Source organism: Paraburkholderia sp. BCC1884 (assembly GCF_900996225.1).
Taxonomy (GTDB): Bacteria; Pseudomonadota; Gammaproteobacteria; order Burkholderiales; family Burkholderiaceae; genus Paraburkholderia.
The window spans coordinates 288358-346028 of sequence record NZ_CAAJGL010000123.1; the positions used below are offsets into that span (position 1 = coordinate 288358).

A 57671-nucleotide genomic window follows, 5' to 3' on the forward strand; every position below is an offset into this window, starting at 1 on the left:
AGCACCGGGGCGTTTGGCACACGCCGATAGATTGACGTCGAGTTCTCATCGACGGCTTGGCGCCGGCAACCCGGCCAAACTTCATCGATTGCCGCCGCAGTTCAATGTCCGCGCGGGTCGTTCGAGTCTCGAAAGCTCCGTCCGATTCCAATAGACGAAACGCAGCACCTAGGCGACCAATTCGCCGCGCGTCATGTAGCGACGTCACGATCGGTGTCGGGCCGGCGAGCCGGACATTAGTAAGTCTCGGGACGGCGAAAAGCGCGTCTGAGCGATTAAGAATGTTTCGCGTGCAAAGCGCGATTGATTCTTAGTGAGCAGAGAACGTTAAACAGTTGCGGCGGTGGGATTGTTGCTCGTTCATGTCAGTGTCAGTCAGATTCAGCGAGATATATGCCTGCACGATAGCTCTCGAGTTTTCCTTTTGTCCGTGCGGCAGACGAGCGTCTACATACCACGGATGACGAAATCGGCTCGGCCTTACACGAAAGATTCATCGCGATTCGGTTGTGCGCTCGATGTGTGGCTGATTGCACGACGCTAACATCAACACGCCGGGGTTAGACGGCGACGAGCGGGAGTCTCGCCTGAATCTTTGCTTAGAGAAATCACGGGCTAATCGTTACTAAGAGGCGAAGATTCGCTGCTGGAATGCACTTCAAAGTGTCCGGATCCGGACACTTTTTGGCTGCGAGCCTGAACGTTCTTGAATTGCCTCCTGCGTCAAACATCGCACCGTCAAGCTCGACGCTGCCCGGCTTCTCTATCGCGTTCCTTACCGCGCGACGCATCAGCCCTTTTACCCGACCGAAATCGCTTTCCACGCCAAAGAATATGCGCGTCAAAACTGTCCGGATCCGGACACCTTTAAGCTCACGTCGAGTGCACGCGGCCGCTTCAGCGAGAGAACCAAACAGTTCCTAAATCCCATGGACATTGAAACCAAACTCTGCAACCCGCGAAAAAGTGTCCGGATCCGGACACCACCTCCACAAGCAGACGTAAAAAAACCCGCCAGTGGCGGGTTCGTACATTCACTCCGGACGGAGCGAGAACATCTTTCCAATATGCTCTCGTATCTCTGCCTCCTGTTCGTCGGTCAACATCCCGGCTTTGAATTTAAGAGTCAACCCTTTGTCGTCCCGCGTAATGCTTCCAGCCTGGGTCTTCCCCGCGAATATCTTCAGAATGCTCCGCCCCCCGGAGTCACTGCCGTTGGTCGCCCGATTGACATGCGCACTGATAGTCGAAGCCACTTTGCTTTGTACCAGGTCCCCGGCCAAAAGGAGCGGCCAAATCTCCGATAACGCAGCCACGCCGGCGTCACCGGTCCTTTTGAGGGCGAGAACGATATCTTGCGCCGCCGTTCCGGCCAACAAAGAAGGGTTCAGATCGAGATCTCGTTTGACGAAGTCCGGCAGATCATCAAATGCGAGGAAACGGTAGAGATCGTTCCGTGTTACACCCATCACATCCGCGAGGCGCGTTCGCTTCGGAAACTCCGACTCCGCCCGACGAATGGCAATAGCGATCTCGTAATCGGAAAGGTCGTCGCGCGTGACGTTTTCCATCAGCGCAAGCGCCGCCATATCCTGATCCGTGCACTCAATCACTACCGCTTTGACGGTCGGGCGATTAACAAGCTTGTGAGCGCGCCATCTCCGCTCGCCCGCTACTAGCTGGTACGCGTCGCCCACGCGACGAACGGTGATAGCCTGCAGCAGCCCGACCTCCCCGATCGACCGGGCGAGCTCAGCCAGTTTGGCTTCATTGAATTGCCGGCGCGGCTGCCAGGGATTCGGCGAGAGCTCGTCGACAGCGATTTCTGTCGCGGTACCTTGCTTCTCCAGTTCCTGAATTCGCAATTGGGCAACAGCCAATGCGCTCGTAATTCCAGGCATTGTCTGCGGACCACGCGAGGGCTTTTTGGCCTCACCCTTGAAGTCCGCGGGCGTTGCCAAGTTCGCGGTTTTTGCAAGTAACTGCTCGCGGATATTGGTCATGCTGCTGACTCCTTCCAGTTCTTAACAAACATATCGTCAAGCCACTTTGAGTACTGCATCATGGGTTGCTTCACCCGCTGCAGCGACTTGGCGCTCGAGTGCGTACTGACAATGTCCAGCGCGGTAGAAAATGACAGAGCGCCGCCGCTCATCACGGAACTGGCCGGAATTTCGAACGGGTCCAACCATCGACCGTACGCGCTCTGCGCCCACTGCCGCACGACCGGTGCAGACGAAGTCTTGCCGTAGTCGACCTTGGAGAGCAGTACCGAAATGAAGTCGTAGACCTTGTCTTCCTCGTAAGGGAGAAAATCTTCTGCGACATCCGAAAACAAACGCCAGAACGCCAGCGAACTAATAAAGTCCAGGTTCTCCGGAATCATCGGCATGACTAACGCGTCCGCGGCGAGCAGCGCGTTCAGATTCATGTACGACAGCGACGGTGACGTGTCGATCAGAATGTAATCATATTGAGACCGCAGCGGCTCGAGGCCTTCGCGCAAAACGGACCAGAACCTGTAACCCTGCATGGTCTTTTGCCGCGCCGGTAGCAGAAACTCGGCGCCATACAGAAACGTATGTCCGGGGATGATGTCGAGACCGTCCCAGTAAGTTGACTGGACTTGCCCGGTAAGGCCGCCTTCCAGGTTCTGATCATAGATATACGGAAGGACCGTATCTTCGCCCGTGATCTCCTTCTCAGCGTAGAGTCCGCAGAGTTCAGACGCCGAGGCTTGCGGATCCAGATCGATCAGTAAGACTTTTCGACCGAAAAGCGTCAAAGCCTGCGCGAGGCAGACTGTTGTCGTCGTCTTCGCCGAGCCGCCCTTCAGCTGCGCGGTGGTCAGCACCTTGCCGCGGAAATTGCCGTCAGTTTCTCCGAGCCGTGTCTGGTAAATGTCCGACGCCAACTTGATCCAGACCCGCGCCTCAGCCAGCGTGAACGTCCGGCTGCGGCCGGTACCGTTCAATGTGCCGGACGGAAGCCCGGAGTCAGCCTTCGTCGCGAGATATTGAATTTGCTGCCGAGTGAGATTGCACATCTCGGCAAGCTCACTGATGGTATAGATTGGGGCTTCTTTGCGAGGGCGGGGTGCCAGAATTTGCTCGCGCAGATTGTCAGAGAAAGGCGCGAGGTTGTCCGCGAAATCCGCGACTTCGCGCAAAGTGACCTTTCGGTCCTCCATCGGTAAGGTGCCTACGTGGGCCATTCTGCACTTCTCCGTGTTTTGACGTTGAAGCGCAGAATACACGAAAGTGCGTAAACAATCCTGCAATCCGTCAAATTCCTTAGTCTTTTTTTAAAAAACCGGTCTAAGTTTTTGTTATTTAGCGCATTTCCCTAGCCGCAAGCACTCCGCGGCTGGTCACTGACATCGCAAACTTAATCACAAAAAGAGAACTAACCGTTTTCCTTGGCGAAGCGCGTCAGTGCGCGCGCACAAAAACCGCCCCGAGGTGGTTTTTGTGCGCAACCAGATTCCAGAACAATTACCTTTATAAATCAACGCATTACCAATGCCCAGGACTCAAGCGGCATGGACGGTTTTTCGTTGGCCGACTCAGGTCTGTTAGCTTTTTTTTAAAACATAAACCCACCCGCAAACAGACAGGGCCCGAAAAACCCTTATAAATCAACAACAACCCCTGTGGATAGGGATGGTTTTTGTGCTAACCGGGACGGTTTTTGTGCCGTTGAAGTCGAAAATTGGGTTCTCGGAGTCGAATTTTGTGAGAAGAGGGGTGCAAGTTGGGCCGCGACAGAGGCGGTTTTTGTGCTGACTATCCTGTGAGGGGTCGAAAAGACCAACATCCACGCGCGCGGAAGGGGGTGGTTTTTGTGTTGACACCTTTTACGTCCCTGCTAGAGTGCCCGGCATGGAACTGAGTTAAATGGAAAACCACAGCCTCCCCGTCACGCCGCATCAGCTTGCCCTGGACATCTACGAGGATATGTCCGGCCAAGGCTCGTCTATTAGCGACGCGTCGAGAGACATCGGTTTTCTGCGCAACAATATCTTCACGCGGGTCGGCGGCCTCGGCATTGCCGCGCGTCGGGTCCTGGATGCTGCCTACTTTCTCGTTGCCGCCAAGGCGCCGGACGAGCTGATCGACGACAAGGTTTATACCTTCACCGCAGAGATCAACTACTTCAAGTGGTTGATGCGTTACGACAGCCGCAACCACAGCCACCTCGTTGCCCAGATGAGGGCTGCGGCAAAGGCGCGCGTTGAAATCATGACCGCGCCGTCAATCGAAGAACTCACGGACAAAGACGCGTGGGGCACGATTAGCCTGCTCGGCGATTGCTATATCGATCGCGGGCTTGTCTGCGTTTTGTTGTCGGGCCGAGTGATCAAATACCTGATTAGCCCTTACAAAGCCCATTGGCTTAGCTTGAGGGCGTCGACGGCATTTTCGCTTTCGCTTTCCAGAGCGATTTACGACCGCCTGATTCCTTGCGAAGGGCATGGGGTGACGGAATGGTTCGCTTACGAAGAAATTTTGGAGTGGCCCGGCAAAGTGGGCGAGTCCAGAAGAGAAGTCAAAGAGTTTAAAAAACGCTTTCTCGAACCAGCGATCACCCAGCTCAACGAGGTTTCCGATTTCGACGTGAGTTGGGAAGCGAACGGCGATCGGCTGCCCCCGGAAAAGCTGAAGATGCGTTTCCGCTTCACAAAGAAGCAGGGGGCGGACGCTGCGCGCGCGGGTATCGACGATTCAATGTATCTCGTCCTTCACGACGAGTTCGCATTCGGGACCGAAGATTTCGAGCGTATCGCCCACAATCGCGGCGAGTGGACCGACGCGCGTCTCATGCAGGCTGTCGAATACACGCGGCATCGCCTGAATGAAGGGAAGATTACTTCCAGCCCTAAAGGGTATTTGTGGAAGGCCCTCATCGGCAACTATCGCATCGGCGAGGCTGACAGAAAGATGGTGTCCGTCCGCGCAAATCTTCGAGAAGTCGGTAAGGACGAAGCCCGGTCCCGCAGTACGGCCGAAGCAAAACTTAATGCCAGCCTCGAAGCTCAGAACGAAGCCGCCAAGGCGAAAGTCGCGATGGAAGTGAAGACCGGCCGGGAGTTCTTCGAAGCCGTCGACGCAGCCATTCAACGCGACCTCTTTAACTCGTATATCAGAGCGCTGATGGCACAGCGTCTGATTGAAAAGCAGGGCGTGAAGCGCGAAGAACTAAGCCCTCAGAACATCCTCGTCAAAGACAAAGTGATTGCGGACTCGTTCTGTACCCACGTCTTCGCCAAGCGAAAGAAGATGCCCGCCGGGCAATAGAAACTGTTCGTGTGGCGATCGCCGTTTTCAATCCAGCACCCAGCGTCAATCGACTTGCGATAAATGGGCGCGTACGTCATTGAGCCCATTCTGTTTAGCACTGGCGCGTTTGAACAGACATACGCTTTGACGAGACGAGACCTTCCACGAGTCAGCTCCTTTCTCCAATCGAACCTCTCGATCACACGCTGCGACGGTTTTTCCCGAGTCGCCTGCGCAATTCTCAGTGCATTGTCGAAAGAATTCCGCGACTGCCCCCTGTAGCATGAGCCTCACTGTAGCTCCGTCGCTGCGGCATGATCCACGCGATGATCGGCAGACGCGTCACGGTTGGTACACGCGCCGCACATTGTCCAATTGAAGTAATTTAGGTATCCAGATCACACGTCCGATTCGGTGTGAAGGTGCGACCTGGGTGCGCTCGTCTATTGCGATAGTTGATTGACTAACAAACTGGAGATGGTGATGAAAAGTGAATTGACCGGACTCGATGGCTCGGTATCACGTAATCCTTCAACCGGAGAGCTGATCAAATCCTATCCGTTCCAAACGCCTGACGAAGTCGAAAATACGCTTGCATCCAACGCGCAAGCCGCCAGGGTCTGGCGTGCGACGCCGATGGCCGAGCGGGTCAACTGCTATCGACGCCTCGCCGCGACGCTTCGCGATCGCTCGGAAGCGCTTGCGCTTCTCGCGACTAGCGAAATGGGCAAGACGATTGCCTCAGCCCGCGCCGAAGTCGAGAAATGCGCGTCTGCGGTGGAGTGGTTCGCCGAGCATGGGCCGGCGATTCTGGCGGACGAACCTGTCGAACCTATCGCGTCGGATGGCGAGGACAGGATCTACGTTTCGTACCTGCCCATCGGCACGGTGCTTGCCGTCATGCCATGGAATTTCCCGTTCTGGCAAGTGATGCGCGCCGCAGGCCCGATCATGCTGTCCGGCAATGGTTTCGTGCTGAAGCACGCGCCCAATGTCATGGGTTGCGCTTATGGTCTGGTGCAAGCCTACGAAGCGAGCGGTTTTCCGAAGCATCTAATAACTGTTCTGCACACGACCAATGACGTCGTCGGACGCGCGATCGAGGATCCACGGATTGCGGCCGTCACGGTCACGGGTAGCTTGCGCGCGGGTGCTGCGGTCGCTTCGACCGCGGGGAAAGTGGCCAAGCGCAGTCTGCTCGAACTCGGCGGTGCCGATCCGTTCATTGTCTTGTCGGACGCCAACATCGACAAGGCTGTGGAAATCGGCATCGTGGCCAGATTTCAGAATGCAGGGCAGGTGTGTCTCGCGGCCAAACGCTTCATTCTCGAGCGGCCTATCGCAGACGAGTTCACGGAAAAGTTCGTCGCCGCTGCCAAAAAGATCAAGGCCGGCGATCCCCTCGATGCGTCCACTACGATCGGGCCGATCGCGCGCGGTGACCTTCGCGATGGCGTTCATGACCAGGTAGTGCGCTCGATCGCGAGCGGAGCAAAGCTGCTTCTTGGTGGCAAGAACGTGGAAGGCCCTGGCTATTTTTACGAGCCGACCGTGTTGGGTGACGTCACACCAGGCATGGCGGCATTCGACGAAGAGGTGTTCGGGCCCGTGGCCGCCATTTCAGTTGCAGAAGATCTCGAGGACGCAATTCGTCTCGCTAACACGAGCGACTTCGGCTTGAGCGGCAATCTCTGGACGACCGACGTCGCCAAAGCCGCTGAAATCGCGAGGCGGCTTGAAACCGGTGGTGTCTTTGTCAACGGATACACGGCGTCAAATCCGCGCATTCCGGTCGGTGGTGTCAAGAATAGCGGCTACGGTCGGGAACTGTCGCATTTTGGCCTCCGTGAGTTCGTGAACGCTCAAGGCGTCTGGATCAAGAAAGTTAGCTGACTATCCAGCGGCGACATGGGATCGATGGCTCTGTGATGCAGTTCGATATCAAGGAGATAGACAAGTGGCTTCATCCGTTAAAACCGTTGCGATGCTTCAGGCCCATGAGGGGTGCGAGGATGAGCTGGCCAGGTTGCTACGTGGCATGGTCGCACCGTCACGCAGCGAGCCTGGCAATCTCCGCTATGACCTGTGGCAGGACATCGACAACCCGCGTCGTTTCGTTCTCGACGAGATGTACCAGGACGCGGCAGCGGTCACGGCACATCGTGCCACCCCTCACTTCCAGAACTACCTCTCGCACATCAACGAGTTAGGCGAGCGGACCGTTGCGCTCGTTCGCGCGATCGACGTGGCCAACGCAGGTGACGCTTGAGCCATCCGCAGTCCCCGCTGTTTTAACTCACTTCAAGGAGCTCTTATCATGACAATGACGAGCGAAGCCACTCTGTTCTCTCCCACGACGATTGGTAAGATCCAAGTGGCCAACCGCATCGCCATGGCTCCGCTCACGCGCTCGCGTGCGGACAGAAACGGCGTGCATACGCCGCTCGCGATCGAATATTACCGGCAGCGTGCCACCGCTGGCCTCATCATCACCGAGGCCACCAACATCTCCCGACAGGGGCGGGGCTATGCATTCACGCCGGGTATCTACACCGAAGCTCACGTCGACGCGTGGAGGCCGGTGACCGATGCGGTACACGAGGCCGGCGGCAAAATCGTCTGTCAGCTCTGGCACGTTGGCCGGATGTCCCATGTCGACTTGCAGGAAAACGGCGCGGCCCCGGTGGCGCCGTCTGCGATCCAGGCGGGCGAACTCATCTTCCTCGAGACAGGCAAGCAGGCGCCTCCGTCGATGCCACGCGCGCTCGAAACCGACGAGATCCCCGGCATCCTCGAAGATTATAAAAACGCAGCGCGCTGTGCGATGGAGGCAGGCTTCGACGGCGTCGAGGTGCATTCGGCGAACTGCTATCTGCTGGATCAGTTTGTTCGCGACAGCACGAACAAGCGCACGGATCGCTATGGTGGCTCGCTGGAGAATCGCACGCGCTTTCCAGTGGAAGTGATTTCGGCGGTCTCCGAGATCTGGGGCCCGGACCGGGTCGGTGTTCGCCTGTCACCGCTGACACGCTCAGCCGGCGATACGCCGTTGGATAGCGATCCGCAGAAAACCTATGGTTTTTACGTGGAACGGTTGGGCAAACTAGGGTTGGCGTATCTGCACTGTATCGAAGGGCAAACACGCGGTGATAACGCGGCGAGCGCCTTCGATTTCAAAGCCCTGCACGCCATCTTCGGTGGCAAGTACATTGCCAACAACAGCTACAGCCGCGAAATGGCGATCGAAGCCATCGCATCGGGCTACGCCGAGATGGTTGCCTTCGGGCGGCCGTTCATCGGCAATCCGGATCTGGTCGAGCGCCTGCGTCGCAACGCGCCTTTGACGGAACCCAATCACGCGACCTTTTACGGCGGTGCGGCCGCAGGCTACACCGACTACAAGACGCTCGGCGAGAGCGTCACGGGTTGAATGAAGGGAGCGAAGCGACCCATTCTGGATCGCTCGCTCCCTTCCATCTCGAGTCGGGATATAGCCCGGTGATAGTGCAAATGCACAAAGCGGGGTGCATGTTCGAAAGACGTCACTGCGGACCTGCGGATACGCTACTGAACGACCCCAAAGGCTCAGGAGAACGCAGATGTCCGATGAAGCGAAGTGCCCGTTCATGCATGCGGCCGGTAGTGGTACATCGATTCAGGAGTGGTGGCCCGATCGCCTCAACCTGAAAATCCTGCGTCAAAATAGTTCTTTGTCGGACCCCATGGGCGACAAGTTCAGTTACGCGGAAGAGTTCAGGAGCCTCGACCTCGAGGCGGTGAAGCAGGATCTTCGTGTGCTCATGACAGCATCGCAAGACTGGTGGCCAGCCGACTTCGGCAATTACGGCCCTTTCTTCGTGCGCATGGCATGGCACAGCGCCGGCACTTACCGCACAGGCGATGGCCGTGGTGGCGCCGGGACGGGACAGCAGCGTTTCGCGCCAATCAACAGCTGGCCCGACAACGTCAACCTCGACAAGGCCCGCAGACTGATCTGGCCGATCAAGCAAAAATATGGCCGCAAGCTGTCATGGGCCGATCTCATCGTGCTCACCGGTACAGTGGCTTTGGAGTCGATGGGATTCAAGATCATCGGCTACGCCGGAGGTCGCGTGGATGCCTGGGAATCGGATGAAGCGGTCTACTGGGGCAATGAAACCATCTGGTTGGGTGACAAACGCTACACGGGAAATCGGCAGCTCGAGAAACCGCTGGCCGCGGTCCAGATGGGTTTGATTTACGTGAACCCGGAGGGACCCGACGGGAATCCCGATCCGGTAGCAGCGGTCACGGACATTCGCGAAACCTTTTCGCGCATGGCAATGAACGACGAGGAAACCGTCGCGCTCATCGCGGGCGGACATACGATCGGTAAGACGCATGGCGCGGGTCCAGCCACCCACGTCGGACGTGAGCCCGAAGCTGCCGGCATCGCTGAACAGGGTCTCGGCTGGAAAAGCACGTTCGGCACGGGCAATGGCGATGACACGATTACCAGTGGCCTGGAAGTGACCTGGACCACCACGCCGACGAAGTGGAACAACAACTTCTTTGAAAGCCTGTTCGGCTACGATTGGGAACTCACGAAAAAGCCCTGCCGGCGCGCATCAATGGAAGCCGAAAGGTGACGCCGGTGCGGGCACGGTGCCGGACCCGCGAGACCCTACGAAGCGGCGTGGGCCGTCCCTGATGACGACCGATCTTGCACTGCGTCTCGATCCGGTCTACGAGAAGATCTCAAGGCACTATCACGCCAATCCGGATCAGTTCGCCGATGCCTTCGCGCGAGCATGGTTCAAGCTGACCCACCGCGACATGGGTCCGCGCACACGCTATCTCGGACCGGACATTCCGGCGGAAGCGTTCATCTGGCAAGACCCGATTCCTGCGCTCGACCACGAGTTGGTCGATGTGCACGATGTCGCTGCGCTCAAGGGAAAAATCGCTGCCGCCGGGCTACCCGTATCGCAACTGATTTCGACAGCATGGGCGTCGGCATCTACGTTTCGCGGGTCCGACAAGCGGGGCGGCGCCAACGGGGCTCGCATCCGTCTCGAGCCGCAGAAGAATTGGGCAATCAATCAACCGGCCCGACTGGCTGTGGTATTGGAAACGCTGGAGGGTATCCAGCGTGATTTCAACAGCGCTCAGTCCGGCAACAAGAAAATCTCGGTGGCCGATCTGATCGTGCTGGCGGGCTGCACGGGTGTCGAGCAAGCAGCGAAAGCCGCTGGCCACGACGTCACCGTACCTTTCACGCCGGGACGCATGGATGCGCTTCAGGAGCAAACCGATGTGGAGTCCTTCGCGGCACTCAAACCAATGGCAGACGGTTTCCGCAATTACCTTGACGTTGGCTGCCTCGCTTCGTCAGAAGCGATGCTCGTCGACAAGGCTCAACAGTTGACGCTGACCGCGCCGGAGATGACGGTATTGATCGGCGGTATGCGTGTCCTGAACACCAACTTCGAACTGAGTCAGCACGGCCGCTTCAGTACGCGGCCCGAGACGTTGACCAACGATTTCTTCGTCAACCTGCTCGATACGAATACGCAATGGAGCGCCGTGTCGGCCGCCGAGGACTTATTTGAGGGACGCGACCGTGTGAGCGGTGAGCTCAGGTGGACCGGCACTCGTGCAGATTTGATCTTCGGTTCGAACCCGGAGCTTCGGGCAGTCGCCGAAGTCTACGGGAGCACAGACGGGGAAGGGCAGTTCGTCCGCGATTTCGTGGCGGCATGGAACAAGGTCATGAATCTCGACCGCTTCGACCTTGCTTGAGCATGTCGAAGCAATGCGGTGGCGAGCCTTGCAAAGGGTGGTCATCGCAAGGGCGATCGCGGATGGCAATCTGCGCATCGCCCAGTCAACACGGCGATCTCCAATGGCCAGCCTGCCGGTACTGAAACCGCGTCATTCACGCCGCTTTCATTCTTATTGCGGCTGCGTTCCTGCCGCCAAACACCAGGTAATACCCTAAGCCGCCTTCCCCTTGCCGTCCAGCTCTGATATAAATCCGTCCCCAAGCTGATTACGTTTTAGCAGCGCTTTAGCAAGCTGCACGGCTGATCGGATGGCAAGGTATTCCAGAGGAGTGGTATGGCGCGTGTAGTCGTGGTGGGCAGCATCAACATGGACATGGTGGTCAGGACGGCGGCGTTTCCGCGTCCCGGCGAAACCCTGTTTGGCAAAGGGTTTTCTACGCATCCGGGCGGCAAGGGTGCGAACCAGGCGGTCGCGGCGGCACGACTCGGCGCCGAGGTCACGATGATCGGCTGCGTGGGCGACGACGCGTTCGGTGCGCAGATGAAGGCGACGCTTGCACGCGACGGCGTCGATACGCGTTGGGTGTCGACCGGGCGTGGTTCGACCGGCATCGCGTCGATCACGGTGTCCGACAGCGATAACGCCATCGTCATCGTGCCGGGGGCGAACCATGAACTGATGCCCGCCGACGTGGACCGCGCGCAGGAAGCTATCCGTCATGCGGACGTCGTGCTCGCACAACTCGAAGTGCCGCTCGGCACCGTGCTGCACGCGGCAAAGGTCGCACGGCATTTTGGCAAGCCGTTCTTCCTGAACCCGGCGCCGGCCGTCGCGCTGACGGACGAGTTGATCGACCTGACCACGCTTCACACCCCCAATGAACACGAACTCGCGACCGCGTTGCAAACCGGTAGCGCGGATTGGCGCAGCACGCTCGCCAGCATGCCTGGCCGTATCGCGATGACGCACGGCAAGGAAGGCGCCTATTACACGAACGGTGCGGGTGAATTGCAGCATCAGCCCGGCTTCAGCGTCGATGCAGTCGACACGACCGGTGCAGGCGACACGTTCAACGGCGCACTGGCCGCGTTCTGGCATCTGGGCGTCGCCGAAGCGGTGTGGCGCGCCAACGCGGCCGGCGCGTTGTCCGTCACGCGCGCGGGCGCACAGGGCGGCATGCCGACGCTTGCCGAACTCGAACAGTTTCTGGAGGCAGCATCGTGAAAAAACTGGGACATCTGAATCGCGACATCGCGCGCGTGCTGGCCGGCATGGGGCACACGGACAGCCTCGCGATCGCCGATTGCGGCCTGCCGATTCCCGAAGGCGTCGAATGCATCGACCTGTCGCTGAAGCTCGGCACGCCCGACTTTTTCGACGTGCTGGACAGCGTGCTGGACGATTTCAAGGTCGAACGCGCCGTGTTCGCGACTGAGGCTCTCACGCAAAACGCCAACGTCGCTGCGCGCATGTCGCAGTTGGCGGCAGCCGGCATCCAGACTGCCGACGTGTCGCACGAAGCATTCAAGCGACTCTGCGGCGAAGCAAAAGCCGTGATTCGCACGGGCGAATGCAGTCCGTACGCGAACGTCATTCTCCATTCCGGTGTGATCTTCTGAGGGCCATGTCATGCAAGTGACGATGCGTGGGATTGATAAGGCATTCGGCCCGGTCCGTGTGCTCGACGGCGTTCACTTCAATATCGATGGCGGCGAAATCCACGCGCTCATGGGCGAGAACGGCGCGGGCAAATCGACGCTGATGAAAATCCTGTGCGGCGTGTATCAACCCGATCGCGGCGACATCCTCGTCGACGGCAAGCCGGTGCAAATTCGCAGCACCGTCGACGCCGAACGGGCCGGCATCGCGATCATTCACCAGGAACTGAACCTGATCCCGCAGTTGTCGGTGATGGAAAACATGTTCCTCGGCCGCGAGCCGAGCCGGTTCGGTGTGGTCGATCGTAAGGCGATGCACGCACAGGCGCGTAAATGGCTCGACATGGTCGGCGCGCAACGCATCGACCCCCATCGCGAGGCCGGGTTGCTATCTATCGGACAGCAGCAACTGGTCGAAATCGCGAAGGCGCTTTCGCTCGACGCGCGCGTGCTGGTCATGGACGAACCGACCGCGGCGCTAACGAACCACGAAATCGACAACCTGTTCGACATCATGCTCGCGATGAAGGCGCGCGGCGTCGCATTGGTCTACGTCTCGCACCGGATGGAAGAGATCTTTCGCATCTGTGACAAGGTCAGCGTGTTGCGCGACGGCAAGTTCGTCGGCGAACGCGTGGTCGCCGAGACGAGTTTCGAGGACATCGTTCGACTGATGGTAGGGCGCGAACTCGGTCAGCGCTTTCCGAAGCGCAACCATGAACCGGGCGAAGTACGCCTGAGCGTCTCCGGCCTCGCGGACGACGGCAACGTGTCCGGCATCACGTTCGATGTGCGCGCCGGCGAAGTACTCGGTATTGCCGGATTGATGGGCGCGGGCCGCAGCGAAATCCTGCGCACGCTCTTCGGTGTGAATCGCAAGACGGCGGGCACCGTCGCGCTCGACGGCAAGATCGTCGATGCGCGCGATGCGACCGGCGCGATTGCCGCGGGCATCGGTTTCGTTACCGAAGACCGTAAGAGTCAGGGCCTCGTGCTAGGCATGTCGGTGCGCGAAAACGCGACGCTTGTCCACCTCGACAATTACGCGCGCCTCGGTGTCGTCGACGAGACGGCCGAACGCAACGCGGTCGACCAACTCATCAAGCAATTGCGTATCCGAACCCGCGATGCCGAACTCGACGTGAAGTCGTTGTCGGGTGGCAACCAGCAGAAAGTGGTCTTCGCCAAGTGGCTTGCGTCCCCGCCGAAAGTGCTGTTGCTCGATGAACCTACGCGTGGCGTCGATGTGGGCGGGAAGGCGGAGATCTACACGATCGTCAATCAACTCGCGGCGCAAGGCGTCGCCATCGTGATGGTGTCGTCCGAATTGCCCGAAGTGCTGGCGATGAGCGACCGCATTCTCGTGATGCATCAAGGTCGTCAGAACGGCATTTTCCCGGCAGCGGGCGCGACGCAGGAACAGATCATGACGGCCGCAACCGGCGGCGACGTGGGCAACGCGGTAGCGGCGGCCTGAAATCAATTTTTTCGGCGGCACAGCCGCCGCATGCGAGAACCGAGATGTCGCAACTAACCATGACACCCCATACCAAGGCCACGCTGCAAAAGCTTGGACCGTTGATTGCCCTGCTGATCGTGTCGGTCGGGCTGTCGATCGTCAGCTCCGACTTCCTGACTGTCGATAATCTGCTCAACGTGATGCGTCAGGCGTCGATCAATGCGCTCATCGCGTTCGGCATGACGCTCGTGATTCTGCTGGGCGGCATCGATCTGTCGGCAGGCTCGGTGCTCGCGCTGTCCTCGGTGATTATCGCGAGCCTGATGCAGCACGGCACGTCCGCTGTCGTGGCGACATTGGCCGGCCTCGCAGCCGGCGCGTTCATGGGCTTCGCGAACGGCGTCGTGATCAGCAAGGGCAAAGTGGCGCCGTTCATCGCGACGCTAGGCTCGATGACCGTGCTGCGAGGCCTCGCTCTCGTGGTATCGAACGGCAGTCCGATCAGCGATTTCAACAGCGACTTCTTCTCGATGCTCGGCGGCGGTTACATCGCGCACATCGTGCCGATCCCGGTCGTGTTGATGCTGATCGTGTTCGCCGTGTTCTGGTTCGTGCTGAAGAAGACCGTGTTCGGTCGCCACGTGTATGCGACCGGCGGCAACGCGGAGTCGTCGAAGCTGTCGGGCGTGAAGGTGGACCGTATTCAATTGTGGGTTTACACGATCTCGGGTCTGATGGCCGCGATCGCCGGCGTGGTCCTGACTTCGCGTTTGAACTCCGCGCAACCCACGGCGGGCACTGGCTACGAACTCGACGCGATCGCTGCGGTGGTGCTCGGCGGCACGAGCCTGACGGGCGGACGCGGCTGGATCTTCGGCACCTTGATGGGCGCGCTGCTGATCGGCGTGCTCAACAACGGCCTGAATCTGCTCGACGTGTCGTCGTTCTATCAGCAGGTCATTAAGGGCGCCGTGATTCTGCTCGCGGTGCTGATCGATCGCGGTAGCAAGAAATAACTGCGCGACGTCGCGCGGCCGGCGGGTGATCGACGGCCGCTGAAGAGTTTCCGTTTTACACACACTACGTTTGAGCTTCAGGAGGAAGACAATGAAAAAAATCGTATCGCCATTGATCGGTGCATTGCTGATCGCAGGGCTCGTGGCATGTTCGAAGCAAGGTCCGGAATCGGCTTCCACGTCGTCGAGCGCACCGGCTTCCGGCGCTGCGTCGGGTCAAGCGAAGATTGGTCTGTCGATCTCAACGCTGAACAATCCGTTCTTCGTGTCGCTTCGCAAGGGCGCGGAAGACGAGGCGAAAAAAGAAGGCGTGACGCTGATTACCGTCGATGCACAGAACGACCCGGCCAAGCAGCAGGCCAGCGTCGAAGATTTGATCGAGAAAAAGGTCAGTGTCATCCTGATCAACCCGACGGATTCGTCGGCTGTCGCCAACGTGGTGAAGGAAGCGACTGACAAGGGCATCAAGGTGATTTCGCTCGACCGTAGCGTGAAGGGTGCCGAAGTCAGCTCGCATATCGCCTCGGACAACGCGGCCGGCGGCAAGATGGCGGCGGACTTCCTCGTCGAGAAGCTCGGCGGCAAGGGCAATATCGTCGAGCTGCAAGGTATTCCGGGCTCGTCGGCAGCGCGTGAACGCGGCACCGGTTTCGATGACGAAGCACAAGCCAAGGGCGGCGTAAAGATCGTCACGAAGCAGCCCGCCGACTTCGACCGTGCGAAGGGGTTGTCGGTGATGGAAAACATCATCCAGAGCAACAAGGATATTCAAGCCGTGTTCGCGCAGAACGACGAAATGGCGCTCGGCGCGGTGAAGGCGTTGCAGGCAGCCGGTCTGAAGAATGTGGCGGTCGTTGGCTTCGACGCGACGGACGATGCCATGGCGGCGGTCAAGGCCGGCACGATGGCGGCGACGGTCCAGCAGCAGCCGGAATTGATCGGCCAATACGGCGTGCAAACGGCCAGAAAACTGATGGACGGTCAGAGCGTCGACAAGTCGATCCCTGTTCCGCTGAACCTGTTCAAACAGTAAGTTCCCAAGGCAACTGCACGCGTAGTACCATCCGGCAAAGATGGCGGGCTATGCGGAATGGTTGCGTGTCGCGTTGCGAGTGCGACCTCGCCGGCGGCAGCCGGTGTAACGCCCCCTTTACCGGGGGCGTCAACATTTTTGACCTCAGGAATCAGTGTGACCCAGTTCGAGCGATTGACTATCGACGACATCGCGCGGCTCGCGAACGTTTCTCGCACGACTGCCAGCATGGTGATCAATGGCTACGCGGAACGCTACCGCATCTCGGCGGCAACGGTAGAGCGCGTGCTGCAGGTAGCGCGCGACAATCACTTCGTACCGTCGCAGTCGGCACGCTCGCTGCGTTCGCGGCGCAGCAATACCGTCGGACTGGTCATTCCCGACCTCACCAATTCCGCACACTCGGCACTCGCGCAGGCGATGGAGTCGCTATGCCGTAAGCAATACGGCTATCAACTGGTGATCGTCACCAGCGACGAAGACCCGGCGCGCGAGACCGAAGGCATTGCACATCTGGTTGCGCATCAGGTGGACGGGATGATCGTCGTTCCCTGCACAGCCGACGCCAGGCGCTACGAGAAATGGATGAAACGACTGCCGCTGGTGTTTGCGGATCGTCGTGTGCTCGATAGCCAGATTCCGTATGTCGTAACCGACGCCACCGAAACCGTCGCGAGCCTGGTGGGCGATGCGCTGCAGCAAGGCGTACGCGAAGTCATCTATTTTGGCGGTCAGCCCGAGCTATCCGCGAGCCGCGACCGTCTGGCCGGTTACCGTCTTGCGCTCGCCGCGCACGGTGTGGCCGAGCAGCCCGGCTGGGTCCACGAACGCGACTTTCAGCGCGATTCGGGCCACGCGCTGATGCAGGCCTGGTTCGGCCAGCACGGCCGCTATCCGCAGGCGCTATTCGCGGGATCGATCACACTGCTCGAAGGCGTGTTGTCGTTCATTAGCGAAACCCACAAACTCGCGCAGGCGCCCGAACGCCTGATGACCTTCGACGATCACCAATTGCTCGACTGCCTGCCGCTCCCGATCGACGCAATCGTGCAGGACAGCCAGCAGCTTGCCGACCAGAGTTTGCGCTGTGTGATGGCGTTGCTCGAAGGCGAGGCGACCCCTGCGTCGCTGCAGGTGCCTGCGCATATCCACTATCGGCGCGTGGTTTCCGCGCCGGGTTGAAGCAACGCTACGCCTCGCTTTCCAGATACCCTCCGCTCGCTCGACGTCTCTGATTGGCGATTGCTCGCGTAGCGATTTCGCGAGCATGCCGGATGTTGCTGGTCGGGATAAAAAGCAACTAACTGTCAATTTTTTCAACGTCCACCCCTCAAAGGGCGGACCCTGTTTCTCAACTATCCGTGCCGGCCACCGGAAGAGTGAAGTAGAACCGCGCCCCGCCATGAACGGACCGATTGTCCGCCGAGATATGGCCGCCATGGGTTTCGATGATCGACCGGCAAATGGGCAGTCCCATCCCCATGCCGTTCTCCTTGGTCGTGAAAAAGCTCTCGAACAGGCTGTCGAGATGATTCAGGGCGATGCCCGGACCGTTATCTTCGACGACACAACGCAGCGTGGCGGCGTCCTCCATGGCGACCCGGATCGTGATCTCGCGCCGGGTACTTCGCGTTTGTTCGATTGCCTGCATGGCATTCACGGTGAGATTCACGACCACCTGCTGCAACTGGATGCGGTCGACCCGCACTTGAGGCGTCCCATCGACGAGTTGGCGCGTCACGGCGACGTGGCGCGATTGCACTTCGTGACGCAAAAACACGAGCGCTTCATCGATGAGTTCGTCGAGCGATGTCAGCGTGCGTTCGGGTGCTCGTCGAACTGCCATGCCGCGAATGCGGCCGATGATCTCCGTCGCATGCCGGGCATCGGCGATGATGCGCATGTTGGTGGCTCGTACTTCGGCGAGATCCGGTACGGGGCGATTGAGCCAGCCTAAACCGGCCTGACTGTTCAAGGCGATAGCGGTGAGCGGTTGCTTCAGTTCGTGGGCAATCGAGGCGGTCAGCTCGCCGAGCATGGAAATACGCGCCGCGTGTGCAAAGTCCGCCTGCACACGTTGAAGCATTTCCTGTGCACGAATACGTTCTGTCAGGTCGACCAGACTGATGACGGCGACGCCTGGATCGTCGCTCATTCGAGGGCGCGCAACGGTGAACAGCACATCGATGACTCGCCCGTCCAGTGTCGGAAGCCGGGTCGTCTCCTGAAACAGATCGTCGCCGTTATAGCGGCTTTCCAGCGCACGTCGAAAAGTGGCGGGACTCTCCCGCCAGACCCAACTCAGCGGGCCGAGCAATTCACGCCGGTCCCGCGCGCCGAACATCTGCACCGCACTGTTGTTGACGTCTTCGAGGATGAGCCCATCGAGCGCGCTGGCCAGCCATTCGGGATGCTCATCGATATAGGCTGAAAGATCCTCGACACCTTGCGCTCGTAGCTCCGTCAACATGGCGATCAGAGCCTGGGCCTCGGTCTGCCACAAACCGACTGGCGTTTCGCTGAAGAGGTGACGGTAGCGATGCTCGCTGCGCCGAAGGTCGGCGTATAGCCTTGCATTCTCCAACGAAATCGCGGCCTGGGACGCCAGCAGCCTCAGCACGGCGATGCGGGCGGGCGTGAAAACGCGCGGGGTCAGGGTGTTCTCGAGATACAGCACGCCGATCAGTTTGCCCTGCTTGATGAGCGGCAGACACAGAATGGATCTGCAGGCGTGATCCCGGATGTATTCGTCCCCCGAGAAGGGGCTTTGGTCCAGGGCATCGTCTAGCAAAAGGCTGTCGCTGGTCCGTATCACGTAGCGCAGAATCGATTCGGGGAACGCAGCGGGCGCAACGCGAGTATGAGGAATGCGGACCTCGACCGTATCGCGCACCGTGGCCGCTTCCGCTTCGATCCACAACTCATCGCCGCGTGGCAGCACCAGCACCCCCCGATCGGCGCCAGCATGCTCAAGTGCGAGAATCATCAGCGTGTGAATCAATTCATTCAGGCCGATCTGGCTGAAGATTGTTTGCGACACCTTGACGACGGTGCCAAGGTCCAGTTGCTCGACCGAAGTCGCCATCGTGCTCTCGGCGTGCAGCGACACTTCCTGCCGCAATTGCGCATGGGTCCTGTCCAGTTGACGGACTTTGCCGAAAGCACCCCAGCGCACGTAGCAGGCGCGTGCATTCCGAAGATAAGTGTCGGCGATCGTCTCGAATCCGCGAGACGCATAGAACCGCGCGGCGACTTCATTGGCCACGCCCTGATTCTGAATGAAGCCGTGTTCGCGGGCGGAGCGTATCGCTTCTTCGTAAAGATGCATGGCGTCGGAGTCACGGGCCTCGATACGCGCGATCTCCGCACGGACCAGCGCGAGCCGATTGCGAAAATTTTCGGGGCAGTGATGAGTCCAGTGTTCGAATTTGCGGAGCTTCGTCTCGAGGACTACCCTGAATTCCTGTTGCCGAGCGACAGATACCGTCGGATACAGCGCAGTCAGCGTAAGCGCGTGATAGAAGTGATAGGTTGCCTCGATCGGCATGCTCATGGCGGCAGCGAGCACTGGTTCGGCCTGCGTCGCACAATCGAGCGCCTCGCCATACTCGCCATCGAGGAAGGCGAGTATCTGTTTCATGATGTGATAGAAGACGATGCCGCAGCCGAACGTTGCCGTGACGATAGTGGCGAAGCTTGCCGTCTCGTCAAACGTGCCGTCGCCCAATCTGAGCGTGCGCGTCGACCGGCCCTGAAGGCTCGCGATGAATTGCTGCTCGAGTCGTATCGTCTCGTAGACGGCATCGTTGTGGCTTTGCCGCGCGAACGCCGCGAATTTCACCGACTGCGTCTGCACGTCTTCAAGAGCGTCTCCCTTCTCGATCAACTGCCAGACGGTCTCGAAGGCGAGAAAACCCCCGTACACGAAGTCGCCCACGTCGAGACAGGCGGCGAAGGCCTGCTCCAGAATCGGCAGGCCGGTCGCGAAGTGATGACGCCAGAAGTTGACGTGGTCGCCGTGCAGGTGAAGCAAGGTCCCGCGCAAATGGAGATTGCCCAACTTCTCGTTGAGTTGCAGCGACAGTTCGGAGAACTGGAAGGCGGAGGCGATATCGCCCATTGCCGAGACCAGCCAGAGCGAATACACGCCGTAAGCGAAACTCGATTGATCGGTATTGCCGTGCTGCATGGAAAGGTTGATCGCCTTCAGCGTCACCAACGGGAAGAGCAATGGCCGTCCGATGTATGCGCAAGGCACCGCATCCACCAGCAGGTTGATGATGGCTTGCATCGTGGGATCGTCCGCCATCGGCGCATCGAGCATGTCGGTGATGGCGCGTCCGCGAAGACTGGTCTGAACCTCCCGCAACCCGGCTTCGACTGCGATCTGAATGTCGTGACCGGTTTCCGGCAGGGTCACACCGAAATCCCGGAGCGCCCCGAGCGCCACGTTGAAACCTTCGTCATACTTACTCGCAACCTGATACTGCTTGATGCGCAGGCTATACACCTTGGCCCGATCGAGTTTGCTGTGCGCCAGGCCCAGGATCATGTCGAACAGCGCGTCCGCCGTGCGAAAATTTCCCACCAGATATTCGCACTCGGACAGTGCGAGATAGAGATCGAAGGTCTCCTCGTAGCGTCGCGTCCAGGCGTCCGCGGACAGTAGCCCGGCGGCCTGCGCGAGGTAGTTTCGAGCGGAGACGTAGGCGGTCGAATGTTTCGCGCGCTTGCCCGCCACGATGTTCAACTCTACTACGCGCTCGCGCTCTTCCTGCGTAGTGATCAGCGCGGCGCCGCGATTCAGGTGATTCACGATATCGAAGATGCGCTCTTCGAGTTCCTCGGGCGCGGTCCCCGATGCGAGCAACCGGCCGATCCGCAGATGCGCTGCCGCGCGTTCGTCGAGCGGAATCAACGCGTACGCCGCCTCGTGAACGCGATCATGGACAAACTTATAAGTGTTCTCGACCCGGAAGACGAGACCCGACTTCACGGCGTCCCACAGTTCTGCGTGAACCTCTTGCGCGGCGCCGCCGCGAACGAGCGTCAGCGTGCCGACATCGGCCACGTTGCCCAGGCAGGCAAGCTGCCTCAACGTGTCCTGCGTATTGGCCGGCTGACGACCAAGCTTCGCGGCCATGAGGTCGGCGACGTTTTCGGTGAAGCCCTTGGCCCGAATACGAGGTAGATCCCATGTCCACCTGGCGGCGCCATGATCGAATGCAAGCAGCTTCTCCTCGGTCAGCGCAGTGAGGAACTGGATCGCGAAGAATGGGTTGCCACCCGTCTTTTCATGCACTAACTGTGCGAGTGGACGAGCCATCGAGCGGTCGCAGCGTAGCGAATCGGCCACCAGTTCCGCGACGCTTGCAGGCATGAGGGGAGCGAGAACGGTCTCCTCCATGTGCCCGCCGGCGCGTCGGATCGAGTCGAGCGTGCGCATCAGTGGATGCGGGAGATCGACCTCATTGTCACGGTATGCGCCGACCAGAAGGAGATGCCGCACCTCGGGATGCGTCATCAGATGCTCGATCAGATCGAGGGTCGCGACGTCCAGCCATTGAAGATCGTCGACGAACAAGGCGAGAGGATGCTCTGCTGCGGCAAACACGCCGAGGAATCGTCGAAACACGAGCTGGAAGCGGCTCTGTGCATCGCGTGGAGGGAGGGCGGGGACGGGCGGTTGCTCGCCGATGATAAGCGCCAACTCCGGGATGAGATTCACCATGAGTTCGCCATTCGGGCCCAAGGCTTCCATGAGGGCGCTTCGCCAGCGATCGACCTCCTCGTCACTTTTCCCGAGTAATTCGCGGACAAGAGATTGAAAGGCCTGCGCCAGCGTCATGTAAGGACTGTCGCGTTTGTATTGATCGACCTTGCCGGCCGCGAACAGTCCGCGCGGCGGGACCAGCACCTTGTGCAACTCGTTGACGACCGACGATTTCCCGATTCCGGCGTAACCCGAGACGAGCACCATTTCGGCCTTGCCAGTGGCTACGACGCGATCGAAAGTCTCGATGAGCGCCTTGATCTGCTCGGCGCGCCCATACAGTCGTTCGGGGATCAGCAGCCGGTCAGAGGCATCGTGCGCGCAAAGTGGAAACGGTTCGATCCGGCCATGCAACTGCCACGCCGAGAGACAGGCCCTGAGATCGGCTTCGACACCGGAGGCGGTCTGATAGCGACTTTCCGCGGTCTTGGCGAGCAGTTTGAGTACGATGCTCTCAACCGGCGCGGGGATGCCGCTGACGCGTTCGCTCGGTGGCGGCGGCTGCCGGGCGATATGGCAATGAATCCATTCCATTGCGTCCGATGCCATGAACGGCAACGTTCCGGTCAACATCTCGTACAGCGTCACGCCCAGCGAATAGAGATCGCTGCGTGCGTCGATCGACCGGTTCATCCGGCCGGTCTGCTCGGGTGCCATATAAGCGAACGTGCCGGCAATGATCTCTGGGGGCGCTGGTGTCTGGCGCTCCTGCTGCAATTGGGATGCGATGCCGAAACCTGTGAGCCGCAGCGCGTCATGGGCGTCGACAAGCACATTCGCCGGCTTAATGTCCTTATGAATCAGGCCGCGCCGATGAACATGGCCAATTGCGATTGCGAGGTTGAGGGCAAGACGCAGAAAGTGCGTCATTTCGAGGGGCCGCCCAAGCGAGCGGTCGAGCGGTTCGCAGCCGTTATCGTCGAGAACTAACGCGGGTAGCGCGTTGTGGCGGCTGAGCGCGAGGGGTTGGGCCGCCCACCGGGAATCCAGCACGGCCGCGAGGGAGTATTCGTGCTCGAGACGCGTGACGCTTCGGGACGCCGGGCGTGCCGCAACTAGCGTGAGTACCGAGACAGGATTGCCTGGCTGCCGGGCGCGGTATAACGAAAAATCTCCATCGGCGCGTAGCGATTCCAACTCGTATCCGGTGAGATCCATGTAATCCATGTTGTCTCGCTGGGAACACTGTTCTTCGGTGATTTTGCGCGATTCCGAGTCCCTTTGCCACCGCTGAGCCGTTCGCGTACGAAAGGGCGCCGGGTGAAAAACGCCGAGCGAGTCCAACTTCTACCCACTCGAATGTCGCACCGTGGCGCCAATCGACTGGCCCACGGGATGACTCGTTATCCTGAGTTTTAGTCTCTGCTGAAAACGATTGCTTAACAAGCGTTTTCTGTCGTCACTCCATGCGCGCCGTCGGCGTTGGCGAGGACTGGGCGCAAATCGATACCTGGAAGCAGCGATCGTCCATGCGGTTTTGAGCAATATCGTGCGTTGCCGAAACAGAGAGAAATTCCCCGGCGGTAACATGAAAACGGGTGAGAAGTTTCAACCGATCTGAGCTTCGAGATGACGATCGACGACGTGCAATCACGGTAGTGATGACGTAGCGAATACGACGTCAGTTCCGGCATCGTCATCGACCCTGTTCCTCAACGCCAAAAAGCCTGGAGAAAAAAATGGACAACTCGACCGGCATTGCCTCTTCGAATCGCCGACAACTGCTTGCTGCGGGCGCCGGAGTCGCAGCCGCCGCAATCGCAGCGCCGGTGATGACGATGGCCGCGACTGCGGGCGGCGCCAATACACGTAACGCCTCCCATCAACAACACCAAGGGGTACACACGATGGATACCGTGACTGCGAAGGACGGCACCCGGATTTTCTTCAAGGACTGGGGTAGCGGGAAACCCGTCGTCCTTTCGCACGGCTGGCCGCTCGACGCGGATGCGTGGGATGCCCAGATGCTGTTTCTGGTGCATAAGGGATATCGTGTGATCGCGCACGATCGTCGTGGTAGTGGCCGTTCCGGCCAGTCGTCGCGCGGTAACGACGTCGACACTTACGCGGACGATCTGGCGACCGTGATCAATGCGCTCGACCTCAAGGAAGCAACCCTCGTCGGCCACTCGATGGGAGGCGGTGAAGTCGCTCGCTATATCGGCCGGCATGGTTCGTCACGCGTGGCAAAGACGGTGTTGATCAGCGCGGTGGTGCCGCTCATGATCAAGACCGAAAGCAATCCGGACGGTCTGCCTACATCCGTGTTCGACGGCATTCGTGAGAACCTGACGGGCAACCGCTCCGTGTTCTACAAGAATCTCGCCATGGCCTTCTATGGATTCAACCGGCCGAATGCGAAAGTCGAACAAGGCACGATCGACGAATTCTGGCGGGAAGGGATGGCCGGATCGATCCTGGGACAGTACGACTGTGTGCAGCAGTTCGAGGTCGATTACACAGCGGATCTGAAGAAGATCGATGTTCCCACCCTGGTCTTGCACGGTGACGACGACCAGCTGGTTCCCGTCAACATTGCGGGTCGGATGACGGCCAGGATCGTCAAGAACGCGACGCTGAAGGTTTATCCCGGTGCGCCTCACGGCATGTGTACGACGCACGCAGATCAGGTCAATGCCGATTTGCTGGCGTTCCTGCAAAGCTGATACGGAGCGCGTGAGCATGAAACCTTATATCGCGGTCCATATGATGTCATCGCTCGACGGCCGCAGTCTGACCGACGGGTGGCGTCTTCCTTTCGTCTTTGGTCTGTACGAAGAGACCGCCGCCCAATTCAAAGCGGACGGCTGGATTTGCGGCCGTGTGACCATGCAGGAAGTCTCGCACGGCGAGGACTATCCGAAGGGACTTGCGAAGGGGGCAGTGCCACGCACCGATCATTTTGTCGACCGCACTGCGAGCCAATACGCAATCTCGATCGACCCGCATGGGCGCGTGGCGTGGAAAAGCAATACGGCACTCAAATCACACGTCGTCGAAGTCGTGACCGAAGGGGTGACCGACGACTATCTGGCGTACCTGCGGTCGATCAACGTCTCGTACATGTTTGGCGGCAAGAGCGAGATCGATCTGGCGAAAGTGATTCAAACGCTGGCGGCCGAGTTAGGTGTTAAAAAATTGATCGTGGAGGGCGGCTCGCGCATCAGCGGCGCGTTCGTGAAAGAGGGACTCGTCGACGAAGTGAGCGTGCTGATCATCCCGCTTGTCGACGGTCGCAGCGAGCATCCCTCGTCGTTCGAAATAGCCATGGACGAATGGCAGGCGCCGGCTTATCTCAAGCTCACGTCCGTCGACAAGCTGGAACATGGAGCGGTCTGGCTGCGATATAGCACGGCGCAACAGGTCACCTGATCCGCACGTGTGGTCGTCGCAAGTACATTGCTGCTTTACGGACGACTCTCGCCGGCGAGTACCTTGGCAAATGTTCTTGCGAAAGTGTGGGCGTCGCCCGGCCATCGCGCGGAGACGTATTTGCCGTCTACGACGACCCATGCCGGCGTGTCGTCCGCTGCGGTGTCGCGCGAAAGCCCCGAAGTCTTTTTGCGGAACTGAGGATGGTCGCGAGGGACGTCCACGAAATCTTGCGGCCGTGCAAGCTGCCGGACGACCTCCTGTTCGACAGACATGTATCCCGCCGGCTCGGTCGCTTTCTCCGTGTAGGTTCTATAGTAGTTGCGGTCCCAGAACCTGGTGAAGCGTGCGATGTTGCTTGCCGCTCTTTCCAGATTTTAGGTCAGCGCGGTAGTGTTGAGCCCGTAAAGCACCGACATGCCATTCGACGTTTTGCTGCGTGCCGCGAGAAGGACGCCATGGCAGATGGCAGCGACGGGTTTCTGCGCGTCGAAGAATTGAACGACCAGACGCTGGAGCGTCTCACTCTCCAGAAATTGCCGCATTCCTCTCGCGCGATGACCGCCTGCGAGCAGCAGCGCATCATATTCGCTTGCCTTCAGGTTCGCCCATCGCTCGGGTTGCTGGTAGGTTGCCGTCGCAGCCATCTTCGCGTAGGCCCGGCGCGCCTGCGCATTGGCTCCGAGGAAAAGGCCGATGAGTTTGATGTGTCCCAGGACCGGCAGCGGGCTCCACGGATCGAGCCCGCGCCCGGTCACCATGACGGGGTCCGCTTTGGCTGGCTGACCATCTGGCGTGGCGAAGCTAACTCGGTGACCTTCGGAAGTGAGAACCAGCCAGCTTATTGCAACCTCGGTCGGGTCGAAGTCGAGTGAAGGGAGTGGAATGAGGACATGTGCCATTGTTATGTACTGTTAGTCCGACGCAACTCCATTCACTAACACGACGATCGTGCTGGGCGCGGCGCGTGTGGCGAGTCTATCAGAAGCAAATCTGACGAAAAGGCGGTTGGCAAATGCGGCCCGTCGCGCTGTCATTCCAACGATCGTGCGCATGTACTCGAGAGCATTGCATCTTATGGACATACTTCAGGGCATGGCCGTGTTCAAGCGCATCGTGGATGCGTCGAGTTTCACGAAGGCGGCGGACTCGCTGGAGATGCCGCGCGCCACGGTATCGACGCTCATGCGGAGTCTCGAGTTACATCTGGGTGTGCGCTTGCTGAATCGCACGACGCGCCGCGTGCAGGTCACCGACGACGGCGCGCTCTACTACGAATATTGCGCCCGGATTCTCGCCGAGGTGTCCGACGCCGAATCCGCGCTGTCGAACAAAAGGCAGCGCCCGCGCGGAACGATTCGCGTCGACACTTCGATCACTTTCGCGGCCACCGTGCTGATTCCGAGGATGCGGGATTTCCACTCGCTTTACCCAGACATCGCCGTAAAACTGGGCCTGGCCGACCGTGCTATCGACCTCGTGCAGGAAGGCGTGGATTGTGTGATTCGCATTGGCGTGCTCGACGATTCGAACCTCGTGGCGAGGCCGCTCGGACGTGTGCGCATGACCACCTGCGCCGCGCCGGACTACCTTGATCAGATGGGCGAACCGGCCACGCCGGACGATCTCGAGCGGTATCGCGCCGTCAACTATTTCTCGTCGCAAACGGGCCGGATGTACCCGTTCGAGTTCGAAGTGGACGGCACCGTCGTCAGAAAGCAGATCGACGGCGGCGTCGCTGTCAACGACGGCCAGGTGTATGTCACCTCCGGCGTGGAAGGGTTGGGGCTCATCCAGGCGCCGCGCTTTACCGTTGCGAAGGCGATCGAAGCGGGCGCGTTGCGTGAGATTCTGTCTGACTTTCCCTGCCCGTCTCTTCCGCTTTCGCTCCTCTATCCTCATCGCCGCCTGAGCACCCGTGTGCGCGTGTTCAGCGAATGGGTATACGAACTGGTCCAACGCAATCCTGACCTGAGCGGGTAGGGTGAGTCGCCTGCGCGAGCAACTGCTACGCGCACAAACCAACCGGGCGTTCTGCCAGTGACGAGTCGATGCAGCAGAGCGACGTCCTCGTCAACTGCCTGGAGGTCCATACATCTTTGGATTCCTGTGGGGCACCTCGAAATGCTCCGGCTCCGCCTGACTGGCCGGAGCGCCAGGTCGCGCAGAGGCTTGGTTCACCGCATCGCGCATGGCGGCGATCTCCTGCTGTCGCTGTACGACGATCGCTTGTGCGATATGTCGAAGCTGCTCGTTGTGTCCGTAGCGGAGCTCGGCCTGAGCTTGCTCGATGGCTGCCTGGTTTTGCGCCTGCATGGACGCGGCGAAGTCATCGTCGACGTTTCCCGATGGCTTGACATCCATATTCCTGGTCATCGTGGACATGGCCGCATCTCTCGCTGTCGTGAACGACTCTTCGTCGGACGCCGGCAATGCAACGCCCGTGTGGCTCATTGTGAAGACACCGAGCGCCGTTATCAGGCCGCCTCGCCAGGTACGTGTGACGTGTGATCTGAGACCCATGACTTGCTGTCCTCCGTATCCAGGGCGAGTTCCACCGGAGTGCGCTTTCCGTGGCGTCGCATCACCGAACACTACCAGCAAAGCGCGTCCGCTGAATATAGATAGTTGAAGCGCCCGGGAATAGATCAACCGCGTAGCAGTGGTTGCGCGTAGCGCTTGAGCAAGTCGGGAAAGATACATGGCGGGATGATGCCGGGGTCGGTGCTCACCTGATGCCCCAACCCCATCTGTCGGTCAAAATTTCATGACTGCGCGACCGACAATTTCTCCTACTCGCAGGCGATTCAGATAGTCGTTGATCTGGTCGAACGAGAAGGTTTCGATGGTGTGGCGCACTTTGTCCTGTGCCGCAAGCGCCATCACTTCCATCAGATCGAGGTTGTTGCCCCAGAACGAACCGTGCAGCGTCTGTTCGCGAGAAACCCGGGGAAATAGTGGAATATCGATGCGATCGCCCACCAGACCCACGTCGACATAGTGGCCGCTGATGGACAACAGACTCGTTGCAAGTTGCACCATCTCGACCGCGCCTGCGCAATCGATCATGGCATCGACCGTGTTCTGGCCCGTCAGCGCGCTGAGTTCCTTGCCGATCTCGTCGACGCTCTTGCCCTTGATGTTGATAGTGAAATCGGCACCATATTCCTTCGCAATGGCAAGCTTGTCGGGGTTGCGTGCGAATGCGACCACCCTTGCTCCGGAACCGAGCAGCCTGGCATACTGCACGGCATACGCCCCCAGCCCGCCTACACCGAAAACGCCGACAATCCGATCTGGATCGAGCGCGCCTGCATCGCGCAATTTCTTGATCCCGCGATAAGGTGTGAGTCCGGCGTCGGTAAGCGGCGCAAGCGTCTCAAACGGGAGACGCTTGTCCACTTTGATCAGATAACGCGCGGGAACCGGAATGAATTCCGCAAATCCGCCAACGGGTCCGAAACCTGGCCAACGCACATTCGGGCAAATGTGGGTGTTGCCAACCTGGCAATGTCGGCAAATGCCATCGCCCCATCCCGGCGCGACGACCACATGATCTCCTTCCTCCAGACCGACTGTCTTCGGCACGAGGCTGCCGATCTTGTCGATGACACCGGTGATTTCATGACCTAGCGTGATAGGCGTGGGGATGTCGGCGTATTTACGGAAATACCCGTCGATGAGTTGCACGTCGGAGCGACACATTCCGCATGCCTTGACGTTGACGAGAATTTCATCGGGTTTGATATCTGGAATCGGTATATCTTCCAGGACGGCCGGCTTTCCATATTCGTGCATGCGCGCTGCTTTCATATCCGACTCCTTTGCAAAGTTTGTGCGAAATAAATGACTGTCACCCCAATGCTCCAAACCTCATTGTCTTGCGACAAGTATCATTGTTTGATTGACGAGTTCTTCGACACCGACTTGGAAAGATGGAATCGCTCATCCCCGACAAACACGGGGCTAGCGACCAAGGGCCGCGATTGCGGATTCGGCGACCTTGATGTCCTGCTCGACAGTTCCCGCACTGGTGCCCACCGCACCGATAATGGTTCCGTCGAGGAACACCGGAATGCCGCCGCCGAAGATCACGACTTTCCCGGCATTGCTTTGATGAATGCCGAAAAGTGGTTTTCCTGACTGCGCAAGCGCTGCCAGGTCGGAGGTCGATTTATCAAAGATTCTCGCGGTCACCGCTTTGTCGATGGCAAGATCGATGCTGCCAATGAGTGCACCGTCCTGGCGGATAAACGCCAGCAAGTGTCCGGCAGCGTCGACGACCGCGATGTTGTACGCAATGCCTAAGCTGGTAGCCGTCGCTTCTGCGGCAGATAACATTGTCTTCGCATCGTCGAGCGTGAGAGTTTCACAGGATCGTGGCATCTGAACCTCGATAGGGATCGGTTCTAATGCTGCCGTCTCAAGACGGTAGCCGCTGATACATCCTTTAGGGGCGAGTAGCGTGACTACGTTTTGTAGTAGGACCCCTCGCTGGAGGGGCGCTTGCTTCGCTGACAATTACCTTAATGGAGTTGAATAGGCTGCGTCGTTTGCCGTGTGTTTTTGAAAAATACGGGTTTGTAGATAGTCCATCACGGTACGACGCCGAAAACCTGGGCCAACAGGCGGATCGTTTCGATCTTGTCGTCGAGTCGATTGGTCATCATCGCCAGCATCACCTCGTCGGCGTTGTAGGCCTGTGCCCGTTCAAGTATTTTTTCTCTCACTTCCGAAGGCGTGCCGGTGACTTCCCGATTGGCGATCCTGCGAAGATAGTCTTCGGCTTCGTCTCCGAAATTGATTTCGGCCAATGTCGCGGATGACGGGACGGAACGAGGATAGCGGCCCGAATCACGCATCAGCCGGAAATAGTCCGATGCTTTTTTTAGCTCGTCGAGTTTGTCCCGCGTTTCTGCACACACAACGTTAAGGGCGATGACGACCTTCGATTCCGGAAACTCGGCAGACGGCTTGAATTGTTCCCGATAGACTTGCACGGCTTCCGCGCTGGCGTCGGGGTTGATGAATAGCGCGACCGCGAGTCCCATCCCTTTTTCAGCGGCCAACGCGCCGCTGCCCGGATGACTGCCCGCCGACAGCAGCCACATAGGAGGAACGCTCTCTACCGTCGGCATGGCCAGTGCACGCTTGCATTCGTCGTGGAAGTAACGATCGAGTTGATCGACCTGTTCGACGAAATCTTCAGCCGTGGCGGCCACGGGATTGAGAAGAGAGCGGGCATACATATCTTCTCCGCTTGCACGACCGATCCCACAATCGACACGGCCCGGATAGAGCGCTTCCAGCGTGCGGAAGTTTTCGGCGACCCGGTAAGCACTGTGGTTCGGCAGCATGACGCCACCTGAGCCGATGCGGATTCGTTGAGTCTGCGCACCAATCGAAGCGAGCAGCACCTCAGGCGAGGAGCCTTGCAGGATGCTCATATTGTGGTGCTCCGACAGCCAGATACGTTCGTAACCCAGTCGGTCTGCTTCGCGAGCCAGTGTGACGGTATTGGCGATCGCCTGAGACGCGGAGGCGTTCTCAGGAAGGGTGGATTGCTCGAGAATGGAGAGTTTCATTCGGTAGCCCTGCAGCAGAGTTGGCGACGTTAAGCGGCAACCGCGAATAAGCAGCGTTGTGAGGAACGTGTTCGCGTTCGATGTTCAGAGAGGCCGATAAAGAGGCATTGAGTATCTCGTGGGAGATATTGAGTATTTGTATTTATGTCGAACCGATGTGAAGATGCGTTTGCCTGATCTCGACAACCTATCCACGCTCGACCGTACAGCAATCGGAATTCGCGCTCTTTCGGTAAAGCACGGTAAATTTCGGAAGACACGGACCAGTCGGCGGCGGCAGGAAGGATAGACAGCGCGGTTCACCTCAACAGGGCAGATGGGCGGAAGGAGATATGACCAAATCATTTCGAACCGATGTGACTGCTAACGTGCAGCTGCCGCCCGAAGACGCCCTGCTGATTCGCAAGATCACGTTGCGTGTCGTGCCATTCCTGTTCATCTGCTATGTGGTGTTGTTCCTCGATCGGATCAATATTGGTTTCGCGCAGTTGCAGATGAAGCACGACTTCGGCTTTACCGACACGATGTATGGACTCGGTGCTGCCATGTTTTACGCCGGATACGTCCTTTGCGAGTTACCCAGCAACATGCTGCTTGCACGCTTTGGTGCTCGCAAGACATTCTCGCGCATCATGCTGCTCTGCGGGATCGTGTCTACGTGCATGATTTTCGTGTCGACGTCGGCGGCTTATTACGTGCTGCGCTTCATGCTTGGTGTCTTCGAGGCTGGCTCTTTTCCCGGCATCCTCCTGTACATAACGTACTGGTTTCCTGCGAATCGTCGCGCTGCGATGATCTCGGTGTTCATCGCGGGTGTCGCGCTGGCCGGCGTAGTCGGTGGTCTCTTTTCCGGGTGGATCATGCGCGACATGGCGGGCGTGCTCGGTCTGTTCGGCTGGCAATGGATGTTCGCATTTGAAGGCTTGCCGGCGGTCGTGCTTGGCCTGATCGCGTGGTGGACGATCGTCGACTCGCCAGCTCACGCGACATGGCTCTCGGAGGCAGAAAGGGGCCGCCTGAATGAGATGCTCAATCCGCCGGAACCTGAAGAACAGGTAAGGCCCGGACTCGGTCCCGTCGTTGCGAATCCGAAGGTCTATCTGTTTGCGTTCGTCTACTTTTCGCTGACGTGTGCCTCGCTGACACTGAATTTCTGGCTACCGCTGATCATCCGTGATTTTGGCGTCCGTGATCTTGTTCTGATCAGTTTGTTCTCGGCTATTCCCAATGCGATCGGCGTGGTGGGTCTAGTCGTCATATCGAAACACTCCGATCGGACCAATGAGCGCCGCCGACATTTCGCGTTCTGCGCGATAGGAGGCGCTGCCGCGTTTGGCACGCTGACCTTGCATGTGGGAAGTCTTGCGCTGATGCTGGGGTGTCTATCCGTCGCGTGTGCGCTGATCTATGCGGCGTTGCCGATCTTCTGGGCCGTGCCCTCGACGCAGTTTCCGAAACATCAAGCCGCGCCCAGCATTGCACTCATCAGCAGCATAGGCATTACGAGTGGGATCGTCAGCCCCTGGGCAATCGGCGTCGTGCGGACCCACACTGGGACCATCGACGACGCGATCTACATCTTGATGGTCCTGCTGGTGTTGAGCAGCGTCGCTCTGTTGGCTGGCGTACGTTCAACGAACCACGGGCGGCCTCGCTCGTCAGCATGATTTCGATCGACGAGGCGAGCCGCAAATTCACACTGGATCTCTTCTCTCACGCTTGTCAGTTAGCCTGGAGCCCCACGCGAAAATCGTCGACAAGCGTTCTGGATTCTTTCATATCGGCGATTTCGAATCCCTCGGTAAACTTGCCGTAGACCGTCGACAGTCCGGACTCCGCCTGCCCGGTTTTGCCTTGCCTGTGTTTGAGCTGGGCCAGATTTTTCGCCGCCCGTAGTTCGAAGAATAGTGCGCCTTGCCGCTGGGCGATTTCGATGGCCTGCACGTAAAGCGCTTCGGACCCTCCTTGCGCATCAAGCTCATCGGATGCGGCGAGTATTTCGCCCTTTATCCGCATCAACTCCGATACGCACCATAGTTCGTCGTGTACCTTCGACCACGTCAACGCATCTTCGATCGTCTCTCTCGCTTCCGCATAACGTCCGAAATGGAGCAGGCCGCAAGCGTAGATGCCAGCGAACAGGGGATAGCGCATTCCTATATGTTCGCGCTTGAGTTGCTCTAACGCGTCGAAGAGGATCGAGAGACCGGCCGGGTTCTTTTTCTCCAGTAGCAAGGCGCCATGAAGACCACGTGCCATTGCGTCGAAAAGGACTAGCCCGTGCTTCGCCACACTGTCGAGCAAGATGAGGAGCGCTTCTTCAGCGGACTCGAGATCGCCTGCGTAAAGCGTGATCGGAATAAAGGCGAAGACCAGCACGTAGCCGATCGTCAAACTATGGCCGCTTTTGTGTGCGTCGTCCCGCGCTTTTCGTGCTTCGTCCAGCGCGCGATCGGCAAACCCCTGAACCCAGAGGACACTCGCCATTAAGGATCGGGTTCCCTCTTCGCCGTTTACGTGATTATCCGAGAGCTGAGACTGATAACTGGGTGCGGCGTAACCTTCAAGCACGCCCTCGAGCTGGCGCTGAGCTTCGGCCTGTTTGCCCATGTGATGCCACGCGAACGCCGTCAGCCGACTACCTTCCGACGTCGCAACCTCATTGTGGGAGGTCTCAGCGATAAAGCGGAATTTTTGCAGCAGTTCGTCGGCAGCACGATGTTTCCCTGCATACACGAAGCCGCAACAGGCCGCGAATAACGAACGCAACTGGTATTCCTTATTGTCCAGTCGCTGCGCGATGGCGAGCGCAGCGGTCCACGCCGCGTCGACTTGCGAGACCATACCGCGGGTGTAGAGTGCCGAGGCTGCCAGCGCGGTATAGAGCTTCATTCGCTGAGTGTCGAGTGCAGGCGGGCAGCCATCTGTCTGGCGAAGCGCGTGCTCGATGCGATTGCGGCATTCGTCGAGCGAGGAAAGTCGGATCCACGCAGGTATAGCCAGGACCGTAAGTGCGATGCCGAGAGCGGCGTCGCCATGCGTGGAAAACGCCCAGTTCAAGGCGCTTCGAACATCGTCGATCGTCGGGACATGGTCCTCCAGCCATCGAGAGTCGGGCGGCCTGGTCCAGAAGTCTTCGACGCGCATATAAAGGTCGTGGAAATGCTCGGCGTGGCGGCGCGAGACCCTGTCCAGCTCTCCCGCGTCGGCAAGCTTTCGTCTCGCGTAGTCGCGGGTCGTATCCAGAAGACGATATCGCCCGGTATCGCTGCCCACGTTCGCCGATAGCATCGACTTGGCCACCAGGCTCGCCACTGCATCGATCACGCCCGCATACGGCAGGCTTTCGTCACCCGCTACCGCAGCGGCCGACCCGAGCGAAAAGACGCCCGGAAATATGGCAAGCCGACGCAGCACGATTCGCTCGAGGTCAGGCAACAGCTGATGACTCCAATCGAGCGTCGCCAGCAGCGTTTTCTGCCGCTCAGGAGCCGTGCGGCGGCCCTGCGCGAGGGTGGAAAAGCGGTCATCCAGCAGGCTGAACAACTCGTGAACGCCGAACGCGTCCAGACGCGTTGCCGCCAGCTCGATCGCCAGAGCAATGCCATCCAGCCGTCGGCAGATTTGCGTGACGACAGGCGCGACCGCGTCGGACAGCACGAAGTCGCTGCGCGCGGCAATGGCTCGCTCGACGAAAAGCTCGACGGCGGGATATTGAAGCGCCTCGTCGCCGGTCAAGCGTTGCGAGTCAGGTGCGGGCGGGCTTTCCAGCGGTTTGAGGCGGTAGACGTGTTCGCCGATTGCCTGGAGTGGCTCGCGGCTGGTCCCGAGAACCCGCATTTGCGGCGCTGCCGCGGTCATATGCTCGGCGAGAATCGCCGCCGCCTCGATAACGTGCTCGCAGTTGTCGAACACAACGAGCTGCGGGCGATTCCGAAGCCGGAAGTAATTGGCCAGTGCCCGTGGTATGTCGTTCGAGTGGACGGCAAGGCCGATCGCATTGGCGACGGCATGGGGCAGGAAGCTCGCGTCGGACAGCCGGGACAGATTGACGAACCACACGTCGTATTCGCCGGCCTCCACCATCTCGCGCGCGACCGCGAGAGCGACGGTTGTTTTTCCTATTCCACCGGGGCCCGCTATGGTCAGAACGCGCACGCGCGAAAGCTGACTCACCAGATCGTGGATCGTGCCCGAGCGTCCGATGGGCCGAACCAGGGCCGCGGGAATATTGTGTGAAGTATGCGGACGTGCTTCCTGTGACAGCGAGGTTGCCGTCAACCTCTCACGCTCGACGGGCGCTACGAACTGATAGCCCCGGCCCACGAGGGTTGCGACAAAGCGCTGGTCCTTCGGGCCGTCCCCCAGCGCTTTGCGCAGGGCGGCGATATGCACCTTGAGGTTGTTTTCCTCTACGACAGCTCGCGGCCACGCGCACGCCATGAGTTCTTTTTTGGTGATGAGCTCGCCATGACGTTCGACCAGCACCGTTAGCAAGTCGAGCGCGCGACCACCGACCAGCACGCGCGAGCCGCCGTTGAGCAGTATCTGCTGCGACGGAATGAGCCGGAAGGAGCCGAACCGGTAAGCGACCCTTGTCGAGTCGTCCGGCTCCGCAACGGCGCGCAGACCGCCGCCGTTTGGCGTTGTATGCATGATTGAGCGTCCGAAATGATCTCAGGATCGTTGTCGTTGGATGGGCAAGCAGCGCGCGACGCGAAATGCTCGATGCCTGTGCCCGCGACCTCCCGCGCTTCGTGGCCTCACACTTGCCCCATTATTGCGCAGCCGACGCGTGCATGCGAGGGGTCGAACCGCTATCGAATCTAGCCGGGCGGTCGAGACCCGAGCAACAGTATTTCGACGAGCCTTTTTGCACTTTGCTGCCAGTCCGGAGCGGACGCAACGTTGGAAACACCGACAAGCGCTCGAAGGAGATCCAGCGGGTCGATATCGGCACGGATATCGCCGCTTGCGACCGCGCGGCTTACAAGGGACTGGATCGCATCCTTGATCTGCGCGCCCGACGACTCGAACAGTTTCGTTGGTCCTCCGACAATTGAATTCAATGCCGGCGCAATGATCTTCTTCGTCGCGATGTAGTCCACGAAAAGCATCATCCAGGATCTCAGCGCGTCGAGCGGTGGCGATCCGGACAGCTGTCGCGCTTCCTCTGCAAGCTTCTCCACCTCGGCGCGATAGACGCTCTCTAGCAGTGCGTCGCGAGTGGGGAAGTGCCGGTAGAGCGTCCCCACGCCGACGCCCGCCTGGCGAGCCAGTTCCTCGAGGCTGATGTCGCCGCCCTCACGCGTGAATGCCGTCTTCGCCTCTTCGAGGATGCGCTCGCGATTGCGAAGCGCATCGGCGCGCGGCTTCCGTTCTTTTGGTGTTGATTGATTCATGTGCACCCTGAGTGCTTGCAAGCGGAGGGCGGCTCCGTTTAGTATAGTGAAAAGCGGAGGGAAGCTCCGTTTTTATCCCGGACGGGATATGACGTCAACCCTATTGTGATGGAGCGGCGAAAATGGCTGAACAGTTTGGTGCAACTTCGACGACTGATGACGTGCTGACCGGCGTCGATCTGCGGGGCAAGCGGATTCTTGTCACGGGCGTATCGGCGGGGCTCGGCGTGGAGACGGCGCGCTCGCTCGCCCTGCGTGGGGCCAGCGTGACCGGCGCGGCCAGAGATCTGGAAAAAGCGACGCAGGCGATTGCCGACGCGCGGCGGGAAGCCGCTGCAGCGGGTGGCAGTATCGACCTGATTTCACTGGATCTCGCTAACCTGGAGAGCGTGCGTGCTTGTGCCGACCAGTTGCTGGCGAAGGGCCAGGCTTTCGACGTCATCATTGCCAACGCGGGTGTGATGGCGACACCTTTCGGCAAAACCGCCGATGGCTTTGAAACGCAGTTTGGCACTAATCATCTCGGGCACTTCGTATTCGTGAATCGCCTCGCGTCGTCGATCTCAGCGGGTGGGCGAGTGGTCGTTCTGGCTTCTTCCGGCCATAGATTCGCGAACGTGGATCTCGACGACCCTGGCTTCGAGCACATGCCCTACGATCCGTTCGTCGCCTATGGGCGCGCCAAGACGGCGAACATCCTTTTCGCGGTTGCTTTCGACAAACGACATCGGGCGCGGGGCGTGCGGGCAACTGCCGTTCACCCTGGCGGGATTCACACGGAACTCGGCCGCCATATGGATGAAGGACAAATGACGGCGCTACTGGAGAGAATCAACAGTCAATTGTCGTCGGAAGGGAAGGAGCCGTTTCAGTTCAAGACCGTTGCACAGGGCGCGGCGACTTCGGTCTGGGCCGCCGTCGTGGCGTCGGCCGACGAGGTCGGCGGCCGGTACTGTGAGAATTGTCACGTGAGCGAAGTCGTCGGCGACGATGTGGTGATTACGCCTGTCAGTGAAGGCGTCCGACGCTACGCGCTCGACGAAGCGAATGCTGCTGCGCTGTGGCGTAAAAGTGAGGAGATGGTCGGCGAGTCGTTTTGATACGGCAGGTTTCGCAGAAGGGAAGTGCTGCGCCGCCGTGAACTGGGAAAGGTTTGCCACGGCGGCGACGCGGTCCGGGACCCCATACGTGAATGGCTTGTGGCGGGCTTCTGCGTATGGTGACCTTGTGCGAGATCGAGCTAGTTCCAAACGTTCAGCGCGCCTGAGTCACGCTGATCGTCTGCGACGAGCGCCCCGGTGCCCGGTCGCCAGATAGTGTTGGCAAGACCGGTCAAATCGACAAGCGTCTCGATCTTGCCGGCCTTCGGTATCGGGGCAACTTGAGGCAGCACGTGGAGCACGCGAGCGGCCTCGTTGGCGACATCGCTCGCGCCGAACCTCTATGGCGTGAGAACAATCCTGCCGAGTATCTGGCCAGCTTCCATTTTCTGGTGAGCTAGCACAGCTTGTTTCAAAGGCAGCACTTCGTGCACCACGACGTGTAATTCGCCGCGATCTGCCGCAGCGAACGATTCGGCAGTCACGGCGCGCCGGTCCGATTCCGGCACGCATGCGGGATTCGCGCTGAAGGTCGAAAACGTCATCTCCAAACGTCTGAATAGCAACTGCCTTCAATGTTTTCTCCTGAATCGGATATCGATTGGGACCGTGCCACGATCGCGTTTTCCAGTGACCACCCGAATGGTGTGCACGAAGTCCCGCGCTTTCGTTTTAAATCGATGCGTTATAGATTTCATCGGCGAAATAGCGACGCATATCACTATGCGGATGCGCCACGCACCGCAATTCGCAACCGCTCGCGCACACCGGGTCGAATTGCCACGCTGTCGCATTGTCATGAATCTGCCCGACCAGATAACGAGTTGAAAAAGGCATTTCGTAGGCTAGACTGATCAAAGCGTTTATCTGCATGTGTCTTCTAAAGAAATATCGGCTCCTGATAGTTCTAAAAAGCTCTACTTCCAGTCGACTTCAATCAAGGTCCAGGGCATATCTCCGAAGAGGATAATTATGCAATCCACATGCAAGCGATTTTGCCGTGTGCATTCCGTTCACCATGTCCTGATTGCTTTCAGCCTGCTCGCGGTTGCAGTACTGCAGCCTGCGGCCGCGCACGATTTTGTCGCCAGGGATCTCGGCGAACTCCCCGGCAATGTCAGCCAGGCTAGCGGGATCAACGAACGCGGCCAGACGGTCGGCTTCTCCGACATCGCGAACGGAGATCAGCACGCGACTTTGTTCGAAGACGGCAAGGTGACCGACTTAGGCACGCTCCCCGGCGGCAGTAACGCGTCCGCTACCGGGATCAACGAGCGTGGACAAGTGGTCGGCTGGTCGGCCGTCGGCGGCAACGAGCAAGCCCTTCTGAACGAGCACGCGTTTCTGTTCGAGCACGGTGTGATGACCGACCTGGGCACGTTGCCGGGCAGCAGAACCAGTGTCGCCAACGCAATCAATGCGCGTGGCGAGGTGGTCGGCTGGTCCCTCAATGCACTGACGGATTCCCGCGCTGTTCTGTTCGGGAAAAAGGCGGTGATCGACCTGGGTACGTTGTCCGGCGGCTACTTCAGCGCCGCCTATGCGATCAACGATCGCGACCAGGTGGTCGGCTGGTCCACGACTGCCACGGATGGAAACGACCACGCGTTTCTGTTTGAACACGGAGCGATGACCGACTTGGGTATGCTTCCCGGCGGCACTAGCAGTGCGGCTTTCGGGATCAACAATCGCGGACAGGTGGTTGGTCAGGCATCCACTCCCGGCGGCTACGAGCACGCCTTTCTGTACGAACACGGCGTGATGACCGACTTGGGCACACTTCCCGGTGGCAACCTGAGTGTCGCATCCGCGATCAACGATCGCGGGCAGGTGGCCGGTTGGTCGACCGATGCGAGCGGCAACTATCGCGCTTTTCTGTTCGAGCACGGCGTGATGACCGATCTGGGCATGCTGCCTGGTGGGAACGCCAGCTCCGCTAGTGCAATCAACAATCGCGGCCAGCTCGTGGGGTACTCCGGGACGCCCTATTCGCCGTGGCACGCTACCGTCTGGACGCGAAGATGAGGTTTGCGGGTTTCTGGCCAACGCCGAGCGCGCGGCTTGCGGCCCACGTTCCCGCGCGTTCTGTTGCGGACAATGCCCGGCGCCGGAATGTTCGCAAACACAATGTCCGCGAGAGGAGCGGGAATGCGAATCGGCTTACTGATAAAAATTCAACGTCAGCATTGCCGAACGTCCTGGCGCCCACGTCGCGTAGATCGGATATGCGGTCGAATAATATTCCTTGTCGAAAATGTTCTGGACGTTTAACTGCACGTCGACGGTCTTCGACACGCGGTACGTTGCGGCTGCATCGAATCGCGCATAACCCGGAATCCACTTGCGAGTGGTCCCGGATACCGAGGCGTACGTCAAACTTGAAATCGTCGCCCCGCCGCCAATCGACAACTTCGGCAGGACATCGTAGTAAGTCCAAAGCGTGAAGTTGTGCTTCGGGACCATTACCATCGGCAGGCCGGAGCCGGTCGGGTTGGCCGCGCCCGCGTCCAGCGTGATGGCGTCGAGATACGAGTAGCCACCGAATACGCGCCACTTGTTCGTCAGATTGCCCGCGAAGCCCAGTTCCGCGCCGCGCACGCGCTGCGAGCCGGCGTTGATTACGCCGCCCAGTCCATCGCTGACGCGCGCATTCGTTTTGTCGGTCTGGAAAAGCGCTGACGTCAGCGACAGTCGCTGATCGAGCACGTCCCACTTGGCACCGACTTCGATGTTCCGGCTGCGTTCGGGCGATAGATCCTGATTAGTCACGGTGATCTGATCGTTGCCGCCTCCAAGCCCCGAGTTCGAACCCGGCGGGTTCGCCGACGTGCCATACGAGGCATACAGGCTAACCGCCTGCACCGGCTTGAAGACAAGCCCGAACTGATAGCTGAAGAGATTGGCCTGGTTGGTCAGATCGGGTGCGCCGGCTTGCACCGCCTTGAGGTCGAAACGGTCGAAGCGCATGCCGGCATTGAACATCCATTGGTCGGTGATTTTCACGCTGTCGAACAGGTACGCCGACGCGATGTCGGTGCGGGTGTGAGTAGCCGCGCCTGGAAAGCTTTTATCGCCGTTGAGCGTGAGGGTGCCGGTCCACGGATTGTTCGGATTCCAGCCGCCGTTCAAGGTCGTGCAGTTGAAGGCAACCGAGCACGGACCGCCCGAACGGATGTTATTGCCCGCGCTGTCGGCCACCAGATAGCCCTCGTACAGGCTTTGCTCATGGCTGAATTCGATCCCGCCCGTCATCGTATGCTGCATGCCGAGCAGCGTCGCCTTGCCGGTGAGTTCGGTCTGGTTCGCGATGCTGTTCGTCGCGTATTTGCCGCTCTTCGCCTGCAGGCTCAGGATGTTCGTGTTGGCACTCGTGAACTGCGGATTCGTCGCGACGTAGTCGAGCGTCGAACGGCCGAACATTGTCGTGTTCTTCAATTTGAGGTTGTCGCTGAAGCGATGCTCGACGCGCACTTCTCCGCTGTCGGTCTGACCGCGCCGGTAGTCGCGATTGTTCAGGCCGAAGAACTGTCCACGGTCGACGCTCACCGGCGTGCCGCCAGTCGTGCGGAAGGGCACGCTGAAGTCCGGCATATCGTAGCTGTTCAAGTGGTAGTAGCTGACCGTTACCGTGGTCGGACTGTTCAGCCCGAACGCCACGGAGGGTGCCACCCCCCAGCGGCGGCTGTAAATATCAGTGCGGCCGGCCTGATCGGCGTCGTGTCCCATGATGTTCAGGCGCACGGCGGCGTCGTCACCGATCTTATGGTTCGCGTCGAGCGTGATGCGCTTGTAGCTGTCAGTGCCGATTCCGACGCTGCCGTTGATGAAGTTATCGTTCGTCGGCGTCTTGGTGACGATATCAATACTGCCGCCGACGGCGCCGCGTCCCGCGTAAACCGAATCCGGACCCTTAATGACGCTGATCTGCTCGACGTCGAAAGTCTCGCGGTTTTGCACGCCCGAGTCGCGCATGCCGTCGACGAAGATCGAATTGCGCGACTCGAAGCCGCGAATGACGGGCCGGTCGGCGGATGGATTGGCCGCCGCATCGCCGCCCAGAAAGGTGATGCCCGGGACGGTCTTGAGGGCGTCGGCAAACGTCGTCGCGTTTCTCTCCTTGATCAATTCCTCTGGAATGACCGTGACCGACCTGGGCGTGTCCAGTAGTGGCGCCGTGAATTTGTACGACGGGAGAGTCGGGGTCTGAAATTCAGACGGAGCGGACGTCACCTGGACGGCTGGCAAAGTTGTCGCGGACTCGCCGGCTTCCGAAGACGCCGACCCGCTTTGGGCGAAGACCGCGGTGGGCAGAAGACATCCAGAGCAATAAAGCGTAACGACGGACACGAGGACGCGCGGTCGCGCCTTGAAAGAAGTAGACATTAAGCGGGCGAGGAACCTGGATAAATGGATACGCGAAGGCTCGGGCCGAACCTTTCGCCGGAGCCAACGGAGCGAGCCAATCTTTCTAATGCAGATGAGAATCATTAGCATTGAAAGTGTAAGGTAATCGAATAAATTTGTAAATTAACATTTATGACAGTCGCGGCGCGGCCGGATCGGGACGACAGAAGCGGCGCGGGCTGACCGGCGAGGAGATCCTCCGTTGGCGCGGCCTTGGCGCCAGTCCGTAGACGCGTGCAAACGGTAGCCCGCTTATCGTTACTTGATTGTGTTGGGCCTCAGCGGGGGGCTGTCATGAGATCCATGGTTGCCAGTAGTTCGTCAAGCGACTGCTTGCAGGCGGCGGCATTGGGCGGTGCCTAACGCGAAAGTAAACAACACGGCGGCCCAATAAAAAAGCTCTCTCTGCGGGTCGTATAAATCGTCGGGATGGAGAGCGTTTTTTCGCGGATACCAAGGGGACAACACGACCACCAATGAGTACCGGATGTGGCACTTCGATCAATGCAATCGCCACTCGGTTGCGAGCTGACTATGCATTCGAGAACCTTGAATAAGGCTGACGGAAGAAAGGTGATGGATAGTGGTCGCCGGACAGAATTTTGACGAAAGTCTGGTGAACGGCAGCACACCTGGCCGTTTCAACCTGATCCGAGTGTTAAGCGCTTCGGACCACCAGTTCCATGAACCCTGTAGCCTCGTCGAATTCCCGTGCGAAAACATATCCAGGAAGCTGCACGAGTAGTAACTCGGCCGTCGTTCGGACCCTGCACCCGTGCGCCACATGACCGCCGAAAACCTGGCCGCTTGCGTCGGCAACGCTCATGTGCAGGTGGGCTCCGTCAGGCGATATGGAGCCAGCGAGGGTCAATATTTCGAGGTCGCCGCGCATCTCGGTCGGGGCGACGGCTCCAGCGAATCGCAATTGAGCGACGTCGAGGCTACCGATGCCCTGGATAACGAAGGCCGCGGACAATTCGCGCTGACGCAGCACGTCTTCGACAGCGACTCGCAAATCGTCGCCGGGAGAAAGGCGCAAAGGATGAGCTTGCATATCCGGTACCGGTCAGAGGTTCCTGAACAGATTAAGTCGGAACAACGGTGTCGGCAAGCGGCGTAGTAGTCTGGAAGGGCCATTGGCTCACGGGTCAGCGGGCCGAACGCAGAAGCGCGTTGCGCGCCTCTGTCATGGCAGGGAACCGGCAAGTACGACAATCGGTAGAGTTCGCCACACTCGGCCATACGCCCAGCACATTCAACGGACAAGCGAACTTCCGTGCTCATCACTCGGGCAGCGTAACCGGTTTGGCTTACGCCCGCTGCTTCATCCAGCACGCGATGCTCATACGGCGACGTGTGGCCGGTAGCACCTCGTGCTCAAACTCCGCTGAGAGAAACAGGAGCAGCGTGCCGGCGCGCGGAAAGACGTCGTGGTAAGTCTGATCCGCAAGGTATAGCCGCAGTGCGCCGCCCTCAGCGTCCTGCCACGCTTCGTTGAGGTAGAACACGGCGGAAATCACACGGCTGTCGCTGTCACGCAGGCAGTCAAGGTGGCGTGCGTATCCGGCACCGGGTGGATAGACCGCGTAGTGTGATTCGCTATCGACCAGCCCGAGAAACAGCTCGCGGTTGAGCCTGTTCCGTAGCGCTTCGATGCGATCGGCGAACACCTGCTGCCGAGCGCTCAGCGCGTCGGGTTGGAACCAGTGCGTGCTGTCGCCGCGCAAAAGTGTGGCAGCGTGATTGGCGCCCACGCGTGCGGGCGTTAGCAACTGCGCGTCGTGCATGGCCATGCATTCGGTCGACAAGGCCTCGGTCTCGCTCCGTGATAAGAAGTTCGACACGACGCACCAGCCGTTGACGGCGAGCGCGCTTGTCGCCATGTCGAACTCGCTGAATTGGGATTTCGTCGAGACATCGATTGCCTCATTCGGAGTTGCGTCGCCGATCAGACAATCGACGACCCATTCGATTTGCGCTTCAATCGGGGGATGTTCCAGAAATGCATCCGTTTTTATTTGTTTTTCCGCTGGCTGCCCGATCGCGTAATCGTTCGGCTCTGCTACCAGCTGGTCAAAACGATCAGGCGTTGGTGGGATCGCATTGAAAGCGGGCATTGACGCACCGGGGCCAGGAGCAAGAGCCGGGTCGAGGTGGTCGATTTTCGAAGCAACGGCGCAGTCTACACGAGTGGGGAAAGGAGTAGACTTCTCGGCTTCTGTTCGCTCTTGAGGTAGCTTCAATGTTGATGAAAGCCCTGCGTGTCGGTCTCGGGCAGCTAATAGTGCTCGGCGACGCCGTCAGTCGGCCACGTCCGCAACGCCGCTCGGCGCAAGGTCAGGCTGTGGTCGAAAAAGAAGCAGCGGGACTGTCGCTGTATCAATTCCACGCGTGCCCTTTCTGCGTCAAGACGCGACGCACCCTGCATCGTCTGAATGTGCCGGTGACTTTGAATGATGCAAAAAACGATCCCTTGCACAGGGATCGCTTGCTGGCCGGCGGCGGCAAGGTCAAGGTGCCTTGCCTACATATTCAGGAACAAGGCCAGTCGCGCTGGTTGTACGACTCCAAGGCGATCATCGCCTATCTGGAGCAACGCTTCGCCAAGATCGTCTGATCAGAGGCGCGGAGCCGGAAGACTTCGTGATGGCTCATGGCCCGCGACTGCTAGCCAACGCTACATCGCGCCCTGGCGGGATGGACGGCTTGCGCGAGCAATGGCGGACGGCCCAGTGCAATGCGTGGCCGGAGAGCCATTACGCGATATCGATCTTCTCAACATCGACGTCGATTGCAGAGCTCAATGCGCTTTGCGAAAGAATCAGGTTATTTCGAACCGAAGTCATTTCAGTGCTTCGGCAGTGTTGGGATATTCAGCGTTCTAATGTCGGCGGGTAAGCATCTCACACACTCGAATTCCCGTTCTTTTAGAAAATGAACGGTTTCGATACGTACATCGCCAACCACCTTACACGTTGTGTCTCGCCAAAAAAACGCTGGCCACAGGCAAGCAGTCCGTCTCCCGTGGACCATCAGGTCATCCGTCACACGACACGAAACAGCTTGAAAGCGACACCATGCAACGGGGAAAGGCGGTTTTACCGTTTTCTACCGCCAATCCGCTCAAGCAGCCCGAAATCCGGCCGACAACCTTCGTAGCCGTCCGCAGGCTGATCCAGTAATCCAATGGCCGGCGCGACATATGAGTTGGAGTGCAGATTTCAGATCTTGGGTAGAGGTCATTTGTGAAGCTTACGAGTTCCATCGCTTTCAAATTCGGTAGCGTGTCAGGCGTTGCACTGGCGATTACGGTTCTTCTACTCACCACGGTCGGCGCGCGCAACGTGCGCCAGCAGGCCGTCGACGAATTTGAGCGGGCCAGTCACGAGCGCATCGCTCAGGCGGACGAATCGCTCGACACCAACTTCCGCGAGGTCGAGCAAAACCTCACCTACCTGACGCAGACGGCGCAACTGAAGGCCGCCGACCAGAGCATCACCGACTACCTCGCCCACGGTGGGCAGATGACGCCGGATGCGAATGGCGAAGTGGAAAAATCCATCTTCGCGCTACTGAAGCAATTCGGCGACGCTCATCCGAACATGCGCTACCTCGATATCGGCACCCGCTGGGGCGGCTATGTGCAATGGCCGATCGAGAGCATGAACGGCGATCATTACGATCCCCGCGTGCGGCCCTGGTATCAACTGGCCATGACGGCGCCGGACCACGTAGTGCGCCCCGCACCCTATTTGAGCGCAGCGGGCTCCGGCGGCGCGATCATTTCATTCGCGCGGGTCGTCAAGGACAGCAAGGGCGAGATTCTCGGCGCGCTCGAAGGCGATATCTCGCTGGTCGACTTCGCGCGGCTAACGAGTGGAATCCGGTTCGGTGACAGTGGGTATCTGCTGGTTGCCGACAACAACGGCAAGATACTGATCGACCCGCGTGCCAAGGAACACGAGTTCAAGGATCTCAAAGGCCTCGGTGGCGGCTACGAACAACTGGCGAGTGCCGCCGATGGTTTGAACACGGTGTACATGGATGAGAAGCCCTACCGGTCGTTCGTGTACACGTCGCCGAAAAATGGCTGGAAGTACTATGCGCTGATTCCTGAGGCAGAGATGATGGCCGCCGCGAACCGGCTGACATGGACACTGATCGCAACGGGCCTGTTCGTCCTGATCGCGGCACTCGGTTTGACGATCGTGCTCGGCCAGCGCATGACCCGCCCAATTCGCAGCCTCGCCGGTTCGATGCACGAAATTGCCGTAGGTGACGGTGACCTGACCCGGCGCTTGCCGCTGAACACAGCCGACGAAGTCGGGTTGCTCGCACGACAGTTCAATGCGTTCGTCGAGAAATTGCACGGCGTGATGCAGAGGGTGGTGGCGAGCAGTCGTCATCTTGAACTAGCCGCCAGCGAAGTGTCGGCAGGCAATCTCGATCTGTCTTCGCGAACCGAACAGCAGGCCGCCTCGCTCGAACAGACCGCCGCGAGTATGGAAGAGTTGGCGGGCACGGTGCGCGGCACAGCCGAGCAGGCGCGCAGCGCCAATGCGGTGGCTGCCGGCGCGGTGGAAACCGCGCATCGCGGCAACCAGGCGTCACGAAGGCAGCCAATACGATGAACACTGCCGTCGAGCAGTCCAGCAAGATCGTAGGCATCGTCGGGTTGATCGAGGGCATCGCCTTCCAGACCAATATTCTCGCGCTCAACGCGGCCGTCGAGTCCGCGCGGGCCGGTGAAAGCGGGCGTGGCTTCGCGGTCGTCGCGTCGGAAGTGCGCAACCTCGCGCAGCGCTCGACGTCCGCAGCGAAGGACATCAAGGCGTTGCTGGAATCGTCGCTGGTGAATGTGCAGGAGGGCGCCGAACAGGTCAATCTCGCAGGGAAAACAATCGCTGAATTGACCAACGCGATCTCGAATGTCGCCACCATCACGAGCGAAATTGCCAATTCGGCGCGTGAGCAAAGTCGCGCGATCGACGAGGTGAACCAGGCGGTCGCCTTGATGGACCAGTCGACCCAGCAAAATGCTGCACTCGTCGAACAGATCGCAGCAGCTTCGGATTCGCTGAAGTCGCAAGGGCGGGAACTCAATACGACGGTCGGGTTCTTCAAGCTGGAGGCATAGGCGCAATGCGCCGCTCTGGATAACGCCGGCCGATCTTTTGCCGTGACTTCAGAACTTGTGTACCAGGCCGACCCCGATGCCGCGCGTGTCGGTGCCGGGAGTAACGGGAAGGCCTGAATACGCGGTGCCGGAAAGCGTGTATTTCGCCTGATTCCTGTTCTGGATAAACCCAGCCGCCGTATAGAGCTCGGTCGATTTAGAGAGGGCATATTCGAAAAGCACACCCAATTGCTGCGCGTTGTTACCCGCTCCCGTGCGATCATGCACGTAACCGTACATCAGCGAAAGAAAAGCAAAGGGCGAGAGCTGATACGAGTCCGATATCTGGTAGACGTCGTGTTGCATGTATTTCGGCGTATTGGTCAAGTTCTCTGTGTGATAGGCCAGCCAGATGCGGTTGGCGCCAATCGCGTAAGACGCTCCCGCGTTGAACACGCTAAATACCGCGCCGGGGCCCGCGGCCGCACCGCCCGTTAGCGTGTAGCTCCCACCTGCGCCGACACCTGGCTCGTCTCCTCTTTCGTAGCCAGCGGCCACATTCAGTGGCCCGTTGATGTACTGGACGACAACGTTATAAAACCCTATCCCATTGCCTCCTCCGGTCGCGGAGTCGCGCAATGCGACCATGAATTTGGCATTCAGCCCGTCAAATGTAGGCGTGTAGTAGGAAATCCCATTGCTTGCGCGGATGATGAGGCCGTTGAAATTATTCATGGGAGACGCAATGCTTTTAACCCATGATGGATCCATCGCCGCCTGAAGGACATCGTATTGTGGCGAGTTTTGCAAGCCGAAGCGGACTTCTCCGAAACCACCGGACAGGCCGACATACGCGAGGCGATTAAAGGCATCGGCCGAGTTTGTCGCTACACCAGTCTGGCCGGAGAAGGCTTGCTCCAACTGGAAGTTGACTTGCAGGCCGCCGCCGATATCCTCGCGGCCCTTAAAGCCATAGCGTGTCGAGAAGAGTCCACCTGGTACCGCGCGGATCGCAGAATTGTTGCCGCTCGAACTCTGATAGACGAAGCCATTATCGAGCACGCCATAGAGCGTGACTGTCGACTGCGCAAACACGGGGGTGATTGACGCGCAGGACAAAACTACGCCCGATGCGAGAGTGATACATCTTTTCATGCGAGATCTCCATTTTTATCTACATCGGTATGCCGACGTTTTTTTGAATATCTATATTGTTCGCATTACTAATATAAATGACGCGAGTTGAAACGATCTAGCGTGACATAGGCACGAATTATGTCGTGCTCTTACGGATAAGAAATCGGTCTCGGAGCGTCCACCGGGGTTGTTGACCGTCTGATAGGCCGCCAGTAACGGCGGGGCAAGCTAACGGCTTAAGTGGTTTCGCTGCACAGACCAATCTCCTCCTATGGATGGCATTTTCTGCATGCCTGTGCGATTCCGGTGCAACACGTATCGCACATCATTTGGTAAGGTTAATTGCGTGGGAGGCGATGGGTCCATGCATAAAACTTAGATTGAATGGCATTTTTGTACTTGCAACCGAGCCGGGTAAACCAGCATCGGGTTCGACGAATCGTACGCAAGCTGCGCATCTGAACAGATGGCGTTGACTTCCACAGCGATCGCAGAGCCTCAAGTCGGGCTGTCGGTTTTGATCGCAACACAGCGATGCCGATACTTCGCCGGAGTCTCGCCGACGAGCTTAGTAAAAAGTCGTGTGAAACTGACGACGTCAGCGTAGCCGACCGCCTCCACGATCCGGGCTATCGACCCGTTGGAATTAACTAGAAGGTGCTTGCACTTCTCGACTCTTGCCTCCTGCAAAAGAGTCAACGGCGATTTCCCGGTCTCGGCATTGACCCTGCGCATCAGCGTGCGGCCACTGACATGAAATGCTTCCGCGACCCTGTTCAAGTCGTATTCTTCCGTCAATCGGTTCTCGAACCACTGAATCAGGCTTTGCGAGAAGGTAGGAAGTTCTCGCTCGAACAAATTCGTGTCGACATACGGTGACTGGCTGGCACGCTGGGTCGGCAGCAAGGTGACCGCAGCGGTCGCCGTCGCGACTTCGGCGCCCAGATAGCGTTTGACGAGATGGATGGCCAGGTCGAAAGCCGAACTGACCGCCGCCGACGTCATGACGGCGCCATCCTCCAGCAAAATGGCGTCGGAATTTACCTTTGCTTCGGGATAGCGGGTGGCCAGATCGCCGGCAAATAACCATGCCGTCGTAACGTTGCGCCCGTTCAGCAGACCCGCTTCGCCAAGAAGGAATGCGCCGACGCAAACCGCCGCCACGGCTGTGCCACGAGCGAAGCTGCGGCCGATAAATTCTCGCTCCCGCGAAAGCGGCGCAAGCTTCGCCGCCCAGTCTTGCCTGCGTTGAGTCTCGAACCCCGGAATGATCAGTAGATCGTAGAAGCCGGTGGGGCGCTTCAGCGGCAACATGAAGCCGCCTGCGACCCTCACTTTCCTGCCTGGCAGACCGATCAACTCGACGCTCAAGTCGACACGTCGCCTTGCTCCCACGCTCTGACCGAGGTCGCTGGCGATACGTAACACGTCCGCGATGCCGAACAACTGCGTTGGCATGCAACCGCTATAAGCGAGGACGGCAATGCGCACGGTTTTCATCAAGCTCCCGGGAAAACAGGTTATATGGCGATTTTGACCATTTTATAGTCAATATTGACATGCCGTGAATTTGCCGTCGCGACGATAATTTGCCTTCCGACCGGGAGCGCGCGCAGAACCTCTTGCTCTCCCGAACCGACCATCGACGAGAAAGCAAAATCATGAGCGAACATCAAATCATTACGATCCCCATTCTTCCTTTCGGCATGGTTCATTGCCATCTGGTGATTGGAACCAACGGTTGCGTGCTGGTCGATACCGGTATCCCGGGTTCGGAAGGCAAGATCGAGCGTGCGCTGGAGCAGCACGGTCGCAAGCTGAGCGATATCACGCTGATCGTAGTCACTCATGCGCATACGGACCACGCAGGATCGGCCGCGCGACTACGCGAGTTGACGGGTGCACCCATCCTGGCTCACGCGGGAGACCTCGACTATTACGAGCGGCGTAAGGAGATGTCTTACTGCGTGGCGCACTGGTGGGGGCCTCTTTTTCTGCGTTCCGGCGTCCCCGGTGAGCCCTACACGGCATTTACGCCGGACATCATGCTTCAAGACAACGCCAGTTTAGATCTGAGTCGCTTTGGAATCGAAGGCACGGCGAGACACACGCCCGGCCATACAGCCGGCTCTGTGTCGGTTGAACTGAATGGCGGCGATGCGTTGGTCGGCGACCTGATCGCGTCCGGCGTCTTTCTTGGAGGCATGATGCGCACCGGGCATGCCATACGCCCGCCCTTCGAAGACGATCCTCAAGCCGTCAGTGCGGAATTGATGAGCATGGTCCACGCCGGCATGCAACGTTTCCACATGGGCCACGGCGGCCCGCTGGGTGTCGAGGAGGTGAGTCGACATGCCAATGCGCTTCGGGACATGATGCCCGGTCGCAGATATACGTTGCAACGTGGCGAGTGTTCATGCGCCAAGGGCAAGCTAACGGAAATGCGTCACGCAAAATCTGACCTCGACGCAAATGAAAGTGCTTCGCCGAAGTGAGGATCAAGCGAGAGTGCGTGGCCTGAAATTAATCGATAATGGCGTCGATCAACTCGTGTGTCGATATCAGGATCATCGTATGGCTCGCTCCGAACGTCTCCTTAGTCTCTTGCAACTGTTGCGGCGTTATCGACGTCCCGTGAGTGGGCAAGTATTGGCTGAGGAACTCGGCGTGAGCATCCGCACGCTATACCGGGACATCGCCAGTTTGCAGGCGCAAGGGGCAATGATCGAAGGGGAGCCGGGTGTCGGGTACGTGATGAAACCGGGTTTCATGCTGCCGCCGATGATGTTCAGCTCGGAAGAACTCGACGCGCTAGTGCTCGGCATGCGCTGGGTCGCCGATCGCTGCGACAGGACACTGGCGGCCGGCGCGCTGAGCACGCTTGCGAAGGTAGCCGCCGTACTGCCCGCAGAGCTGCGTCGCGAGCTGGAGGAATCGTCGCTGCTAGTGGGGGCGCCATTGAAAAGGCTTGCCCACGACGTCTCTTCCGATCTTTTACGTGCCGCCGTCCGAGCAGAAGAAAAGCTCAACATTACCTACGTGGACGCCGGTGGTATTAGCTCGCAGCGGGTCGTCTGGCCGTTCGCACTCGTCTATTTCGAGCAGGCCAGGGTGCTGATGTGCTGGTGCGAGCTTCGAGCAGGCTTCAGGAATTTCCGCTCCGACCGGATTTCGGACGTCGAGCGAGTGGGTGAGCGCTACCCGAAAAGGCGATCCACGCTGCTTCGCGAATGGAGGAAGGTCAACGCTGTGGCGAGCCGCACCATACTGCCAGAATCTGACAGTGTCGGCTATTAAGCTGAGTTTCCTTTCTTGGCCAGGAGCGCAAAATGAAGTTCGCATCGGTTCGTGTCGTCACCCGGAATCTCGAAGCGCAGGTCGAGTTTTATCAAACGCTTTCCGGTATCGAGGCTGCACGCCCCGCTGATGGATTTGCCGAGATCCGATTCGAAGGAGCGGTGCTGGCAATCTCGTCCGAGGATTTGATCAGGCGTTTTAATGTCGGGGCTGCCGTTGCGGCTGCGAATCAGTCGGCGATTCTGGAGTTCGAAGTGGAGGACGTCGATGCCGTGTGCGACCGTATGCATGCGTCCGGCACGCCCGTCGTTATGCCGACGACGTTGATGCCGTGGGGAAATCGATCGCTATTGTTGCGTGACCCGGATGGAAATCTCGTCAACCTGTTTTCCCGACCCGAGGGTCGAGATCGACGTCGAAACTGACGCTTGCCGCCACCGCGCAGAAACAGCGCCGGGACTTCTACTCAGCGCAGATCTTTAACCTGACTCGGCGTGACACTTGCGGCAAATCGATTGCCGAAATGGGTTCTCGTATAGTTGACGACAGCGGCGACCTGATCGTCATTCATCTCGTCGCCAAACGACGGCATCGCCTTCCGGCCGTGCAGTACGTTGATGATGATGTAAGGCGATGCTTCGAGTGTCGGGTTGTCAGCAAGGGCGGGGTAGTGACCCGCGCCCTGCGCGCCTTTTCCGTCCGGCATATGGCATCCCGCGCAGGTCGCGTTGTAAAGCGCTTCGCCGCTTTGTTCGGTGAAGCGGTAGCCCGGCGAAATCGTAAAGGCGCGTGGTGTGTCCTGTGCCACGGCCTGAGCGGACACCGTTCTCGCTTCCATCAGCAAGGCCACGAGCATCAGGCTGAGAATTAGAGTCGGCCTATCCATTGACGATTCTCCGATGCAGCCGGGTAATCGCATCCAGTGAAGACAGCACGGCGCCTTCCTGCCATGCCGGGATATGGGAAGCGTGCTCTCCGGCAAGAACGATTCTTCCGTCGATCTGGCAGAGATCTGCGTAATGCGCTTTTCTCAGCGCGTCCGTCCATGCGGCGAAGCAGCCATTCGTGAAGGGTGATCGGCTCCAGCTCATCGCGAAGCCGTTCTGGAACTCGCGCGCGTACTGCGGGTGAATCTGGCTGCCTTGGCTCAACGCTACCGCGATCCGTTCCGCAGGGGGCAGGGCACCCATCTCGTAGCTAGCGGGTCCCCACATATAGGCGGCGAGGAGTACGGCAGGACCGGTCGATCCATAACCTGATGCCGGATAGCCAATCGTCGAAATCGGCAGGTCGGTATGCGTGATGCCGCCGTAGATCTGCTCGTCTTCTTCCCAGAATCGCCGGCTGAATTGCAAGCCGACTTTCACGGATGTCTCGTAGGGCACCGCGTCGATCGCGGCGTGCATCGTGGGGCCGACCGTCACGTCGATCTGACTCAGAATCGAGAGCGGGATGGTGCACAGTAGCCAATCCGCGTGCGCAGTCCGTTCCGTCCCATTGGTCGTGTCGGCATAACGCACGGTGACGGCGTGCTCGTCTTGCAGGATGGCCGTGACTTTGGCGTTCAGCACGACGGCGCTCGCGACCTGCGAATAAAGCGCATGGGCAATCCTGTCCATACCGCCGACGGGCTGGAAAATGGTGCTCTGGAAGTCTTGCTCGTTGCCAGACGAAAGCCATTGCCATAGACGCGATGCGAGCAAGGCGTCGCGCGGGAGCAGGTCCGACGGCACGGCTTGGGGCATCAGCCCACCGCCGTGAGCAGTCGCGAATCCGCGGCGTTCGCTGCTTCGTCCGCCGGCCTGATAGCCACCATCCCGACCAAGCGCACCCCACTGGCGAAGAGATTCGAGTAGGAGGTGCGCATCTTCGGCCGACAGCGCATCGTCAAGTGCGTCCTTGTGGATTGCCTTGGAAAGCAACTCCGCGACATACCCTTGATAGTCGGTTTGCACCGCACGGAATCGTTGCGGCTTGCCACCGAAAGCCGCCGTCGAATGGAGGTATGCGTTGTAATTGACCTGGATGAACGGCTCGAGCGGTACCTTCAGGCGCTTTGCATAGTCGAGCACGCCATAGTGATGATAAGGAATGCGCCACGGCCCCGGGTTCAGATAAAGCCCGTCAGCGAAATCGCAGTGTTGGGAGGCACCGCCAAGTTCGGTATAGCGATCACCGCCTCTGACGGTCCAGGCCCGGCCTCCGGCGCGGTCGTTGTATTCGAGCACCTGGACGTGGTAGCCCGCGTTTCTCAACTCGAAGGCCGCGACGAGGCCCGCCATGCCCGCGCCAAGAATGAGAATTCGCGTTCCTTTGGGCGCGCCATCGAGTTTGATCGGCCCGGCATAGGTCGACGTAGCGGCGAACCCCAACGCGCCCATGCCTTGCATCATGGCGGCCGCGCCGAGGTTCCTGCCGATTAATGTCAGCAGGTGCCGGCGGCTCATCGCGTTGGTGGTCATTCTCGGCATAAGGACCCGGTGCCCCGACTGAAACGGTTGTGGACGCTCAGCTCCCTGACCGCGATCCGGAGCACGATGAAATCATGACTCGATCGGTTGATGCCAATTGTCATTCAGCGCATTGACAAGCGCTGGCAATGCCACGGGTTTGACAAAGTGCCGTTCGAAGCCTGCCGCCGACGATCGCTTCAGATCGTCGGCCTGACCGTAGCCAGTCAGAGCGAAAAGGCGCAGCCCGGCATGCTGCGGCTGCTCTCGCAGGGCGACGGCCAGCTCATATCCGTCCATGCCTGGCAAGCCAATGTCGAGTACCGCGATAGCGGGAGCAAAGTGCGCAGCGATGTCGAGCGCCTGAACGGGATCCATCGCGGTTGCAACGTCGAAACCCATCTCCGTGAGGAAAGCTTCCATCGAGAACAGGCCATCGAGGTTGTCGTCGACCAGCAATACGCGCACACCTGCCTGCCCCGAGACGAGGTCCGGTCCCGGTATGGGCAACGACCGTGAGCTGGCAATTTCCGCCCGGCTCGCGAGCGGCAACGTCACCGTGAACGTCGAACCCTTTCCCGGTCCCTCGCTGATTGCGCTGACAGTGCCATCGTGAAGCTCCACGAGATTCCTGACGAGAGCGAGGCCGATACCCAGGCCGCCTTTGGACCGATCGATCGTCGTTCGCCCCTGCTCGAAAATCCTGAAGAGTCTAGGCATCAATTCCGCGCTGATGCCGGCTCCGTCATCACGCACAGAGACAGTGACGTGATCGGCTGTGGTCTGAGCCTCGATCCGGATCTCGCCGCCAATGTCCGTATATTTGGCCGCGTTGTTGAGCAGGTTGCTGAATGCCTGCGTGAGGCGAGTGAGGTCACCGAAGATCTGCGCACCGTCGTCAGATATGCCGACTGAGAGCCGCTGGTTGCGTTGCTCCACGAGCGGACTCGCCGCCTCGACCGCGCGCGTAATCACTGAGCCGATGCGCAGACTCTCGCGTCGCAACTCGATCTTTCCGCGGGTGATCCGACTGACATCCAGCAGATCTTCCACGAGGCGTGACAGATGGGCGACCTGGCGCTCGATGATTTCGTGGTATTTGTCCGCGACGTTGCCGCGCTCGCGCCGGATCAGTCCCAGCGCCGTCGTGATCGGCGCCAGCGGGTTGCGCAATTCGTGGCCGAGCATCGCGAGAAATTCGTCTTTCGACCGGTTTGCTTCTTCTCGTTCGTGCGCAGCTCGCGCAGCTTGGATGCCGGTGGCAGCCAAAGAGGTGGCTGCGCGCAAAAAGGCAATCTGGGTGAGTGTCGGGAATGCGTCGGTCGTTGCGGCAAACCACACGCTACCCTGTCCGGAGCTGAAACCCATACTCAGCCGGATCACCCTCACGGGGCCCAGCGGCGTATCGCAAAAGTTAACTCGCGTGGCGATCGGAAGCCGATGCCATTCAGCGATGGTTTGCTGCCACGCGCTCATTTCATCTATCGCGAGGTCCCGGCCGCGCAATCGCATCTGCACGAGTGCAGTGGTCTCCGGCAGCAATGGGACATCTACGTGGCAGATGTCCAGAGGAACGACTCGCTCGATCGCCTGAGTCATCAGTTGCACGATCGCTTTACCGTCGCGACCTGCCCAGAGTGCCGGGAGTGCCAGCAACCCCATCAGATCTCTTAAGGCCTGCTCCGCACTCTGTTCGTTAAATTGATTGGTGCTCATTTCAACCGTTCTGCCGTCTCGCTCGCTTGAATCCGATGATTTCTTCAGGCTGCCGCTTGCGATCGGCGTGACTCAAGCTCCTTGATCATTTCCGAGGGCGGGGTGAAAAAGGGATTTTCCTGGACGATCCCGTTGATCAGGGTGAGCGGGTGCGTGCGCAGCACGTCCATGAGCATTGCCCCAGTCAGTTTGGCCATATCGTAGACACAGACCGCGGGTTGCCGGTTACGCTCGATAATCTCGTTCACTTCCGCTTCATAGGCGATCAGGTCGGGCGCATTGGGCGTGTCTCCAAACGCCCAGTCCATGTTTCCCATGATACGCAGCCGGGAAAAGCCCGCATTGCGACCGGAACCGGTGAGGCGGTCCACCAGTGCCAGCATCCGGTCTTTGTCGAATTTGCCCTCACTGTCCAGATAGGCTTCCGGCCAGGTCACCACTTCAAGTTGTCCGCAGGCCTCGCACGCGTGCGTGTCGATGCCTGATGCCTGCAATCTGGCTCGATGGTCATCGATTAGCGCGGGGTCGACGATGTGAAAATTCTTCTCGCCGTTCTCGATTGCCTGTCCGTAGAACGGATTCAGCGTGTTGTATTCCTCGTCCCGGCTGTTGAAAAAGGCGCACACGTGGAAGGCGTCCATCGGGGTGCCGGCGATGGAAATGGGATTGTCCATCTGTTTTCTCCTGAAAGTGGCTGCATGCCGCCGGCGGCTGAAGGCCCGACATGGGCGATATGACCCGAAATGGATTCACAACGAAACTCATTTTAGGGCATTGCCGTGCCCGCCGATGTTTTTCAACGCGGCATCGAGTTCACGTGTATATCCACACAAACGTGGCCGATGCCGGACGTTCGACAGGATCGCCCGGATCGCCGACAATCTTGAGCCGGTCCTTACAAATCAACGCTGACCTGCACGCAAGGTCGCAACGTCAATTATTGGAAGGGAATATGAGTCTCGCCTATGGCTTCGTCAAAGCAAAGATCAAGACGGTTGTCGGCCTGAAAGCATCGGGCCACGGGAAGGAAACGCAGTACCACATCCACCTGACGCTTGCGGTGCCATCGGGCGACTGGGACGTCGCGATCAACGTCGGCACGAACGACGCCGACGATTTGCTTCAATACAAGTTTCTGCAGAATTTCCAGCATCCGCTTACCTCGACGCTCGCGGCCGCGCCCGAAGGCTATAACAGTCTCACGGCCACCCGCGCCTTCCCCGCGCTCGATTTCATTCGCAGCAATGTGCTCGATCAGACGGGCGCATGGACGCCAAGCGACCTGATGGACGGCACGGACAAACCGGAGCCCATTCCCTCCGTGCTGCAACTGGTGAATGCGGCAAAACAGAAGGGGCTGGACCTCTATGTGTTTGGCCGGGAATATACCGAAGGCAATGGTATCCACGATACCCACATGAACCAGGGTTCGAGCGGCGCGAACTTCCTGCATAAAGCCGGCGACGACCACAACGACCACAACGACATCTGGCAAGACGGCGCCTTGCTCGTCGATGCCGGCGGCGCGCAATGGACCGCGTACTTCGCCGCGTTCCAGCAGCAGCGCGTGCCGACGGATGACCTCGGTAATCCGCTACCCGATGCGAAGCCGATTGGCGGCTGATGTCGATTGCCTCGGCGGGCTATGCCGCGCGGTCGGTCGAAGCGGGGAGGCAACTGCCGCAGGAGCGCGCCTTACCCGTTCGCAGACGCCCGGCGCTCACTGTCGCCTCGGTACCGCAGTCGCATCGGCAAGTCCATAGTCCGTCGCCGGCGTACCGCTGCGTTGTCAGTTGGCCGAAAACCTCGCCGCTCTTCAGCGCAGGTGAGCCCGGTCGCGACCGCCACACACGACGCTGCTCGCGGCAACCACAGTCACGCACTTGACCGCTCTCCACGGTCTTCAGCGCGGCAGCCACATGGCCGCCGCACCGGCATCGCCAGAGCCACGATCCGGCGCCACGATATTGAAGCGCGACGAGGTCGCCGAAGGAGCGACCAGCGACATCACGACTTGGCGGGAAGGGCCATTGGGGCGGCAAAGGGCGGCGGATACGTTTGTTCACAAGAGGTAAATGGGGTGAAGCGTTCTGCTCTCAAGTGTAGCG

41 protein-coding genes and 2 pseudogenes are annotated in these 57671 nt (G+C 59.3%); 23 read left to right on the forward strand and 20 right to left on the reverse strand.

The window, feature by feature from the left end; translation table 11 throughout:
• Positions 1-1034: 1034 nt before the first annotated feature.
• Both FQ705_RS28850 and FQ705_RS28855 read right to left on the reverse strand, forming a co-directional pair.
• Positions 1035-2003: a ParB/RepB/Spo0J family partition protein gene (locus FQ705_RS28850; RefSeq protein WP_144147327.1), complete on the reverse strand. Its 969-nt coding sequence runs from the start codon at positions 2001-2003 to the stop codon at positions 1035-1037.
• The gene (locus FQ705_RS28855) at positions 2000-3214 is read right to left on the reverse strand and encodes a ParA family protein (RefSeq protein ID WP_144147330.1); all 1215 of its coding nucleotides are present in this window, start codon (positions 3212-3214) and stop codon (positions 2000-2002) included. Before FQ705_RS28855 ends, FQ705_RS28850 begins: the two co-directional genes overlap by 4 nt.
• 682 nt (positions 3215-3896) lie before the next feature.
• On the opposite strand from FQ705_RS28855, the gene FQ705_RS28860 reads away from it, so the two are divergent.
• The 11 genes and pseudogenes from FQ705_RS28860 (at position 3897) to FQ705_RS28910 (ending at position 17393) form a co-directional block, all read left to right on the forward strand.
• On the forward strand, positions 3897-5297 hold the full coding sequence (locus FQ705_RS28860; protein ID WP_144147332.1) for a replication initiation protein: 1401 nt from the start codon (positions 3897-3899) through the stop codon (positions 5295-5297).
• A gap of 465 nt (positions 5298-5762) precedes the next feature.
• Positions 5763-7172: an NAD-dependent succinate-semialdehyde dehydrogenase gene (locus FQ705_RS28865; RefSeq protein ID WP_144147335.1), complete on the forward strand. Its 1410-nt coding sequence runs from the start codon at positions 5763-5765 to the stop codon at positions 7170-7172.
• A 64-nt stretch (positions 7173-7236) separates the two neighbouring features.
• A complete protein-coding gene (locus FQ705_RS28870; protein WP_144147338.1) occupies positions 7237-7548 on the forward strand; it encodes a putative quinol monooxygenase in 312 nt (103 codons plus the stop codon).
• Positions 7549-7602: 54 nt separating this feature from the next.
• Positions 7603-8709 carry an alkene reductase gene (locus tag FQ705_RS28875; protein WP_186308061.1) on the forward strand — a complete coding sequence of 369 codons (1107 nt, stop codon included), beginning with the start codon at positions 7603-7605 and terminating at the stop codon, positions 8707-8709.
• A gap of 169 nt (positions 8710-8878) precedes the next feature.
• Positions 8879-11060, forward strand: a pseudogene (katG, locus tag FQ705_RS28880) (catalase/peroxidase HPI).
• Positions 11061-11378: 318 nt separating this feature from the next.
• On the forward strand, positions 11379-12269 hold the full coding sequence (gene rbsK, locus FQ705_RS28885) for a ribokinase (RefSeq protein WP_144147344.1): 891 nt from the start codon (positions 11379-11381) through the stop codon (positions 12267-12269).
• Complete coding sequence (gene rbsD / locus FQ705_RS28890) at positions 12266-12664, forward strand: D-ribose pyranase (RefSeq protein ID WP_144147347.1); 399 nt, start codon at positions 12266-12268, stop codon at positions 12662-12664. Before rbsK ends, rbsD begins: the two co-directional genes overlap by 4 nt.
• Positions 12665-12686: 22 nt before the next feature.
• Positions 12687-14180 (forward strand): sugar ABC transporter ATP-binding protein, encoded by a 1494-nt coding sequence (locus FQ705_RS28895; RefSeq protein WP_313955683.1) that lies wholly within the window; start codon positions 12687-12689, stop codon positions 14178-14180.
• Between the two features lie 59 nt (positions 14181-14239).
• The gene (locus tag FQ705_RS28900; RefSeq protein WP_313955684.1) at positions 14240-15178 is read left to right on the forward strand and encodes an ABC transporter permease subunit; all 939 of its coding nucleotides are present in this window, start codon (positions 14240-14242) and stop codon (positions 15176-15178) included.
• Between the two features lie 91 nt (positions 15179-15269).
• Complete coding sequence (rbsB, locus tag FQ705_RS28905; RefSeq protein ID WP_144147356.1) at positions 15270-16211, forward strand: ribose ABC transporter substrate-binding protein RbsB; 942 nt, start codon at positions 15270-15272, stop codon at positions 16209-16211.
• 156 nt (positions 16212-16367) lie between these two features.
• Complete coding sequence (locus FQ705_RS28910) at positions 16368-17393, forward strand: substrate-binding domain-containing protein (protein WP_144147358.1); 1026 nt, start codon at positions 16368-16370, stop codon at positions 17391-17393.
• A gap of 169 nt (positions 17394-17562) precedes the next feature.
• Here the strand turns inward: FQ705_RS28910 and FQ705_RS28915 are convergent, their stop codons facing one another.
• Complete coding sequence (locus FQ705_RS28915; protein WP_313955685.1) at positions 17563-23151, reverse strand: AAA family ATPase; 5589 nt, start codon at positions 23149-23151, stop codon at positions 17563-17565.
• Positions 23152-23831: 680 nt separating this feature from the next.
• On the opposite strand from FQ705_RS28915, the gene FQ705_RS28920 reads away from it, so the two are divergent.
• The gene (locus FQ705_RS28920; protein ID WP_186308063.1) at positions 23832-24650 is read left to right on the forward strand and encodes an alpha/beta fold hydrolase; all 819 of its coding nucleotides are present in this window, start codon (positions 23832-23834) and stop codon (positions 24648-24650) included.
• Positions 24651-24666: 16 nt separating this feature from the next.
• Positions 24667-25356 carry a dihydrofolate reductase family protein gene (locus FQ705_RS28925; RefSeq protein WP_144147363.1) on the forward strand — a complete coding sequence of 230 codons (690 nt, stop codon included), beginning with the start codon at positions 24667-24669 and terminating at the stop codon, positions 25354-25356.
• Positions 25357-25733: 377 nt separating this feature from the next.
• Here the strand turns inward: FQ705_RS28925 and FQ705_RS34695 are convergent, their stop codons facing one another.
• Positions 25734-26258, reverse strand: a complete 525-nt coding sequence (locus FQ705_RS34695; protein WP_260854652.1) for a type 1 glutamine amidotransferase domain-containing protein — start codon at positions 26256-26258, stop codon at positions 25734-25736.
• 175 nt (positions 26259-26433) lie between these two features.
• On the opposite strand from FQ705_RS34695, the gene FQ705_RS28935 reads away from it, so the two are divergent.
• On the forward strand, positions 26434-27339 hold the full coding sequence (locus FQ705_RS28935) for a LysR family transcriptional regulator (protein ID WP_144147366.1): 906 nt from the start codon (positions 26434-26436) through the stop codon (positions 27337-27339).
• A 90-nt stretch (positions 27340-27429) separates the two neighbouring features.
• On the opposite strand, the gene FQ705_RS34855 is transcribed toward FQ705_RS28935, so the two are convergent.
• From FQ705_RS34855 to FQ705_RS28955, 4 genes are all read right to left on the reverse strand, one after another.
• Positions 27430-28059 carry a DUF305 domain-containing protein gene (locus FQ705_RS34855; protein WP_313955686.1) on the reverse strand — a complete coding sequence of 210 codons (630 nt, stop codon included), beginning with the start codon at positions 28057-28059 and terminating at the stop codon, positions 27430-27432.
• Between the two features lie 54 nt (positions 28060-28113).
• Positions 28114-29169: an NAD(P)-dependent alcohol dehydrogenase gene (locus FQ705_RS28945; RefSeq protein ID WP_144147371.1), complete on the reverse strand. Its 1056-nt coding sequence runs from the start codon at positions 29167-29169 to the stop codon at positions 28114-28116.
• A gap of 153 nt (positions 29170-29322) precedes the next feature.
• Entirely contained in the window at positions 29323-29742 is a 420-nt protein-coding gene (locus FQ705_RS28950; protein WP_144147374.1) for a GlcG/HbpS family heme-binding protein, read from the reverse strand.
• 209 nt (positions 29743-29951) lie between these two features.
• Positions 29952-30941: an LLM class flavin-dependent oxidoreductase gene (locus FQ705_RS28955; protein ID WP_144147377.1), complete on the reverse strand. Its 990-nt coding sequence runs from the start codon at positions 30939-30941 to the stop codon at positions 29952-29954.
• Between the two features lie 332 nt (positions 30942-31273).
• Here FQ705_RS28955 and FQ705_RS28960 point away from each other — a divergent pair, with 332 nt between their 5' ends.
• Positions 31274-32608, forward strand: a complete 1335-nt coding sequence (locus FQ705_RS28960) for an MFS transporter (RefSeq protein WP_144147380.1) — start codon at positions 31274-31276, stop codon at positions 32606-32608.
• Positions 32609-32663: 55 nt separating this feature from the next.
• On the opposite strand, the gene FQ705_RS28965 is transcribed toward FQ705_RS28960, so the two are convergent.
• Together FQ705_RS28965 and FQ705_RS28970 are read right to left on the reverse strand one after the other, a co-directional pair.
• Positions 32664-35597: an ATP-binding protein gene (locus tag FQ705_RS28965; RefSeq protein WP_144147383.1), complete on the reverse strand. Its 2934-nt coding sequence runs from the start codon at positions 35595-35597 to the stop codon at positions 32664-32666.
• A gap of 170 nt (positions 35598-35767) precedes the next feature.
• Positions 35768-36343 carry a TetR/AcrR family transcriptional regulator gene (locus tag FQ705_RS28970; RefSeq protein ID WP_144147386.1) on the reverse strand — a complete coding sequence of 192 codons (576 nt, stop codon included), beginning with the start codon at positions 36341-36343 and terminating at the stop codon, positions 35768-35770.
• A 122-nt stretch (positions 36344-36465) separates the two neighbouring features.
• On the opposite strand from FQ705_RS28970, the gene FQ705_RS28975 reads away from it, so the two are divergent.
• Positions 36466-37443 (forward strand): SDR family NAD(P)-dependent oxidoreductase, encoded by a 978-nt coding sequence (locus FQ705_RS28975; protein ID WP_144147389.1) that lies wholly within the window; start codon positions 36466-36468, stop codon positions 37441-37443.
• 341 nt (positions 37444-37784) lie between these two features.
• Here FQ705_RS28975 and FQ705_RS28980 read toward each other — a convergent pair whose 3' ends face one another.
• Complete coding sequence (locus FQ705_RS28980; protein WP_144147392.1) at positions 37785-37988, reverse strand: zinc-binding dehydrogenase; 204 nt, start codon at positions 37986-37988, stop codon at positions 37785-37787.
• A gap of 457 nt (positions 37989-38445) precedes the next feature.
• Here FQ705_RS28980 and FQ705_RS28985 point away from each other — a divergent pair, with 457 nt between their 5' ends.
• Positions 38446-39468: an HAF repeat-containing protein gene (locus tag FQ705_RS28985; RefSeq protein ID WP_186308051.1), complete on the forward strand. Its 1023-nt coding sequence runs from the start codon at positions 38446-38448 to the stop codon at positions 39466-39468.
• A gap of 135 nt (positions 39469-39603) precedes the next feature.
• On the opposite strand, the gene FQ705_RS28990 is transcribed toward FQ705_RS28985, so the two are convergent.
• The 3 genes from FQ705_RS28990 to FQ705_RS29000 all read right to left on the reverse strand — a co-directional run bounded on the left by FQ705_RS28990 (position 39604) and on the right by FQ705_RS29000 (position 43964).
• Entirely contained in the window at positions 39604-41826 is a 2223-nt protein-coding gene (locus tag FQ705_RS28990) for a TonB-dependent receptor (RefSeq protein WP_144147399.1), read from the reverse strand.
• Between the two features lie 679 nt (positions 41827-42505).
• A complete protein-coding gene (locus tag FQ705_RS28995) occupies positions 42506-42901 on the reverse strand; it encodes a PPC domain-containing DNA-binding protein (RefSeq protein WP_144147402.1) in 396 nt (131 codons plus the stop codon).
• Positions 42902-43157: 256 nt separating this feature from the next.
• Complete coding sequence (locus FQ705_RS29000; protein WP_222105674.1) at positions 43158-43964, reverse strand: 2OG-Fe(II) oxygenase; 807 nt, start codon at positions 43962-43964, stop codon at positions 43158-43160.
• A gap of 125 nt (positions 43965-44089) precedes the next feature.
• Here FQ705_RS29000 and FQ705_RS29005 point away from each other — a divergent pair, with 125 nt between their 5' ends.
• On the forward strand, positions 44090-44464 hold the full coding sequence (locus FQ705_RS29005; protein ID WP_144147405.1) for a glutathione S-transferase N-terminal domain-containing protein: 375 nt from the start codon (positions 44090-44092) through the stop codon (positions 44462-44464).
• Positions 44465-45092: 628 nt separating this feature from the next.
• A pseudogene (locus FQ705_RS29010) lies at positions 45093-46984 on the forward strand (methyl-accepting chemotaxis protein).
• A 48-nt stretch (positions 46985-47032) separates the two neighbouring features.
• On the opposite strand, the gene FQ705_RS29015 reads toward FQ705_RS29010, so the two are convergent.
• Both FQ705_RS29015 and FQ705_RS29020 read right to left on the reverse strand, forming a co-directional pair.
• Entirely contained in the window at positions 47033-48118 is a 1086-nt protein-coding gene (locus tag FQ705_RS29015; RefSeq protein WP_144147408.1) for a porin, read from the reverse strand.
• 480 nt (positions 48119-48598) lie between these two features.
• The gene (locus FQ705_RS29020) at positions 48599-49600 is read right to left on the reverse strand and encodes a GlxA family transcriptional regulator (protein ID WP_144147411.1); all 1002 of its coding nucleotides are present in this window, start codon (positions 49598-49600) and stop codon (positions 48599-48601) included.
• Positions 49601-49761: 161 nt separating this feature from the next.
• Here FQ705_RS29020 and FQ705_RS29025 point away from each other — a divergent pair, with 161 nt between their 5' ends.
• From FQ705_RS29025 to FQ705_RS29035, 3 genes are all read left to right on the forward strand, one after another.
• The gene (locus FQ705_RS29025; RefSeq protein WP_144147414.1) at positions 49762-50595 is read left to right on the forward strand and encodes an MBL fold metallo-hydrolase; all 834 of its coding nucleotides are present in this window, start codon (positions 49762-49764) and stop codon (positions 50593-50595) included.
• Positions 50596-50674: 79 nt separating this feature from the next.
• Positions 50675-51397 (forward strand): helix-turn-helix transcriptional regulator, encoded by a 723-nt coding sequence (locus FQ705_RS29030; protein ID WP_144147417.1) that lies wholly within the window; start codon positions 50675-50677, stop codon positions 51395-51397.
• Between the two features lie 32 nt (positions 51398-51429).
• Complete coding sequence (locus FQ705_RS29035) at positions 51430-51822, forward strand: VOC family protein (protein ID WP_144147420.1); 393 nt, start codon at positions 51430-51432, stop codon at positions 51820-51822.
• Positions 51823-51863: 41 nt separating this feature from the next.
• Here FQ705_RS29035 and FQ705_RS29040 read toward each other — a convergent pair whose 3' ends face one another.
• The 4 genes from FQ705_RS29040 to FQ705_RS29055 all read right to left on the reverse strand — a co-directional run bounded on the left by FQ705_RS29040 (position 51864) and on the right by FQ705_RS29055 (position 56237).
• Positions 51864-52283, reverse strand: coding sequence for a c-type cytochrome (locus FQ705_RS29040; protein WP_144147423.1), 420 nt, complete (start codon positions 52281-52283; stop codon positions 51864-51866).
• A complete protein-coding gene (locus tag FQ705_RS29045) occupies positions 52276-53868 on the reverse strand; it encodes a flavin monoamine oxidase family protein (RefSeq protein ID WP_222105675.1) in 1593 nt (530 codons plus the stop codon). Before FQ705_RS29045 ends, FQ705_RS29040 begins: the two co-directional genes overlap by 8 nt.
• Before the next feature lie 72 nt (positions 53869-53940).
• Positions 53941-55563 carry an ATP-binding protein gene (locus tag FQ705_RS29050; protein ID WP_144147426.1) on the reverse strand — a complete coding sequence of 541 codons (1623 nt, stop codon included), beginning with the start codon at positions 55561-55563 and terminating at the stop codon, positions 53941-53943.
• 44 nt (positions 55564-55607) lie between these two features.
• The gene (locus FQ705_RS29055; protein WP_144147429.1) at positions 55608-56237 is read right to left on the reverse strand and encodes an MEDS domain-containing protein; all 630 of its coding nucleotides are present in this window, start codon (positions 56235-56237) and stop codon (positions 55608-55610) included.
• Positions 56238-56515: 278 nt separating this feature from the next.
• Here FQ705_RS29055 and FQ705_RS29060 point away from each other — a divergent pair, with 278 nt between their 5' ends.
• On the forward strand, positions 56516-57187 hold the full coding sequence (locus tag FQ705_RS29060) for a DUF2278 family protein (RefSeq protein ID WP_144147432.1): 672 nt from the start codon (positions 56516-56518) through the stop codon (positions 57185-57187).
• Positions 57188-57671: the final 484 nt, after the last annotated feature.

What these genes read in the sequence shown, in the direction of transcription:
- FQ705_RS34695 (WP_260854652.1), bottom strand. Translation starts at nt 26,258, where the DNA reads ATGGCACATGTCCTCATTCCACTCCCTTCACTCGACTTCGACCCGACC.
- FQ705_RS28865 (WP_144147335.1), top strand. Translation starts at nt 5,763, where the DNA reads ATGAAAAGTGAATTGACCGGACTCGATGGCTCGGTATCACGTAATCCT.
- FQ705_RS28920 (WP_186308063.1), top strand. Translation starts at nt 23,832, where the DNA reads ATGGATACCGTGACTGCGAAGGACGGCACCCGGATTTTCTTCAAGGAC.
- FQ705_RS28855 (WP_144147330.1), bottom strand. Translation starts at nt 3,214, where the DNA reads ATGGCCCACGTAGGCACCTTACCGATGGAGGACCGAAAGGTCACTTTG.
- FQ705_RS28975 (WP_144147389.1), top strand. Translation starts at nt 36,466, where the DNA reads ATGGCTGAACAGTTTGGTGCAACTTCGACGACTGATGACGTGCTGACC.
- FQ705_RS28875 (WP_186308061.1), top strand. Translation starts at nt 7,603, where the DNA reads ATGACGAGCGAAGCCACTCTGTTCTCTCCCACGACGATTGGTAAGATC.
- FQ705_RS28990 (WP_144147399.1), bottom strand. Translation starts at nt 41,826, where the DNA reads ATGTCTACTTCTTTCAAGGCGCGACCGCGCGTCCTCGTGTCCGTCGTT.
- FQ705_RS29030 (WP_144147417.1), top strand. Translation starts at nt 50,675, where the DNA reads ATGGCTCGCTCCGAACGTCTCCTTAGTCTCTTGCAACTGTTGCGGCGT.
- FQ705_RS28900 (WP_313955684.1), top strand. Translation starts at nt 14,240, where the DNA reads ATGACACCCCATACCAAGGCCACGCTGCAAAAGCTTGGACCGTTGATT.
- FQ705_RS29060 (WP_144147432.1), top strand. Translation starts at nt 56,516, where the DNA reads ATGAGTCTCGCCTATGGCTTCGTCAAAGCAAAGATCAAGACGGTTGTC.
- FQ705_RS29055 (WP_144147429.1), bottom strand. Translation starts at nt 56,237, where the DNA reads ATGGACAATCCCATTTCCATCGCCGGCACCCCGATGGACGCCTTCCAC.
- FQ705_RS29040 (WP_144147423.1), bottom strand. Translation starts at nt 52,283, where the DNA reads ATGGATAGGCCGACTCTAATTCTCAGCCTGATGCTCGTGGCCTTGCTG.
- FQ705_RS29050 (WP_144147426.1), bottom strand. Translation starts at nt 55,563, where the DNA reads ATGAGCACCAATCAATTTAACGAACAGAGTGCGGAGCAGGCCTTAAGA.
- FQ705_RS34855 (WP_313955686.1), bottom strand. Translation starts at nt 28,059, where the DNA reads ATGTATCTTTCCCGACTTGCTCAAGCGCTACGCGCAACCACTGCTACG.
- FQ705_RS29045 (WP_222105675.1), bottom strand. Translation starts at nt 53,868, where the DNA reads ATGCCGAGAATGACCACCAACGCGATGAGCCGCCGGCACCTGCTGACA.
- rbsB (WP_144147356.1), top strand. Translation starts at nt 15,270, where the DNA reads ATGAAAAAAATCGTATCGCCATTGATCGGTGCATTGCTGATCGCAGGG.
- FQ705_RS28950 (WP_144147374.1), bottom strand. Translation starts at nt 29,742, where the DNA reads ATGCCACGATCCTGTGAAACTCTCACGCTCGACGATGCGAAGACAATG.
- FQ705_RS28960 (WP_144147380.1), top strand. Translation starts at nt 31,274, where the DNA reads ATGACCAAATCATTTCGAACCGATGTGACTGCTAACGTGCAGCTGCCG.
- FQ705_RS28895 (WP_313955683.1), top strand. Translation starts at nt 12,687, where the DNA reads ATGCGTGGGATTGATAAGGCATTCGGCCCGGTCCGTGTGCTCGACGGC.
- FQ705_RS28980 (WP_144147392.1), bottom strand. Translation starts at nt 37,988, where the DNA reads ATGACGTTTTCGACCTTCAGCGCGAATCCCGCATGCGTGCCGGAATCG.
- FQ705_RS29000 (WP_222105674.1), bottom strand. Translation starts at nt 43,964, where the DNA reads ATGCCCGCTTTCAATGCGATCCCACCAACGCCTGATCGTTTTGACCAG.
- FQ705_RS28945 (WP_144147371.1), bottom strand. Translation starts at nt 29,169, where the DNA reads ATGAAAGCAGCGCGCATGCACGAATATGGAAAGCCGGCCGTCCTGGAA.
- FQ705_RS29020 (WP_144147411.1), bottom strand. Translation starts at nt 49,600, where the DNA reads ATGAAAACCGTGCGCATTGCCGTCCTCGCTTATAGCGGTTGCATGCCA.
- FQ705_RS28995 (WP_144147402.1), bottom strand. Translation starts at nt 42,901, where the DNA reads ATGCAAGCTCATCCTTTGCGCCTTTCTCCCGGCGACGATTTGCGAGTC.
- FQ705_RS28850 (WP_144147327.1), bottom strand. Translation starts at nt 2,003, where the DNA reads ATGACCAATATCCGCGAGCAGTTACTTGCAAAAACCGCGAACTTGGCA.
- rbsK (WP_144147344.1), top strand. Translation starts at nt 11,379, where the DNA reads ATGGCGCGTGTAGTCGTGGTGGGCAGCATCAACATGGACATGGTGGTC.
- FQ705_RS28915 (WP_313955685.1), bottom strand. Translation starts at nt 23,151, where the DNA reads ATGGATTACATGGATCTCACCGGATACGAGTTGGAATCGCTACGCGCC.
- FQ705_RS29005 (WP_144147405.1), top strand. Translation starts at nt 44,090, where the DNA reads ATGTTGATGAAAGCCCTGCGTGTCGGTCTCGGGCAGCTAATAGTGCTC.
- FQ705_RS28955 (WP_144147377.1), bottom strand. Translation starts at nt 30,941, where the DNA reads ATGAAACTCTCCATTCTCGAGCAATCCACCCTTCCTGAGAACGCCTCC.
- FQ705_RS28925 (WP_144147363.1), top strand. Translation starts at nt 24,667, where the DNA reads ATGAAACCTTATATCGCGGTCCATATGATGTCATCGCTCGACGGCCGC.
- FQ705_RS29025 (WP_144147414.1), top strand. Translation starts at nt 49,762, where the DNA reads ATGAGCGAACATCAAATCATTACGATCCCCATTCTTCCTTTCGGCATG.
- FQ705_RS28965 (WP_144147383.1), bottom strand. Translation starts at nt 35,597, where the DNA reads ATGCATACAACGCCAAACGGCGGCGGTCTGCGCGCCGTTGCGGAGCCG.
- FQ705_RS28970 (WP_144147386.1), bottom strand. Translation starts at nt 36,343, where the DNA reads ATGAATCAATCAACACCAAAAGAACGGAAGCCGCGCGCCGATGCGCTT.
- FQ705_RS29015 (WP_144147408.1), bottom strand. Translation starts at nt 48,118, where the DNA reads ATGAAAAGATGTATCACTCTCGCATCGGGCGTAGTTTTGTCCTGCGCG.
- FQ705_RS28860 (WP_144147332.1), top strand. Translation starts at nt 3,897, where the DNA reads ATGGAAAACCACAGCCTCCCCGTCACGCCGCATCAGCTTGCCCTGGAC.
- FQ705_RS29035 (WP_144147420.1), top strand. Translation starts at nt 51,430, where the DNA reads ATGAAGTTCGCATCGGTTCGTGTCGTCACCCGGAATCTCGAAGCGCAG.
- FQ705_RS28935 (WP_144147366.1), top strand. Translation starts at nt 26,434, where the DNA reads ATGGACATACTTCAGGGCATGGCCGTGTTCAAGCGCATCGTGGATGCG.